The organism is Gemmatimonadota bacterium, assembly GCA_016712265.1.
Lineage (GTDB): Bacteria > Gemmatimonadota > Gemmatimonadetes > Gemmatimonadales > Gemmatimonadaceae > RBC101.
Map to the genome: position 1 here is coordinate 113,936 of JADJRJ010000027.1, position 57,671 is coordinate 171,606.

The 57,671-nt window shown below is 67.5% G+C and carries 49 protein-coding genes and 2 pseudogenes (2 of these 51 running past the window's edge); 20 read left to right on the forward strand and 31 right to left on the reverse strand.

Going from position 1 to position 57,671, the window contains the following annotated elements:
• Both IPK85_04810 and IPK85_04815 read left to right on the forward strand, forming a co-directional pair.
• Window positions 1-78, forward strand: a pseudogene (locus IPK85_04810) (type II toxin-antitoxin system RelE/ParE family toxin); it begins 271 nt to the left of the window's first position.
• A gap of 7 nt (window positions 79-85) precedes the next feature.
• On the forward strand, window positions 86-406 hold the full coding sequence (locus tag IPK85_04815) for a helix-turn-helix domain-containing protein (GenBank protein ID MBK8246702.1): 321 nt from the start codon (window positions 86-88) through the stop codon (window positions 404-406).
• 217 nt (window positions 407-623) lie between these two features.
• On the opposite strand, the gene IPK85_04820 is transcribed toward IPK85_04815, so the two are convergent.
• Both IPK85_04820 and IPK85_04825 read right to left on the reverse strand, forming a co-directional pair.
• On the reverse strand, window positions 624-989 hold the full coding sequence (locus IPK85_04820; GenBank protein ID MBK8246703.1) for a hypothetical protein: 366 nt from the start codon (window positions 987-989) through the stop codon (window positions 624-626).
• A gap of 404 nt (window positions 990-1,393) precedes the next feature.
• Window positions 1,394-2,128, reverse strand: a complete 735-nt coding sequence (locus tag IPK85_04825; GenBank protein MBK8246704.1) for a hypothetical protein — start codon at window positions 2,126-2,128, stop codon at window positions 1,394-1,396.
• A 530-nt stretch (window positions 2,129-2,658) separates the two neighbouring features.
• Between IPK85_04825 and IPK85_04830 the strand changes: the two genes are divergently transcribed.
• Complete coding sequence (locus IPK85_04830) at window positions 2,659-2,979, forward strand: helix-turn-helix transcriptional regulator (protein MBK8246705.1); 321 nt, start codon at window positions 2,659-2,661, stop codon at window positions 2,977-2,979.
• A 414-nt stretch (window positions 2,980-3,393) separates the two neighbouring features.
• Here the strand turns inward: IPK85_04830 and IPK85_04835 are convergent, their stop codons facing one another.
• Window positions 3,394-4,371 (reverse strand): integron integrase, encoded by a 978-nt coding sequence (locus IPK85_04835; GenBank protein ID MBK8246706.1) that lies wholly within the window; start codon window positions 4,369-4,371, stop codon window positions 3,394-3,396.
• A 45-nt stretch (window positions 4,372-4,416) separates the two neighbouring features.
• Between IPK85_04835 and IPK85_04840 the strand changes: the two genes are divergently transcribed.
• Window positions 4,417-4,689 (forward strand): hypothetical protein, encoded by a 273-nt coding sequence (locus IPK85_04840; GenBank protein ID MBK8246707.1) that lies wholly within the window; start codon window positions 4,417-4,419, stop codon window positions 4,687-4,689.
• Between the two features lie 161 nt (window positions 4,690-4,850).
• Here the strand turns inward: IPK85_04840 and IPK85_04845 are convergent, their stop codons facing one another.
• Entirely contained in the window at window positions 4,851-5,555 is a 705-nt protein-coding gene (locus IPK85_04845) for a hypothetical protein (GenBank protein MBK8246708.1), read from the reverse strand.
• Between the two features lie 401 nt (window positions 5,556-5,956).
• Window positions 5,957-6,187, reverse strand: coding sequence for a hypothetical protein (locus IPK85_04850; protein MBK8246709.1), 231 nt, complete (start codon window positions 6,185-6,187; stop codon window positions 5,957-5,959).
• 459 nt (window positions 6,188-6,646) lie between these two features.
• Between IPK85_04850 and IPK85_04855 the strand changes: the two genes are divergently transcribed.
• The 3 genes from IPK85_04855 to IPK85_04865 all read left to right on the forward strand — a co-directional run bounded on the left by IPK85_04855 (window position 6,647) and on the right by IPK85_04865 (window position 9,691).
• Window positions 6,647-7,288: a sigma-70 family RNA polymerase sigma factor gene (locus IPK85_04855; protein ID MBK8246710.1), complete on the forward strand. Its 642-nt coding sequence runs from the start codon at window positions 6,647-6,649 to the stop codon at window positions 7,286-7,288.
• Window positions 7,289-8,070: 782 nt separating this feature from the next.
• Window positions 8,071-8,541 carry a hypothetical protein gene (locus IPK85_04860; protein MBK8246711.1) on the forward strand — a complete coding sequence of 157 codons (471 nt, stop codon included), beginning with the start codon at window positions 8,071-8,073 and terminating at the stop codon, window positions 8,539-8,541.
• Between the two features lie 730 nt (window positions 8,542-9,271).
• Window positions 9,272-9,691 carry a hypothetical protein gene (locus IPK85_04865; GenBank protein MBK8246712.1) on the forward strand — a complete coding sequence of 140 codons (420 nt, stop codon included), beginning with the start codon at window positions 9,272-9,274 and terminating at the stop codon, window positions 9,689-9,691.
• Here the strand turns inward: IPK85_04865 and IPK85_04870 are convergent.
• The 3 genes from IPK85_04870 to IPK85_04880 all read right to left on the reverse strand — a co-directional run bounded on the left by IPK85_04870 (window position 9,640) and on the right by IPK85_04880 (window position 11,075).
• Complete coding sequence (locus IPK85_04870; GenBank protein MBK8246713.1) at window positions 9,640-10,044, reverse strand: beta-lactamase family protein; 405 nt, start codon at window positions 10,042-10,044, stop codon at window positions 9,640-9,642. The genes IPK85_04865 and IPK85_04870 overlap by 52 nt on opposite strands.
• A 222-nt stretch (window positions 10,045-10,266) precedes the next feature.
• Window positions 10,267-10,650, reverse strand: coding sequence for a DUF2089 domain-containing protein (locus tag IPK85_04875; GenBank protein ID MBK8246714.1), 384 nt, complete (start codon window positions 10,648-10,650; stop codon window positions 10,267-10,269).
• Window positions 10,651-10,658: 8 nt separating this feature from the next.
• Complete coding sequence (locus tag IPK85_04880; GenBank protein ID MBK8246715.1) at window positions 10,659-11,075, reverse strand: hypothetical protein; 417 nt, start codon at window positions 11,073-11,075, stop codon at window positions 10,659-10,661.
• Window positions 11,076-11,409: 334 nt separating this feature from the next.
• On the opposite strand from IPK85_04880, the gene IPK85_04885 reads away from it, so the two are divergent.
• Both IPK85_04885 and IPK85_04890 read left to right on the forward strand, forming a co-directional pair.
• The gene (locus tag IPK85_04885) at window positions 11,410-11,925 is read left to right on the forward strand and encodes a hypothetical protein (protein ID MBK8246716.1); all 516 of its coding nucleotides are present in this window, start codon (window positions 11,410-11,412) and stop codon (window positions 11,923-11,925) included.
• Between the two features lie 73 nt (window positions 11,926-11,998).
• Window positions 11,999-12,529, forward strand: a complete 531-nt coding sequence (locus IPK85_04890) for a hypothetical protein (GenBank protein ID MBK8246717.1) — start codon at window positions 11,999-12,001, stop codon at window positions 12,527-12,529.
• A gap of 18 nt (window positions 12,530-12,547) precedes the next feature.
• On the opposite strand, the gene IPK85_04895 is transcribed toward IPK85_04890, so the two are convergent.
• From IPK85_04895 to IPK85_04925, 7 genes are all read right to left on the reverse strand, one after another.
• Complete coding sequence (locus tag IPK85_04895) at window positions 12,548-14,098, reverse strand: alpha/beta hydrolase (protein MBK8246718.1); 1,551 nt, start codon at window positions 14,096-14,098, stop codon at window positions 12,548-12,550.
• A 128-nt stretch (window positions 14,099-14,226) separates the two neighbouring features.
• Window positions 14,227-14,496 (reverse strand): hypothetical protein, encoded by a 270-nt coding sequence (locus IPK85_04900; GenBank protein MBK8246719.1) that lies wholly within the window; start codon window positions 14,494-14,496, stop codon window positions 14,227-14,229.
• Window positions 14,450-15,493: a hypothetical protein gene (locus IPK85_04905; GenBank protein ID MBK8246720.1), complete on the reverse strand. Its 1,044-nt coding sequence runs from the start codon at window positions 15,491-15,493 to the stop codon at window positions 14,450-14,452. The genes IPK85_04900 and IPK85_04905 overlap by 47 nt, the downstream gene beginning before the upstream one ends.
• Entirely contained in the window at window positions 15,381-16,628 is a 1,248-nt protein-coding gene (locus IPK85_04910; GenBank protein MBK8246721.1) for a hypothetical protein, read from the reverse strand. The genes IPK85_04905 and IPK85_04910 overlap by 113 nt, the downstream gene beginning before the upstream one ends.
• A gap of 205 nt (window positions 16,629-16,833) precedes the next feature.
• Window positions 16,834-17,865, reverse strand: a complete 1,032-nt coding sequence (locus tag IPK85_04915) for a dihydrofolate reductase family protein (protein ID MBK8246722.1) — start codon at window positions 17,863-17,865, stop codon at window positions 16,834-16,836.
• Window positions 17,866-17,893: 28 nt separating this feature from the next.
• Window positions 17,894-18,511: a DinB family protein gene (locus IPK85_04920; GenBank protein ID MBK8246723.1), complete on the reverse strand. Its 618-nt coding sequence runs from the start codon at window positions 18,509-18,511 to the stop codon at window positions 17,894-17,896.
• 4 nt (window positions 18,512-18,515) lie between these two features.
• Entirely contained in the window at window positions 18,516-19,736 is a 1,221-nt protein-coding gene (locus IPK85_04925) for an RtcB family protein (protein ID MBK8246724.1), read from the reverse strand.
• 376 nt (window positions 19,737-20,112) lie between these two features.
• On the opposite strand from IPK85_04925, the gene chrA reads away from it, so the two are divergent.
• Window positions 20,113-21,264, forward strand: coding sequence for a chromate efflux transporter (gene chrA, locus IPK85_04930; GenBank protein MBK8246725.1), 1,152 nt, complete (start codon window positions 20,113-20,115; stop codon window positions 21,262-21,264).
• Window positions 21,261-23,456, forward strand: coding sequence for a carbohydrate binding family 9 domain-containing protein (locus IPK85_04935; protein ID MBK8246726.1), 2,196 nt, complete (start codon window positions 21,261-21,263; stop codon window positions 23,454-23,456). Before chrA ends, IPK85_04935 begins: the two co-directional genes overlap by 4 nt.
• A gap of 22 nt (window positions 23,457-23,478) precedes the next feature.
• Here the strand turns inward: IPK85_04935 and IPK85_04940 are convergent, their stop codons facing one another.
• Window positions 23,479-24,138 carry a hypothetical protein gene (locus IPK85_04940; GenBank protein MBK8246727.1) on the reverse strand — a complete coding sequence of 220 codons (660 nt, stop codon included), beginning with the start codon at window positions 24,136-24,138 and terminating at the stop codon, window positions 23,479-23,481.
• A gap of 173 nt (window positions 24,139-24,311) precedes the next feature.
• Between IPK85_04940 and IPK85_04945 the strand changes: the two genes are divergently transcribed.
• Entirely contained in the window at window positions 24,312-27,794 is a 3,483-nt protein-coding gene (locus IPK85_04945) for a PD40 domain-containing protein (GenBank protein ID MBK8246728.1), read from the forward strand.
• A 4-nt stretch (window positions 27,795-27,798) separates the two neighbouring features.
• On the opposite strand, the gene IPK85_04950 is transcribed toward IPK85_04945, so the two are convergent.
• From IPK85_04950 to IPK85_04965, 4 genes are read right to left on the reverse strand one after another with little or no spacing between them, the layout of a single operon-like run.
• Window positions 27,799-28,401 carry a thiamine pyrophosphate-binding protein gene (locus IPK85_04950; protein MBK8246729.1) on the reverse strand — a complete coding sequence of 201 codons (603 nt, stop codon included), beginning with the start codon at window positions 28,399-28,401 and terminating at the stop codon, window positions 27,799-27,801.
• Window positions 28,398-28,892: a hypothetical protein gene (locus IPK85_04955; GenBank protein ID MBK8246730.1), complete on the reverse strand. Its 495-nt coding sequence runs from the start codon at window positions 28,890-28,892 to the stop codon at window positions 28,398-28,400. The genes IPK85_04950 and IPK85_04955 overlap by 4 nt, the downstream gene beginning before the upstream one ends.
• Window positions 28,892-29,422 carry an META domain-containing protein gene (locus IPK85_04960; protein ID MBK8246731.1) on the reverse strand — a complete coding sequence of 177 codons (531 nt, stop codon included), beginning with the start codon at window positions 29,420-29,422 and terminating at the stop codon, window positions 28,892-28,894. Before IPK85_04960 ends, IPK85_04955 begins: the two co-directional genes overlap by 1 nt.
• A 3-nt stretch (window positions 29,423-29,425) precedes the next feature.
• Window positions 29,426-29,872 (reverse strand): DUF4399 domain-containing protein, encoded by a 447-nt coding sequence (locus IPK85_04965; GenBank protein ID MBK8246732.1) that lies wholly within the window; start codon window positions 29,870-29,872, stop codon window positions 29,426-29,428.
• A 136-nt stretch (window positions 29,873-30,008) separates the two neighbouring features.
• Between IPK85_04965 and IPK85_04970 the strand changes: the two genes are divergently transcribed.
• Window positions 30,009-30,968 (forward strand): hypothetical protein, encoded by a 960-nt coding sequence (locus IPK85_04970; GenBank protein ID MBK8246733.1) that lies wholly within the window; start codon window positions 30,009-30,011, stop codon window positions 30,966-30,968.
• Here IPK85_04970 and IPK85_04975 read toward each other — a convergent pair.
• Entirely contained in the window at window positions 30,904-32,430 is a 1,527-nt protein-coding gene (locus IPK85_04975; protein ID MBK8246734.1) for an SDR family oxidoreductase, read from the reverse strand. The two genes, IPK85_04970 and IPK85_04975, sit on opposite strands and share 65 nt — an antisense overlap.
• A gap of 164 nt (window positions 32,431-32,594) precedes the next feature.
• On the opposite strand from IPK85_04975, the gene IPK85_04980 reads away from it, so the two are divergent.
• On the forward strand, window positions 32,595-34,211 hold the full coding sequence (locus IPK85_04980; GenBank protein ID MBK8246735.1) for a DUF885 family protein: 1,617 nt from the start codon (window positions 32,595-32,597) through the stop codon (window positions 34,209-34,211).
• Window positions 34,208-36,418 (forward strand): S9 family peptidase, encoded by a 2,211-nt coding sequence (locus tag IPK85_04985; GenBank protein ID MBK8246736.1) that lies wholly within the window; start codon window positions 34,208-34,210, stop codon window positions 36,416-36,418. The genes IPK85_04980 and IPK85_04985 overlap by 4 nt, the downstream gene beginning before the upstream one ends.
• 83 nt (window positions 36,419-36,501) lie before the next feature.
• Here the strand turns inward: IPK85_04985 and IPK85_04990 are convergent, their stop codons facing one another.
• From IPK85_04990 to IPK85_05015, 6 genes are all read right to left on the reverse strand, one after another.
• Window positions 36,502-37,308, reverse strand: a complete 807-nt coding sequence (locus tag IPK85_04990) for a peptidase E (GenBank protein ID MBK8246737.1) — start codon at window positions 37,306-37,308, stop codon at window positions 36,502-36,504.
• Between the two features lie 120 nt (window positions 37,309-37,428).
• A complete protein-coding gene (locus IPK85_04995; GenBank protein ID MBK8246738.1) occupies window positions 37,429-38,856 on the reverse strand; it encodes an SET domain-containing protein-lysine N-methyltransferase in 1,428 nt (475 codons plus the stop codon).
• Window positions 38,853-40,010: a hypothetical protein gene (locus IPK85_05000; GenBank protein ID MBK8246739.1), complete on the reverse strand. Its 1,158-nt coding sequence runs from the start codon at window positions 40,008-40,010 to the stop codon at window positions 38,853-38,855. Before IPK85_05000 ends, IPK85_04995 begins: the two co-directional genes overlap by 4 nt.
• 109 nt (window positions 40,011-40,119) lie before the next feature.
• Window positions 40,120-40,356, reverse strand: a complete 237-nt coding sequence (locus IPK85_05005; GenBank protein ID MBK8246740.1) for a DUF4143 domain-containing protein — start codon at window positions 40,354-40,356, stop codon at window positions 40,120-40,122.
• Between the two features lie 37 nt (window positions 40,357-40,393).
• Complete coding sequence (locus IPK85_05010) at window positions 40,394-40,891, reverse strand: VOC family protein (GenBank protein ID MBK8246741.1); 498 nt, start codon at window positions 40,889-40,891, stop codon at window positions 40,394-40,396.
• A gap of 77 nt (window positions 40,892-40,968) precedes the next feature.
• Window positions 40,969-42,537 carry a M20/M25/M40 family metallo-hydrolase gene (locus IPK85_05015; protein MBK8246742.1) on the reverse strand — a complete coding sequence of 523 codons (1,569 nt, stop codon included), beginning with the start codon at window positions 42,535-42,537 and terminating at the stop codon, window positions 40,969-40,971.
• Window positions 42,538-42,727: 190 nt separating this feature from the next.
• Here IPK85_05015 and IPK85_05020 point away from each other — a divergent pair, with 190 nt between their 5' ends.
• A complete protein-coding gene (locus tag IPK85_05020) occupies window positions 42,728-43,600 on the forward strand; it encodes a c-type cytochrome (protein MBK8246743.1) in 873 nt (290 codons plus the stop codon).
• A 70-nt stretch (window positions 43,601-43,670) separates the two neighbouring features.
• Here the strand turns inward: IPK85_05020 and IPK85_05025 are convergent, their stop codons facing one another.
• On the reverse strand, window positions 43,671-46,979 hold the full coding sequence (locus IPK85_05025) for a PD40 domain-containing protein (protein ID MBK8246744.1): 3,309 nt from the start codon (window positions 46,977-46,979) through the stop codon (window positions 43,671-43,673).
• Window positions 46,980-47,346: 367 nt separating this feature from the next.
• Between IPK85_05025 and IPK85_05030 the strand changes: the two genes are divergently transcribed.
• The 3 genes from IPK85_05030 to IPK85_05040 all read left to right on the forward strand — a co-directional run bounded on the left by IPK85_05030 (window position 47,347) and on the right by IPK85_05040 (window position 54,049).
• Window positions 47,347-50,421 carry a SusC/RagA family TonB-linked outer membrane protein gene (locus IPK85_05030; protein MBK8246745.1) on the forward strand — a complete coding sequence of 1,025 codons (3,075 nt, stop codon included), beginning with the start codon at window positions 47,347-47,349 and terminating at the stop codon, window positions 50,419-50,421.
• 12 nt (window positions 50,422-50,433) lie between these two features.
• Window positions 50,434-51,816, forward strand: coding sequence for a hypothetical protein (locus IPK85_05035; protein ID MBK8246746.1), 1,383 nt, complete (start codon window positions 50,434-50,436; stop codon window positions 51,814-51,816).
• Between the two features lie 79 nt (window positions 51,817-51,895).
• Window positions 51,896-54,049, forward strand: coding sequence for a penicillin acylase family protein (locus tag IPK85_05040; GenBank protein MBK8246747.1), 2,154 nt, complete (start codon window positions 51,896-51,898; stop codon window positions 54,047-54,049).
• An 86-nt stretch (window positions 54,050-54,135) separates the two neighbouring features.
• Here IPK85_05040 and IPK85_05045 read toward each other — a convergent pair whose 3' ends face one another.
• From IPK85_05045 to IPK85_05055, 3 genes are all read right to left on the reverse strand, one after another.
• Window positions 54,136-54,633, reverse strand: a complete 498-nt coding sequence (locus tag IPK85_05045) for a DinB family protein (GenBank protein ID MBK8246748.1) — start codon at window positions 54,631-54,633, stop codon at window positions 54,136-54,138.
• Window positions 54,634-54,716: 83 nt separating this feature from the next.
• Window positions 54,717-55,601 carry a formamidopyrimidine-DNA glycosylase gene (locus tag IPK85_05050; protein MBK8246749.1) on the reverse strand — a complete coding sequence of 295 codons (885 nt, stop codon included), beginning with the start codon at window positions 55,599-55,601 and terminating at the stop codon, window positions 54,717-54,719.
• A 21-nt stretch (window positions 55,602-55,622) separates the two neighbouring features.
• On the reverse strand, window positions 55,623-57,086 hold the full coding sequence (locus IPK85_05055; GenBank protein ID MBK8246750.1) for a beta-lactamase family protein: 1,464 nt from the start codon (window positions 57,084-57,086) through the stop codon (window positions 55,623-55,625).
• A 98-nt stretch (window positions 57,087-57,184) separates the two neighbouring features.
• On the opposite strand from IPK85_05055, the pseudogene hrpB reads away from it, so the two are divergent.
• Window positions 57,185-57,671: pseudogene (gene hrpB / locus IPK85_05060) on the forward strand (ATP-dependent helicase HrpB); it runs 2,034 nt beyond the window's last position.

A 57,671-nucleotide genomic window follows, 5' to 3' on the forward strand; every position in this document is an offset into this window, starting at 1 on the left:
AGACGCCCGACGCGGTCATTCCGGACATGTCAACGCCGGTTCAAGGCGTACGATGCGGCCGCTGCCGCCGAGGAGTGACACTCATATGGATGCGAAGAAGCGGAAGCGTCTCGAGGCCGCCGGCTGGACGGTCGGTACGGCGGCCACGTTCCTCAACCTCTCCGACGCCGAGGCCACGCTCGTCGATATGCGGCTCGCCCTCAGCGCTTCGCTCCGCGCCCGGCGCACGAAGCACCGCATGACGCAAGCGACTTTGGCGAAGCGGCTCCAGTCCAGTCAGTCGCGCATCGCGAAGATGGAGGCGGGCGATCCGACCGTCTCGCTCGAGCTCTTGATTCGCGCGCTGCTCACGGTCGGGGCGTCGCGACGAGACGTCGCCTCTGCACTCGCCAAGCGCGTGGCTTAACCCAGCCAAGCTTCTCCTTCGCGACGGGCTAACGTTCACATTCACCCGCGGGCGCGCCACCAACCGGAGCGCGCCCAAAGGATATAGAGGGCCGTTGGCGCCCCAGACCTTCCACCGGAAGCTGCACTCCCGCCACCGGAGGCGCCAGCGGCCCTACCGGCTGGGCGCAGAATCGGGCACCGGCACGACGGGCGCGCCCGCCGGGTGCAATGTACTGTTAGGCATCACGCGCCCGGCGTCCTTGGTTGTTCGGATAGAGGGAGGCCGCTTGGGGCATACCAGCGGACGGGGAGGAGCGTCCGGCGCAAGCGTTCCGCATCCACTGGTACAGCGCCCGCACCCGTTCAAGGTCTCCAGCCTTCAGCGGTGTATTGTCCCGGGCGAACGCGGCGCGCATCGCGACAGTGTCGCCCTGAGCGACTGCCCGCTGCCGCTCCGCGATCTCCGCTGGATCCCGCGGCAGCGTCGTCCGCATCCCAGCGACCCGTCCGGCGGAGTCGAGGGTCGCGGACACGATCTCCGGCGTGGCGGCGCTGGGCAGTGACGGGCTCGCCGTGGACATCAGTAGGACCGATCGCTTCACGGTATCCTCGAACAGACGGATCCGCCTCCCACCGGCGAGACCGCGCTCCCACTGCACCTCATGGCCGCGGTGCACAATGAACCTGCGCGTCGGGTCACCGCCCGGGGTTAGCGGAAGCTCAGCTCGCGGTATGGCCGTGCACGGCGGCGCCGTCGCGGGAGGCATCGCTAGCGGGTCGACTGGACCCTGGAGGCTCCCAGCGAGCGCGGCAACTAACAGCGTTTGAAGGCCGCTCCGCACGTATGCTCTTCTCTTTGTTGTATGCCTAACGACCCGCACTCTCGCGCGGGGCTTCAAATAAAGCCGTCGCACCCGGCGGCGGACCTGCCCCTACTCTACAAGCCGCCGGGTGCGGCGGCCAGCCCCCAAGCCCCGTCGCGAGCTGTGCGCTGTTAGGCCGAGCCTCAGTCGCGATTGAGCCCTGGGCGGAGCGCTGAACAGTACGGCGGGCCCGGTTGCTCGCAGCGCAGCAGGACATATGACTCAACCACCGTCGCGCTCCCTTGTCGAACGCGGTAACGATAGAGGCCCGCCGGGAGCAACAGGAAGTGCTCCATCGTCGTGCGCGGGGACCGCTGCATGCCGGCGATCTCGAACGTCGCCGCACCGAGATCAAGGGGTATCAGGAAGCGGACGGTGTCGCTCACTCCGCCAACCTCTGGTGGGCGGTCGAACGGCACGCTGGCGCGGTCCAAGCCGCGCTGGCCCACGGGCGGCGCGCGCCACGTCGCTCCTGCGATTTCGCTGAGCAGTTGCTGCGTAAATGAGTCCGCAAGCTCCAACCCGTCGCCGCAGCGTAGGAGGCGCAGGGTGGGCCCGACCACGTGCGCTCCCACCAAGTACTGACGCCCAGCCTGAAACAGAGCGCAGGGGGCATCGTCGCCCACGACGACGGTCACGCTGTCCGGCATCCCACCACGCCACGACGAGTCGACCGCGAACCGGACCAAGCGGTCGTTCCCCACCGTGTCCACCGCGAGCGCGCGCCCGGCGAACAGAACGGGCGCCTCGCTCGCGCGCAGGATCCGCGGCACCGGCTGATCGGCCGGCGTCACGATGAGGCATGAGCACGCCGCCCAGCTGCGAGCCGCCGTGATCGTGCTGAAGGCCAACATCAGTCCCCAGCGGATTGGGATCATGGTTCCATTCGGCCTAACGCCCATGGCTCACATGCGGGCGCTCTTCAAGCCGTCCCGCCCGCCGCGAACCCTCGCCTTACGGTATCAGGCGGCGGGCGGGACGGCCAGCCCTCTGCGCCCGTCGTGCAGCCATCTGTTAGCCCGCCCCTTGTCAGTATGTCAGCTCTGACATATGTTCCGCCATGGCCACCGCCGACAAACCCGTCGTCTGGCTCCACGGGGAGGTGAAGTCGCCGCCCTTCTCGCCCGCCGCCCGCGTTGAGGCGGGAAGCCTGTTGCGCCGTCTGCAGCGGGGCGAGCGGCTCGGCATGCCGGCCCATGAGTCGGATCGGTGCCCGCGTTCACGAGCTCCGCGTGGTGGATATCGACCGAACCTGGCGGCTGATCTACCGGGCCGATCCGGATGCCATCATCATCGCCGAGGTCCTTCCCAAGACGACCGCGCAGACGCCCGACGCGGTCATTCGGACATGCTCAACGCCGGTTCAAGGCGTACGATGCGGCAGCTGCCGCCGAGGAGTGACACTCATATGGATGCGAAGAAGCGGAAGCGTCTCGAGGCCGCCGGCTGGACGGTCGGTACGGCGGCCACGTTCCTCAACCTCTCCGACGCCGAGGCCACGCTCGTTGATATGCGGCTCGCCCTCAGCGCCTCGCTCCGCGCCCGGCGCACGAAGCACCGCATGACGCAAGCGACTTTGGCGAAGCGGCTCCGGTCCAGTCAGTCGCGCATCGCGAAGATGGAGGCGGGCGATCCGACCGTCTCGCTCGAGCTCTTGATTCGCGCGCTGCTCACGGTCGGGGCGTCGCGGCGAGACGTCGCCTCTGCACTCGCCAAGCGCGTGGCTTAACCCAGCCAAGCTTCTCCTTCGCGACGGGCTAACTTTCTATTGTACATCGTTGAGATCCTGCGGTCTCCTACGTTATCCCGCCGGCCAGCCCCTGAGGAAGACCCGAACCACCCCTCCCCCGCAGCGTAACTCGCCGCCGAGGGGGCGGGTTGACCGCCGATGTGCACAAGAATAACTCGGCCCAGCAGGCGCAGCGGAGGATGACGTAAACCCTTCGCCACCACACCGTTAGATCGACGGAGGCCGCCGCGGACGATCCGGAATTGGGCAGCTGGAAAGGCAGCAATAACTGCCGGGGCGGGTACCGTGCTTTGCTATGGGGTGGACGCCGCCTTCTATCGGAGGTGCACGGCACGAGCTACGCGGCAATAACTGGCGCGAATTGGACGTGTTCTCACGCGTCTCCGCCCCGCATCAGCTGCGCAGCCGGTCCAGCGGGCTCCGCACCCCAAGACGTCCGCGATTCAACACGTGGGTGTATATCATCGTCGTCGCGACGTCGGTATGACCCAGAAGCTCCTGGACGGTCCGGATGTCGTAGCCATCCTCGAGCAAGTGCGTCGCAAAGGAATGGCGCAGCGTGTGGCACGTCGCGCGCTTCGCGATCCCGGCAGTACGCACCGCCTCCTTCACCGCGCGCTGCACCACGCTCTCGTGTAGGTGGTGGCGACGCATCTGACCAGTCTCCCCATCCCTATAGATGCGAGTCGCCGGGAATACCCACTGCCAGGCCAACTCGCTCGCCCAGGAAGGAGCCTTGCGAAGCAGTGCGCCCGGTAACGGAGCATACCCACGACCCGCTCGCACGTCCCGGTCATGGAGTTCCTTCACACGCTCCAGTTGGATCGCCAGCGGCTCGCGCGCACCCTCGGGGATCATCGTGACGCGATCCTTGTCCCCCTTCGCCCGCCGAATCCGCAGCTCACCACACTCCAGGCTCACGTCCTTCACCCGCAGGGTCAGACACTCCATCAGGCGAAGCCCGGACCCGTAGAGGAGCACCGCGACCAGGTACGGGACGCCCTCCATGGCGTCGAACAACCGGCCCACCTCGTCCCGGGACAGGACAGCAGGCAGTCGCGGGGGGCTGGTGGTCCGAAGCACGGCACGCAGGTCGGAGACTTCGCGACCCAGAACGTGCCGGGACAGGAAGACCAGGGCGCTGAGTGCCTGCACCTGCGTCGCGCGTGCCAGCCGGCGTGCCGCCGCCAGGTGCGTGATGTACGCGACGATCGCTTCCTCCCCGAATTCGGCGGGATGCACACGCTGGTGGAACTTCACGTAGCGCGTGACCCACTGGACGTACGCAAGCTCCGAACGCGGGCTCATCCCGCGTGCCCGAATGGCTGCGCGCAGTTGATCGAGAAGGCGAGGCGGCTTGGCTTCGGTCATGGACCCGTCCAAGGTGCGTCACTCCTCAACATCTCGCGGTACCGCATGCCGATCCATGGGGGCCGATTCACTGCAACGCAGCAGCCCGGAGCGGGCCCGCGATGTCGTGCGCTGTCGCACCACCTTCCAACGGGAGATCCTCAACGTCGCGCCACTACATCATCAGGTTCCTGGCGCGAGCTGCTCACCAATGACACGTCGCTGCTGGCCCCGGATGTTCGGCTGGGCTTTCGGGAGTATCACGCCCTGCTCGCCTACACGCTGCAACGTCGCGAGAAACTCGATCGCCCGATTGAGGCGTTGGCCCTCTCCCCCTGAGCCCGCTGGTTGCCGCGCGAGCCTAGATGCGGCCCCGCAGCGAGCGCGCGACGCACCACGCCGCCCTCCCCCTCCAGAAGGAGGTCCACCCCGAAGGCGTACCCGGAGCCGCGGCCAGACGGCGCCACGACCCCAGGATCCTACCTCCCAGCTGCCGCCATCTACGCGGCCGCCGGCACCTCCACCGGTGACCCCGTCGGTGGCGCGTCCACCTTCTGCGCGCCAGAGTCGAGACCGGTCGGGACGAAACGCGCCAACGTCGTCCACTCCGCCAACCGCTGCGGCTGGTCCTCCAGCCGCGGGGCAACCATCGCGTCCAACACTCGCACCAGGTCACGCCCCTGCGCGTACGCCCGCCGCAGCGCTGCCGTCGCTGACGCGCGCTTCGACACCTCCACCGCCTGCGACGAAATCGCCGCCCGCAACTCCGCCGCGACCGTCGTGATTCGCGTCGCGAAATCCTCCTGCAACCCCGACGTCACAAACGCGTCCCGGTACTCCGTCGCCGCACCGGCCATCGCCTCGGCGATCGAAATCAGCGCCTGATAGTCCCGCGCCTGCGGCATGGCAAACGTTGTCAGCAATGCCTTGTTGCCAGGGAAGTTCAGCTTCGCCGCACCCGACAGCGGCAGCAGAAACTCCCGGCGGAGCCGCCGCGCCAGCGCCCGCTTCTCCTGCGTCCGGCCTCGCGCTTGTCGCTGTCGCACCTCCTGACTTCGTGACTGCTCGTCCAACTCCGTCACGATCGCGCCCAGCCGCTCCACCATCTTCCCGATCGACCCCAACCCCACCTCGGGCGCGTTCGTGGCGAGAAATTCCCGGATCTGGCGGAAGACCCGGATCGACTGCTTCTGGTGCCTCTCCATATGCGATCTCCTTGAACCGCTGGACGCAGGGCCCTCCCTGAACCACGGCGCGTCCGTTTAACCGTGGCTCAATTGCTTCAGGAACGGTCCCTCCACCATCCCGGCTTGCCGCTGTCGTCGCGCGCACCACCGCGTCGATCGGCCGCACGACCGCGCCGTGCACGCGCCGCGCCGCACTCAACCGCCGCGCAGCTAGTCCTGAGCGCTCCGCGTGCGTCGCGGGCGTTGCACACCGACCCCCCGTCGTCGCGTAGCCGCACTCATGCGGGGCAGCGTGGCACCGGAGCGACGCACCGTGCTCCCCAGGCAGGCCGCGATACAGTCGCGTCGTCGCACTGCCACTCGCGACAGTCGCCCAACGCGTCCTTCGTGCCGCACGTCCTCTCCTCGTCGGCGCGCCGCTATGCCTTGGCGACGCGCCGCAGACCCAGGCCGTCCCGCAACACCGCCGCACCGCCACGCGATCGCTCCCCAACGACGCGCAGCTCCTCCGAAGCGGCGCGGCCGCTATCCCACCGGCCGCTGCGGCGCGCCGAGGCGTTCCCCAGCCCCTCTCCCACGCCGCCGTACTCGTCGGCGTCGCCGCGCCATCGCGCCTGATCGCCGCACCGTGCGCCGCGATCGACGACCACAGGCGTCCCCGCGACGCGCGATTGATCGAAACCAGGACCGGAGGGATCTCGACGGCCGCCGCGTCGTCCCGTGTCGCCGCGCTGCCGCACGCGGGGCGCGCCCAGTCGATCCGGGACATCACGCAGGCGGCCCTCGCCGCTGCAAACCGGGTCCGCCAGGTCGCCGCGCGACCGCCGCGACGCGCTGCCCCCTACTCCTTAGGCGCGCAAGCCCTCGATTTCGCAAGGGGGTGACGTCTGTTTCGAGCGCACTGCTCGGCTGCGCAACCACTGCTAAATCATTCGAGGACAGGCGCTTGGATCACCGTTCGGGAGCCCGATGCCGTGGCACTATCCCCGGCTTAAGGCCCGCCCAACCCCAGGGTCTCGGACCAAGCCCACGCCTGCCAATTTGACATGGGCAACATTTTCGCAGCTTGGGGCAGAGTATGGTCATCAAGCCGCCTAGGAGGCATTTTGGTGACCCGACTCAGCTGGCCGGACGGCATCATGGACGAGGATCCACCCCCAGCGCGGGCCCCGCTCGCCCTCGTTGTTGATCAACACCCCGAGACCCTCGAGGCATTCATCGGCGAGCGCTTCTCGGGGTTGTACGCGGCGGCACATGCGTACGCCGGGACGCTCTTCCCCGTCACCGAGGTGGAGGACGTGGTACAGGACGCGTTCCTCACGCTCTGGAAGGGACTCCAGCCGCCGAGCGCCACGCCCGATGCGGACAGCCTGCGCGCTCGACTCTTTCGCCATCTCAAGGATCGAAAGGCTCGTCGCGCACGCGACGACGCCCGCCGCAGCCGGAAGTTGTACTTGATCACCCCCGGCCCGGCCATCCGGCGATGGATGAGCATCACGCAGCCGCAAGAAGCGAACGAGCTTCATCAAAATATCGATGGCGTACTCGATCGAATGCGACCGACCTGGCGAGAGGCCTGGGTCCTTCGATATCGCCACGATCTCAAGCTGGACGAGGTCGCCACCATCCTCGGCAAGGCGGCGGTCACCGTCCGCGTGGATGTGACCCGTGCCAACGAACTGATCCGCCGCGCCCTCACGGATGCCGGCTTCGCCCCGAGACATCCGAGCGGAGGAAGCGATGACTCATGACGTGATCGACCACGAGCGCGAACTGGCCAGGACACGGGCCGAGCTGCCGGACACAGCGTTGCTGACCGACTACACCCTGGGAGTCCTCTCCGCCGGGGAGACAGACGCGATAGAGCGTCGCCTCATCGAGGACGAGGAGTTCCGTGCCTTTGCCGCACCGATCCTCGCCGCCACACGCGCCGCGCGGCTCCAGCCGCACGTCACCAGCGAGCAGGTGGGTTTGGCATGGCACCGCTTCCGTGAGACGGTGAGGCGCACCACTCCCCACCGCCGGTCGCGAGCGCAATTCTCGCGCTGCGCCGGTGGCAACTCGCTGCCCTCCTCTTGGTCGCGGCGCTCACCGCGACGGCCTGGTTCGCGCCTTGGCTGGGCCCGCGACTCGGGGACCGGGGGTGTACGAACATGTCGTGACCGAAGCCGCCGGCCGGGAGGTGACCCTCATCAACGGGGGCACGGTCCGCCTGTCTGCCGGCTCGCGGTTCTTCCGGCAGACTCATGTTGGACGCGACGGCACGCTCACCTTCACGCTGCACAGGTGCGGCCAACTTCCAGCTGCCGACGCTCGCACGCGGCGCCTATCACGTGCTCACGCCATCGGGCCGCGTCGTGGTCACCGGCACGCGGTTCGTCGTGGACGTCCGCGACCCGCAGGTCACACATGTCCGCGTACGAAGGCTCCGTCCTGCTGGAGCCCGTTGGCGCAGGCGCGAGCTACGACGCCGTGTCCTCGTGCAGAACCAGGAAGGACTGCTCGTCTACAACCAACCACCTCGGAGGACGCAGTGACCCCGCATTCGCCGATTCTCCTGATTACCGCGGTACGCGCGGCGGCTCGGCTCCACGACGGCCACCTGAACGTTCCGCACGTCGATCCCATGACCTCGCTCCGGTTCGTCCAGGCAATCGGAGGTGAGGCCCATGCGGCCCTCTGGGGGGGACATACCAGCTGGCCGCTGCAACCGGCGATGACCGTGGCCGACCTGGAGGCGCTGGCCGAACGCCGCAAGATGCTGCGCGCCCGCCCGCGGGCGGCCGACGTCATGGTCGCCGACATCGACGGCGCGCGGATCGCGGGCGTCATCGATGAGGTCCATGATCTCGCGTCCGGCCGCCACCTGGTTTCGTGTTCGGTGGTGGTCGCCCGCGGCCACGGGCGCCACACCCGGGTCACGCGTACCCGTCGACTCTGCGGACTGACACGAGGCGATCTGTTTATTCGCTGGTACGACCATTCACGCCAGGAGGCCGCATGAAGTGGAACACCCAGCGCGCTCGCATCCGGTGGGCCGCGATCCAGGACGAAGTGCGCCCCAGGGTGCGGGCAGCCGCATGCCACCTCGCGGATCGCGCAGAGTTGGCAACGACCTGGAGCAGGATGGGCTCCTGGCCGTGTGGATCTATCTCGCGCGCTTTGGCTGGCGGGCCCCGGTGTCGTCGTGCGTATGCGTCGCCGAACAAGCGATGCTCCGCGCCAGGGCGCGGTCGTATCGCTGGCATCGCCGCATCGACACCCGGTCCTCGAACAGGTGCAGCAGGCCAGGGAGCGTGCCGCATGAGCGCCACTGGCTCCCCTGGTCGCCGTGATCTCTTCCGCCGCCCCGGCCCAGGACCAGGGAATCACCTGGTACCTGACTCCCTCGCACGGCGGAGAATACCCCCTCGCCTTACGCATCAACCGATCGCTGCTCGCCGCCGGCCTCGACACCAGCGCCCTTCTGGGCGCGCTTGCCCGGGTCGCCCAGGATCACCGTCCCTTCGCGGAGGTTCGACGTCGGTTGCCCACCGAGGCCAGCTACCCCGAAGCTCGGGTCACGCTGACGTACTCAGACACCCTGGGCGTGGAGGCCACCGCGGAACTGGTGCGCCGCGCCAGGGGTCGCGGTCGCGCGCGCGCGCCATGGCAGACCTCACCTGGTCTACACGCAACTTGTGGATTGGGGCCCGGTCGTGCGCTTGCGGGTGTCAGACATGGTGAAACAAACCTTGAAGACGACCTGCTTACCGGGCGAGACGGCTCCACGCGCCTTCAGCCCGGGAACGCCGCTGCGCGCGGTTGACTCGGGTGCCGTCCCGGGACGAGCGCTCCCGACGCGCGCGCGACCGTGGGCGGGGCCCGTAGCCCGCATCGTGGTCACGCCGGACACGGTGGTCATGCGCGTCGGTGAGATGAAACCGATCTTCCTGCTCATGAAGCGCGCCGGCTACACCGCCACGGGCGATTCGGTGCGATTCACGCCGTGGTACACCTTCGTCGACGAGGCGGTGGCGCGCTTCCGGGACGGACAGGTCGAGGCGCTGTCGGTCGGCGTCGCGCGGGTGGAAATGGGAGAGATGGTGCAGGTCCCACGCCTTCAGCGCAGCCGGACGCTGCGGACCTTCTGGATCCGCGTGATGGCACCATGAGTGCGAGAGTGCGATCGCCCGTCGGCGACCAGGGTCATCACGCCGGTGCTCGACAGCGACTTGCTGGTCGAGGCCAGCTGGAATGATGTTTGGGGCGTCACCGGAGCGCCCGATGCCAGATCCTCAACGCCGACGGTGAAACGCTTGACCACGGCCCCGTCGAGGATCACGGCGGCGGCGAGACCGGGTATCCGCTGATCGCGAACCCGATCGCCCAGCCACTGGTCGATCGCGCGAGACTCGGCGTCGGAGAGCGTCACCGGTCGTTCGCCTCGATCGCAGGCGGTCAGCGCAGCGACCGACGCCACCAGGCAAGATCGCAAGCGTCGGGTTCGTACACGTGTCGTACGCATGGCGTCGTCCTCGCGGGCGGTCACTGGTCCGGCGTCCGACTGTACGGTCCTCCACTGGCGCTGTTTCAGGACGCCAGACAACCGCGCTAACCATTCCGCAGTGACGAGCTCGCGGCTCCCGGAGTCGAGCCGGCGCCTAACGCCGCCCGATGGAATTCCCGTACCTCATGCCTCCGATCACCGGACACACCGGCCGGCCCGACCGCCCGCGTACACGCGCGCTCAGCCGCGCCGGCGCCGCAGTTGGTCGATCGCCTTTGTCGCGTCGATCTGTCCCGAGGCCAATCCGTCCAGTACCTCGTCCACGCTCGCCGCTGGCGACGGGTCGGACGCGACGTCGTCGTCCGCTCCTCCCATGGCTTGCACGATCTCGTCAAGCCGCGCGCGGGCCGTGTTGTAGGCGATGCCGACGTCGGCGGCGAGGCGCTGCACGTTGGTGCGATGCTTCACCAGCAAGCCGACAAAGTCGAGTTGCTCACGCGTCAGGCGACCCACCCAGCCCAGGTCGAACCGACCCTCGAACACGGTCCCGGTGTCTGGGTTCTCGAGGCGTGTGACGATGAGCCGGCCACCGTCGAAAGGATCGCGTGGCGGGACGGGCAGCAGTCGACGCGTCATTCGTCGTCCAGCTCGCCCCGCCGAAACGCTTCGCCGAGCTTCGGGTCGACCGCGTTGTCCGACAGCTCCACGATCTCCTCGACAGTCAGGTCTTCCAGCCCGGCCTCCACCAGGGCGCGGATGTAGTCGGCCTCGACCCCATTCGACGCGAGTTCAACGATGTCCGACACCGACAGGTTGCGCAGTCCGGCTCCGACCAGCGACCGGACGTAGTCGGCTTCCACGCCGTTGGACGCGAGCTCAACAAGCTCCTCGACGGTCAGTCGCAGTCCGGCCCGATCGCCGGCGGGTCTCGACGCGCGGCGGGACGAGGCGGGCGGTTCCGCAATTGCCCCCAGCAACTCCTCTGCCTGATCGGCGTCTATCGTCCCACTGAGCATCATGTCCAGCACTTGTCTCGTCCTGGTGGTCATATTTATCTCCGGAATGGCGATATACACCAGCTTATGGGGTAATTTTGCCATCCGCAAGACCCGCTATGCCCCCGGTCCATCGCCAGTCCGCCTACTTGGGTCGCCGCCCAGCATGATCGAAGGGCCACCATGAGGTCCCCAGGCGCGCCGAATGTGAGCTGAGGGACGCTTTCGCCGGCCGGATCCGCCTCTCAACCGGAGACGGACGACTCCGCCGGCCGTGCCGCGATCATGAGTCATGCGCCTCTCGAATTCGCTCGCCACATCCGGCTGCTAGCTTCCATGATGTTGCGGCTCCTGATCATCGCGCAGTTGGCCGACATCAATGCGGGAAGTGGAACGGAACGCGGTCGCGATCCTCCAGATTTCCCGCTTTCGCGTCGCGCGCCTGGTGGATGCGGTTCATGTCAGCCGCGTGGAGGGTCTCTACACCGGGTGGGGAGTCGAGCACCGGTCGATCCGACAGCTGGGTCGCCTGGCGCTGCGGGGCAACGCCGGCTGGGCGTGGAGCGAGCACGCCGCACGTGGACGCGCGAGCGCCGAGCTCACCAGGGGCAGCTGGACCTTCGTGGCCCGTGGTGCCCGCACGCTCGATGTCACCAACGACTTTCGCACGGCGCGCGACAGCGGCGCAACGCTCAGCGCCCTCTTCACGGTGGACAACTACGACTACGTCGACCGACGACTTGCGTCAGTTGGCCTCGCGCGTCACTTCGGCCAGGGGCAACATGCCTGGCGCCTCGAGGTCGGTCCCGCTCACGATGCGGGAGTCGCACGCAACCTCCGGCAGGGGGTCTTCCCGCGCGACTCGGCGTTCCGCGAGAATCGGGTGGTGCGCGAGGGCGGCTAACTGGCGCACCTGGAGCGCCCTCGAGCTGCACGCCGCGGTCGCCACATCGCCGACACGCACCGGCGTCGGCGCCATGATCTCGGCGGAGCATGCCATCGGCACGCTGGACTACGCCCGGCTCGAAGGACGTGTCATCGGGCGCCGGATTCGTGGTCCACTTACCCTCGCCGGGCGCCTCGATGTCGGCGTCGTGGCGGGAGGCGCTCGTCCGCCACAGCAACTGTACGAGCTTGGTCGCAACCAGGGGCTGCAGGCGTATGGCTACAAGGAGTTTGCCGGCGATCGCGCCGCGGTCGGGCGGACGCTCGCGCTGGTTCGCGTGCCGATGCTCCAGTCGCGACTGCCGATCAAGCGCTGGTTCATCCCCGCTCCGACGCCGGCCGTGGCCGTTGGCCTGCAGGGCGCCTGGTCGGCGCTGAGCGGCCCGGACGCCCGGCGGGCCAACCAAGAGCTGTGGCAGCCGCTTCGGGCTCCGACGGACGGGATCAGGACATCGGTCACGCTGGGGATGCGCTTCTTCGGTGGGGCGGTCGGTCTCGGGACCGCCCGGGCGCTGGACCGCGGACCATGGAGGTTGAGCGTTGAGTTCGGTCAGCCGCTCTGACGCGGTTGGGCCAACGACCTAGCGAAGGCAGGCGCCGGCCGGCGAGAGTGGCGGCGGCCGCCGGCTCGTCAGGCGCCAGACGCCTTGGTCCACCAGCGTCGCCATCCCGAGCGTGACCCGGCAGGTGGGATCGCGCCGTCGCGGGACCACGTGCACGAGGTCGAAGAGTGCCGCCGACGCACGCCGCAGCGCGTGATGGCTCCCAAATATGCGTTGCAGCTGGCTCTCGGCGGCCTGCCCCTCCGTGACGTCGACCATCTCCACCCCCGCCGGCGCTGTTACCGGCCCACGGATCAGCCCGGCCCGCTCGCTGCCGTTGGAGGCCCGGGACAACGCCAGCATCCGGTCATCAGAGGAGGCGTAGACGATGACGCGGCCTGCCATCCGTCGCGCAGCCGGAAGCACGAGGTCCCGGAAACGCCACACTTCCACGTCGGGTGCGAAGAACGCGATGGCCCGGAGTGGATCTCGCACCAGGGCCGCTTGCAGGTCCGGGTCTCCAGCCAGCGACTCGCCCACGAGTTGCGATCCCATGGAGTGAGCCACCAGGAGCATGCGATGGCCGCCGATCGCCGGCAGCAGGTCACGCAGGGTGCGTGAGAACGCCGGGCGACTCTCGACGGCCGCCGCCGAATCGTCGCGATAGGACCTGGAGAAGATCTGGCCCGCGCTTGGCCAGGTGACGCCGGACCCTCTCGCGGGCCAGCAGAACACGACCCACGGCACAGGAGAACGCGAACGGACCTGGGCTTGTGCGGCATGCTCCCACGCTTCATGCAGTGAGGTCCCAAACCCATGCACGTAGAGGATCAGGAGCGAATCCCCGGTAGGCGCGCTCCCCGTGCGCGCGCGCAGTTGCTCCACGAACACCTCCCGGGTGAGGCGCACGGAGTCTGCCACCGTGATCTCGACCGCGCCGCCCAGCACATCGTCCGATTGGACGACACTGACCACGAACCCATACTCGAGCGAGTCCGCCAGGCGACGTGTATCGCGACCCTCCTCCCGTGCACGCACCGAGACATACCAGAGCGTGTCGACAGGGGACCGCGCGATCGCGGGAACGGCAGGCCGCCGTGAGCAGCACGGCGGGACCAGCGGCACGAGCATGGCAAGAACCGCGGCGACGAACCTGCCAACACGTGGCAGCGCCCCGCGCGCGTGCCTCCGGTCCGGTGCTCGGGTCAGAATGAGAGCTTGAACCAGTGGGCCAGTCGCGTCTTGATCGACGAGTGGCGCGGCAGGAACGCATACACCTGCGAGGGTTCGTCGAGCCACCAGCTCTGTCCAATAAGGGCGCTCCGCGGCCTGGAGTTCGTCGTGCCAGCGCTGCAGCACCTCACCACCCACATCGCGCATCGCCTCCGGATAGTCCTGGAAGGTCGCATTGACCGCCGACCGACGTTGCACCTGCGCCAGCCGGAGCTGGGCGAACTCCGCGCTCAGCTCCGCCCAGTCGGCGCGGGCAAACAGGGTCCAGGCCTCGCGCGACGCGAAGAAGTTGGCCTTCATGTGCAACTGCGACGTGGCCACCGACTCGAAATCGCGCGTGCTGTCGGGCGATGCCACGAGGCGGACGGTGCTCGCGGTGCGCGCGAGTCCGCCGTAGACGTCCGGCGGAAAGGCAAAGAGGTCCTGCAGCCACGGTTGCTGCTCGAAGGTTTCCTTGACCGCACGCGTCTTGCCTGCGATGTCGGTTACCCGAAGATTGCTGGCAAAGATCCCGATCTTGAGGAGCCCGCCGCTCCCTGGATCTCATCGGCCAGGGTGCGGCCCGCCGCGAGCAGGCGCCACAGCAATTCCCGCCCGCGGATGATCGAACCGAACGCCCGTGCCGGGGCATTGTCAAGCGCAGGCGCGATCACCATCACGCGCACGCCGCGCAACGACCCCCCGAGAAGGGCCGCGCCCCAGAACGAACTATTCCACAGCGCATCGGGAATCGTGATGACGGACCCGGGAGGCATCAAGGTGTACAGCATGGCCTTGGCGATGTTGACGCCCTTCGCGTCCAACCCGGTGCCGTTCTGCAGCTGCATGGCCCGCCGTGGCCCACCATTCCGTTCCACGGCCCGCTGCACCGTGGCGTCGTAGTCGGCCGCACGGGGGGCGCGGCTGCAGCACCGCCGTCATGCGCGCGTTGGAGATCCCTTGCTTGAGCAGGACGTCGCGTGCCGCGGCCTTGAGCCCCAGCACCGCGGGTCCGCGTACGAGGATTGAACGGTCCTCCCACGACAGGTTCGCGTAGTGCTCCCCGATGCCGGCCCCGGTGAAGATGGCCTCGCCGCGGTAGGGATCCTCTTCCGACAGGTCGTAGAACACGATCTTGCGGTGATCGCGCATCCAGGCATCGGGAACCGGGAACCACGCGGCGACCTTCCAGCTCCAGAAGCTCGGATCAGCCGAGTTGGTGATGTTGACATGCACCTTCACCATGGCGCGCAGCCAGTCTTCCCCGTACTGCTTCCGTTGGACGGTGAGCAGCGTCGACGCGCGAATCGCGGCACGCAGCGAGTCCTGCGCCGCACGCAGCGAGTCCTCCCAGGCCTTGAAGCGTGGGGGAAGGCGAACCTCGTGGCGCGTCGGATCCTCCAGCAGGCTCATCCACAGGCGCGCCTTGTTGACGTTGTAGAACCACTCGTCGAAGAGGATGAGATAGACCGGGAAGGTCCCCGTGCTGTCGTACGCGCGGACACGCGCCGTGAGCGCCGCCAGGTAGGACCCCAACACGTGGCGGAAGCTCATTTCGTCGGGGTCGCCCTGAGCATCGATCCCGCGAAAATCGTGCGTCAGCAGGACGTGATAGTCCTTCGCCTCGCGAATCGTGCGACTCAAGTGATACTGGAACTGGTCATTGATGAGGTAGAGGGCGACGTTCCCCTCGGTGAACGGCTCGCGGGTCGCCTCGGCCACCAGGGCGTCGATCTCCGCCTGCGTGTCGTGCTGCTCGGGGCGGAGGGCCATCTGGAGGGGAATCCAGACGAGCCGGGGAGTCTCTCCACTCGCGACGTGCCACCGCGCGCGCGGATTCCACCATCTCGAGGTACGCGGAAAAGACCGCCAGTGACGTCTCCGCCTGCGAACGCGACACCTTCGCATCCACCAGCAGCCACTGGAGGAAGCGTCCGCGGGCGAGGACCGCATACTCGCGGGTGGTGTCGTGCAGCTTGATCTGGCCAAACAGCCGATTGTAGGGCAGGATGATCTCGCGCAGCAGGATCTCGCGCGCCTGTTGCGCCGTCGCGTGGCCGCGAGCAGTTGCACCGTCGGTCGCGGAATCACTCGGGGCAAGGGCGAGGGAGAACGCACGGTCGATCGCGGCGTGAAGTCGGCGCGTCTCGTCCTCGAGGGTCCGACGGCCGCCCCGGTCAGCGGTGACGATGAACCGCTTGAGCGAATCGAGTCGGGCCAGCACCGCAGCATCGCTGGCGGCGCCTCCCGCGCCGAGGTGGTCGAGCCATGGCACCGTGAGTTGGCCGATGGCGAGCGTGGCATCGCGGGCAGTGGCGAGCAGCGTGCGCAGCTCCGCCGGCACGGCAGGAATCGGCGCCTCCGGCGGAGGCGGCGCCTTGAGCCTGATGTGATCTTCCTGTGGACGATTGGATCCCACGGGGATGCGCCGGAACACCGGCTTCTCGACGCCGATCATCAGCGTCGGCCGCCGCCCCGGGAGGATGTCGGCGCGGAGCACGCTGGCATTGCCCGAGATGCCACCGCGGCGGACGGGGTGCACGTACGTGAGCACCGGGCGTACCACCCCGGCATGCACGTTGTAGTCAGCGCCAAACGCGATCCCGGAGATCGGGGACATGAAGCGGAGGCGGAGGCCGGCATTGATCTTTGTATCGAAGGCGCCGCTGTAGCCCTCGAGCTGCAGGCCGCCAAGCCCGAGGACGGGATTCAGCAGTTCGCGATAGACGCCCGCCCGTCCTTCGGCCAATCCGGAAAAGCGGTCGTCACGGTGTCCGAGGCCGACGGATCCCCCAAGCGTCCATTGCCACGTGTCGGGCTGGCCGAGGGAGGTCGTCTGGCCGCCGTTTGCGGGGAGGCGCTGCTGCGCCTCGGCGGGGCCGCGGGCCAGGCAGAGGCCGGTTAACATGGTGAGGCCCAACGCGCACCGCACAGGTCACCTCCGACCGTGGGACATCGCTACGCCACAATGGCACTCCGGTGGCGGGGCATGATAACGCTCTTTTGGGGTCGCGTCCACCAGCGGGGGGGGCGTGTGGTCGGCCGCCGAGGCGCGAGGGTGCCAGGCCGCGCAAGCCTAAAATACGATGGCGCGCCCTCTGCCTGACCGTCAGCTACGGGAGGTTCACCCCCGGGAGCCCAGCCGCGCGCAGCAGGAGCGACAATTGCCCCGCATGGGGCAGGTCGTGGTCCAGGAGCCCCCACACCACCCGCATTCGAGCCTCGTCCCCCGCAGGGACTTCATCGGTCGGTGCGCCGCGTGTGAGGCATGCGACGATGACCTGCCAGGTCACCTCGAGCCCTCTGACGATCTCCTCGGCGGTCGGCATGGGCACACGGGCCTCGTCCCAGCGAAGGTAGGGCGCGACGGACCCAGCCGCGTCGCCGAGCGTACGGTGAAGATGCAGCGCTCTCCCAAAGACGATGTGCTGGGCGATCTCGCCCGGCGTGCGCCGGCCGGGGAGCGCTCGCTGCTGCAACTGCTCGGCCGTCAGCGGCGCCACGGCACGCTTGAGGGCCTCCTGGTAGTCCAGCCAACTCTCGAAGGCGCGGCCTTCTGCGACGACCGCTCGGATCATTGAGCCGGTGCCGGCTAGCGTCCCGTCCCGGCCAGCTGAATCCGGCACGTACGTCAGGCAGATCACGTCCTCCGGCATCCGTTCGCTGGCCGCGAGGCGTAATGGCGGCCGAGGGCCGGCAAAGAACGGCGTGCCACCACCCGCCACGACCGGATGCAGGTAGATGCGGTATTCATCAATCAGGCCGAGATTCACGATGCTGTGCGCCAGGGTCGGTCCGGACAGATCGATCTCGCCCACCAGCCGCTCCTTGAGCCCGCGGATGACCCCCTCGACGTCGTTCGCGACGAGTGTGGCGTTGGGCCCGACCGACCTCAACGAACGCGACACCACCCACTTTGGCTGCGCGCGCCACGCGGCGGCGAATTCGCGTTCTGCCGCCCCCCAGTCGGCCTGGTCGTCGTCCCAGTATCGCATCACCTCGTACATCCCGCGACCATACACACTGCCAGCCAGCCCACGCACCTGCTCAATGAAATGCCGAAACAGCAGGGGGCCCGGCGCGAACGCCGTATGGTCGACGAAGCCGTCCAGCGATTGGTTCAATCCAAAGACGAGCTTCGCCACAAGGTGTTCCTGGTCAGGGTGGAGTCCATCACGTCGCGTGCAGCGGCGTGGCGTCACTGAAGTACTCGCCCCGCCGCCGCGCCACGACGAGGACATGATGATGATTGTGATACAGCGTGAACATCAACATCTCGCGCACCGTGAGCTTGCCGAGCAACGGGTGCGGCATCGCGATGTCGTCGACCTGGTGACGCGTCCACGCCATCGTCTGCGCCACGAGTCGCTCCACCGCCTCCCGATGCTGCTCCAGGACGTCGCGACGATACGCGTCGGGCTGCCCCGCCACGGCACGCGGCGACGGGGCAAACCGTCCCGCCTGCCCACCATCCCGCAGGGCGCGATGATACGTCTGCACCAGCACCTCATACCTTCGTGAGACGCGCGCACGTATGGGGAACACGACGCGCAGCAACAGCTTGGGCATCGCCATCCCACGCGACACCGCCCGCACCGACTTCGTCAGGTGCCGGACATGATCGGCCGGCGACCAGGACGCCCCGATCGGCGCGACAAACTCCTCGTCGGGCATCGCGTTCCAGTACAACGCGCTATCGCCGCACAACCGGCGCAACCCATGCGCCAGCTCGTTCCGGTGGTAGGCAGGGACCACCACCGGAAGAAGCTGGGCAAGGGACGCGCGTGACACGTGTTCAGTCCTTGTAGGGATCGAATTCATTCGCCCCCGCCATCACGACCACGAGCGGGCGCAGCGTGTGCTCAATCTCGATCGTTCCGGCCTGGGCCGCGAGCACTTCGGGCAACCGCCGGTATGCCTGCGGCGCCTCGTCGAGCCCACCTCCCCGCAACACCACCCCTTTCCCCTTCACCCACCCCGCCATCATCTCCGGGCTCACCAGGCCGGGACGCTGCTCCCCGGTCCGACGGTTCCGCCAGCCCGCAGCGGCCGTCCGGGACATCACGCGCCCCGCACCATGCACGGTCGAGAAGAGCCCGGTCCGCTGAAGCTCCGCCCGCTTGGGATCGTCCGCAATCTCTGCGCCGCGCACAATCACCGCATCGTCCCCCATTGACCCTCCGACAAATCCCCGCTGTCCCGGGAACGCCGGGGTCGCCCCCTTCCGGACCACGATGAGCGTTTCCCCATCGTGCTCCTCCTCCCACGCGAAGTTGTGGTGGTTGTGCACCAGCTCAACTTCCACCGCCCCGAGCAACGCCGCCACCTTGCGCGCGACCCACTCCCGGCCGGCATAGGCGTACTCTCCCGCCAGGCGCATCAACTGCCAGTAATCGTGACCGAGGGGCTCGTCGAGCTTCAGCAGCACCTCGCGCTCCGGGACGCGTGCATTCCAGGCAGCACCCTGGGCCAGCGCCATGAAGCCGGACGCGATGGTATGGCCGAGTCCCCGCGACCCGAAGTGCACCCCAATCCACAACGCCCCGGACTCGTCGACAAACAGGTCGACGTAGTGGTTGCCGGACCCGACCGTGCCGAGCTGGGTCCGCGCCTTCTCGCGCAATCCCTGCCGGTAGCGCACATGCACCGCATCCCAGGCGGGCGACTCGAAGAGCGGGTGATCCACCGGGGCGTCATCGGCCCGGTTCTTTCGTCCGACGCCAAACGAGATCGTCGCCTGGATCGCATCGGCGATCCGCTGCAACGTCTGGTGCTGTTCGTCCAGCGTGAAGCCCAGGCTGTCGAGCGTCAGGTCGGTCTTGAGCGCCGCATTGCCGCACGCAATGTCAAAGCCGACCCCAACGATCGACACCTGGTTACGGTAAGCTGCCACGCCGCCGATCGGCATGACATACCCCGGATGGCCGTCGGCCATCAGGGCGACTTTCTCTGCGTGCTGCGCGACGTTCCCCAACTGCTCGAGGGTCCGCGCGTCATGTGCTCCAAAGACTCGCATGAGTGGTTTCCTCGTGATGAATAGTCGCCGCACCCATGCGGGCACGGCAGGTGATGGCGCCGCCGGCGTCCCGGCGGGAGTGGGAAAAACGAGACGCCCCGTCACGGGCGTCGTGACGGGGCGTGGGAACCGAACCGCGTGGAACGCGGTGGCCAGCTACCTCCGTCTACATGCTCCGCACAGCGCGAGCGCGCGCGCGCGTCCTGATCTCGGCAACACCCCGCAGGGGCGTGCCGGTATAAGGCGCATCACGAGCGCGGGTTGTGGATGGAGCTTATACATACGGTGCGTAGACGGTCCGGCGTCACCATGACGCGGGACGACAGGGGAGACCCCTGGACCTTCCCCCTCGTCACATCCATCCCTCGTGGCCGGCATCCCCTCGACCGAGACATACGGGCCGCTGTTCAGACGCTTCCTGCGTTTTGGGTCATTGGCGTGGGGTGGCCCGGTGGCGCAGATCGCCATGATCCGGGAGGAGCTCGTCCAACGGGAGCAGTGGATCCCGCCCGATCGCTTCAACCGGGTGCTGGCCGTCTACCAGGCGCTGCCGGGCCCCGAGGCGCACGAACTCTGCGTCTACTTCGGGTCGCTGGCGCGCGGGCGACTCGGTGGCCTGGTCGCCGGGTTGGGCTTCATGCTGCCGGGCTTATGCCTGATTATGCTGCTCTCGTGGGCCTACGTGCGGTGGGGACTCTCCGCGCCGGCCTGGGCCGCCGTCTTCGTGGGATGCCAACCGGCCGTGGTCGCCCTGATCGTGCGCGCCGCGTTCCGCATCGGCGAGCATGCGCTCACACGTCCCCACTTGTGGGCCATCGCCGCCGGGGTCGCCGCGTTGTCGCTCGCGGGCGTGAGCTTCATTCTGAGCCTGGTGCTCGCCGGTGCGGCGGCCGCGATCTTCATGCGCATGGCGCGCGGCCAGCCGCTACAGGTCGTGGGAATCTTCTCCGTCACCGCCCTGCTCCAGCCAGCGGTCGCCATGGCGGCGCCAGGTGCACTTGGGATGCTGGGCTACGGACTCCGCACGGGGCTCCTCACCTTCGGTGGTGCCTACACGGCGATCCCGTTCCTGCAACACGATGCCGTGGTGCGTGGCGCCTGGATGACGCAGGCGCAGTTCCTCGACGGCATCGCGCTCTCGGGGCTCCTCCCGGCTCCCCTCATCATCTTCTCGACCTTCGTCGGATACCTCGGCGGGGGCGCCCTGGGAGCGATCGCCATGACGATCGGCGTCTTTGCCCCGGCCTTTGCCTTCACCCTCATCGGACATCGTCATGTCGAGCGACTGGTGGCGAATACGGAGGCCCACGCCTTTCTCGATGGCGTGACTGCCGGGGTGGTCGGGCTCATCGCGGTGACGGCGCTCCAACTGCTGCGCTCCACGGTCGCGACACCGCTCGCGGTCGCCATCTTTCTTGGCGCACTACTCCTGGCCTTTCGCTGGAAGTCGCGCCTCGCCGTGGTCGGCATCATGCTTATGGCCGGACTGGCCGGAGCCCTCGCCATCATGATCCAACGCCTCTCGTGATCCTGCGCTCTCGTGTCATCCTGCGGTCGCTGCTCACGGGCCTCGTTGGGGCCTGTTGCACCGTGCTCGCCGCGGAGGCGCAAGGCACCCCCTGGCCGCGCTTGCAGCGCCTGTCTGGCAGCACACGACTACAACTTGACGGTCGGCTCGATGAACCCGAGTGGGCTCGCGCCGACTCGATCACCAACTTCACCCAGCGTGACCCGGTCGAAGGTGAACCGGCATCGGAACGCACGGTCGTGCGTTTCCTGTCCACGGACGCAGGGCTCTGGGTCGGCCTCTGGGCGTTCGATCGCGATCCGTCGGGTATTCGTCATGCCCAGCTGCGTCGCGACGCCGACCTCGAGACCGACGACTCCTTCACGCTCGCCATCGATTCGCAGAACGACCGGCGATCCGGCTTCCTCTTCAGCGTGAACCCCAACGGCGCGCTGCATGACGCCGAAGTCCTGACCTTCGAGCAGCAGAACGACCGATGGGATGGGATCTGGGATGCGCGCGCGCGCATCACGCCGGAGGGCTGGGTGGCCGAGCTGTTCATCCCCTGGCAGACGTTGCGGTACCCGGCCAATGGGACGGCGTGGGGACTCAACGTGCAGCGCTTCATCCGCCGCAAGAACGAGTACGCCCTGTGGCAGGCGTGGCGCCGCGGCGAGGGGATCCGGTTCCTGGAGCGTGAGGGACGTCTCGAAGGACTCTCCAACCTCCCCGGCCGCGCGCGTGTGGAGGCCCGGCCATACGTACTCGGGACCAATCGCCTCGATGATCGCCAGTTCCGCGCCGATGGGGTGGACTCGGTGACCCTGCCGGGTGCCCTCGGTGCCGAGGCCGGGATCGACGTCAAGACCGCGCTCACCGGGCGCCTGACGCTCGACCTTACGTACAACACCGACTTTGCGCAGGCGGAGGTGGACCAGCAGGTCGTGAACCTCACCCGGTTCCCCGTGTTCTTTCCGGAAACGCGGCAGTTCTTCAACGAAGGGGCGGGGATCTTCGACTTCGGGCGCGTGCGTCAGACACAGCTCTTCTATAGTAGGCGCATCGGCCTGCGACGTGACGGCACCCCACTCCCCATCCTCGGCGGGGCGCGCCTTACCGGTCGCGCCGGCCAACAACAGCTCGGCGCACTCCTCGTACGTACCGGAGGCGAGGAGGACGCGACGGACTTTGTGGGACGCGTCAAGCGCGACGTGCTCGGCCGCGGCTACGTCGGTGCCATGGTCACGGGACAATCGCGGGCAGACGCGCCGACAAGCCTGGCCGGCGGAGCGGACTTCAACTTCCCGTACATCATCAAGGGGAAGAACCTGGTGCTGCTGGGAAGTACGGCGTGGAACCGCGACAGCACCGGTGCGCCGACCGCCAACTACTCCCGGTTCATCATTGACTACCCCAATGACCACGCGGACATCGTCTTCCGCTATGATCGGGTGGAGGAGGGATTTGAGCCCGCCCTCGGTTTCGTCTCGCAGAGCGGCATTCAGCGGTTTGCTGGCCAGGTGACCTTGACCCCACGCCCGCGGCGCTGGGGGATCCGCCGCCTCGACTTCTCGCTCCCGTCTTGGGATTGGGTCTCACGTCTGGATGGTTCACTCGACAATGCGTCGCTCACCGTGCGCCCGCTCGGTGCGCAGTTCGAGAGCGGCGACTCGTTCGAGCTGAACCTCAAACGCCTCTGGGACGTCCCCCCGGAGGATTTCGAGATCTTCCCGGGATCGGTGATCGCCGCGGGGCGCTACGCCTATGACCAGGTGGAAGTCAGTCTCGAAGGCTCCGAGGCACGCACGCTCGTTCCGGAAATGTCGGTCACGCTCGGCGAGCTGTACGACGCGCGGGGCTACGAGTTCAGCGCGGGACTCGGCTTCCGCCGGGAGCCTCATCTCCTCCTCTTCGCCGAGTTTGAGCGCACCAGCGTGTCGCGGGCGAACGACGCGTTCGCCGCGACGATTGCCCGCCTGCGTGCGGACTACGCCATCTCGCCGCGACTCTCCACGACCGTGTTTGCGCAGTACGACAATGAGTCGGAGCGCGCGAGCGTCAATGCGCGCCTGCGGTTCACCCGGTCACCCGGGAGCGACTTGTATGTGGTCTGGAACAGCGGCTGGACCACCGCCTTGGACAGCGGGATCCCCTGGCGGCGGCCCGTACGCGGCGGCCTCGTCGTGAAGTACATCCAGTACCTGAGAGGCTGATCGCCCCGGGTGGAAGGCAGTCCTACGGAACGCGCGGGGCCTTGCCCGTCAGCGCGGCGTAGACGGCTTCCTCGTCAAACGAGCGACCCGTGGCTTGACGCTGCGCTGCGTCGACCTGCGCTTGTGAATCGGTGCCGATGAAGAACCGGAAGTGCCGGACGCCCCCAATGGAGCCTTGCCGGCTGGGGAGAAACGCCTGCGGCGGCACCGTGCCATCGGGGTACCTCAATTGCATGTCCGCATAGTCCATCACGCGTTCCATCTGGTCGATCGGCCCGTAGACCGCTTGACCGGTGGCCGGGAGCTGGAGGACGTAGCGCCCCGCGCTGACCGGGGTGAGCGTTGGCCGCTCGGGATCGAAGAACAGGTACAGCGACCCCTGCACCTCCCTTGGCACCTGGACCTCGATGACCGGTGCCGAACGCTGCGCGAGGTACGACTCCCCAAGGTCACCGAAGATGACAAAGAAGGCGAGGTAGGCGCCCACCGCGAGCCCACCGACCACGCCTAACGGGACCAACCAGCGCGGTGCCTGTCCACGAGCCGCTCGCCGCCACAGCCAGGCGCCGGCAACCACCGCCGGCACACCGATGGCCGCGATGATCACCACGGCAATGGCCAGTGCCAGCCCGCTGGCACCGTCCCCCTGCAGCAATGCACCGAAGACCACGGGTGTCCGCATGTGGAATCAGTCCTTCCGGATTGGGCGAGATGGTGACATCGGCCAGTGTACCAGCTGGGGGGCGAGGGGGCCAGACGGGCCCATGGGCCGGTGGCACGGCGCCCCTGCAGGCCACCTCGTGTGCGACCGGCGCGCAGGCGGTAGGTTCCACGACCCTCGACCTCCCTCCCCTCATGCGCGCCTCCCGCTGGATAGCCCTCGTCGCGGCACTGCCGTCCACCCTCGCGGCCCAATCGGCGACCCAGGCAGACAGCGCCGCACGTGCGGCCACCCGCACAAACGGCCTTCCGCTCATCAACACGCGGACGCTCAAGTTCACGACGGATGAGGGGACCTGGATCTCCCTCGACGTGTCGCCCAATGGGCGGAGCATTGTCTTCGAGTTGCTGGGCGACCTCTATACGATGCCGATCAGCGGCGGGCCGGCGACACGGATCACGAATGGGCCGGGGTACGATACCCAACCGCGCTTCTCGCCCGACGGAACCCGGCTCGTCTTCCTGAGTGACCGCAACGGTTCCGAGAACATCTGGATCGCCAACGCCGACGGCACGCAGCCGCGGGCCCTCACGCGCACCGAACGCATCAACTTCGTCTCGCCCACGTGGACGCCAGACGGCCAGTACATCATGGCAACGCGCGCCGGGCAACTCTGGCTCTTCCACCTCAACGGTGGCAGTGGTGTCCAGGTGACCGGCGTTCGCCCGGCTGGCGCAGCCGCGGCCGCGGGTCCACCAGGTGCGGGAGCCGGCCCCACCCTCCTCGGCGCCGCCTTCTCCAACGACCCGCGCTACGTCTGGGTCAACGCGGTCGGCAACGTGGGCGGCGACTTCCAGGGTGGCGTGAGCCCTGCCCCAAACGATGAAGAGATCGAACACGCGCCTCGCAGCTCGGCGCGGCGCATTGGCACCTACCAGGTCGCGCTCTACGACCGTGAGTTGGGTCGCGCCGCGGTGCGCACCTCGGAAGGTGAAGGCGCCTTCCGCCCCATTCCCTCGCCCGACGGCAAATGGCTCGTGTACGCCACGCGCAGCGACGCCCGCGAGGGACTCAAGCTGCTCGACCTCGAGACGGGCCGCGACCGCTGGCTCCGCATGGACGTGCAGCGCGACGCCTCACAGGGCGGCGCGGACCGCGACGTCTACCCCAACTCCGCCTTCACGCCGGATTCCCGGGCGGTCATCACCGCCTACAACGGAAAGATCTGGCGCGTCGAGGTACCGTCCGGCGCGGCCACGATGATCCCGTTCTCCGCCGAGGTCGAGCAACAGGTCGGACCCCTCGCCAAGTTCGACTATCCCATCAACGATACGACCCTTGTCGTGAGCCAGATCCGCGGCGCGCAGCCGTCGCCGGATGGCCGCCGCGTCGTCTTCACGGCGCTGGACCGGCTCTGGATCGCCGACCTTCCCGCGGCACGCGGCGGCCCGGGTCGGGCGCCCAACGCCCCGGCCAATCATCCGGTGATCACCAATGCGCGGCGCCTGACGAATGCGACCCTCGTGGAACACGCCCCGGTCTGGTCGCCGGATGGGCAGTTCGTGGCCTACGTGACGTGGGACGACTCGATCGGCGGCCACATACAGCGTGTCCGGGCGGATGGCGCGTCCCCGCCGCAGCAGCTCACGACACGCGCGGCATTCTATGACAAGGTGAGCTACGCGCCCAACGGACAGCGCCTCGTTGGTGTGCGCGGGTCGCTGAACCATCGGTTGCGCACGCTGGAGGATTTCGGCTCGCATGGCGCGACCGCCGAACTGGAGATCGTCTGGTTGCCGTCCGCTGGGGGAGACGCGCAGCGCATCGCGTGGCTGGGCAGTGGTGCCACCCAACAGGGGCGCAACGTCCCGCACTTCGGCCCGGACTCGACGCGTATCTACGTCTGGCAGGGAACCGAGGGGCTCGTCTCGATGCGGTATGATGGCACGGACCGCCGCACCGTGGTCCGGGTGAGCAGCCTCCCCGCCCCTGGCGGTCCTGGCGCCGCGGGTTCGCCGGACGAAGTGATGCTCGCCCCCAACGGTGGGCGCGCGCTGGTCCGCTCTGATCGCAACGTCTTCCTCATCACCGTCCCCCCCGTTGGTGGAACCCCGCCCACGGTGTCGATCGGCAGCGGGTCCGTCGTGCCGACGACGCGCCTGACCCGCGTGGGCGGCGACTTCATTGGATGGAGCGGCGATGGGCGCACCGCCTTCTACTCCATCGGCAAGAGCTTCTTCCGCTGGGACATCGCCTTCGCGGACTCGCTGGTGCGCGACTCCGTCGTTCGCGCCGAGGCGGCCGCCGCAAGCGGCGGTGCGGGGGCCGGGGGCGCAGCTCGCCCCGACAGTGCACGCGCCGATTCGACGCGTCGCGGCCCTGCGTACGAGCCGTCGCGCGTCGATGTCGCCATCACGGTGCGCAAGGATCGTCCGAGCGGTGTCGTCGCGTTGCGCGGCGCGCGGATCATCACGATGAAAGGCGACGAGGTCATCGCATCCGGCGACATTGTCGTGCGGGACAACCGCATCGTCGCCATCGGACGGCGCGGATCGGTGCGCATTCCCGCCGGGGCGCGTGTGATCGACGTCTCCGGCAAGACGATCATGCCGGGGCTCGTGGATATCCACGCCCACACCTGGGTGGCGTGGGGGGTGCACCGTCCACAGGTGTCGCAGTTCCTCGCGCAGCTGGCCTATGGCGTGACGACCCAGCGCGACCCGCAGACGTCGTCGGAAGACATCGTCACCTACAGCGACATGATGGAGACCGGCGCCCTCATCGGGCCGCGCCTCTACTCCACTGGCCCCGGGGTCTTCAGCGTCGACAACATCCGCTCGCTGGACGAAGCCCGCGACGTGTTGCGCCGGTACGCCGACCACTTCAACACGCAGACCATCAAGCAGTACATGGCCGGCGACCGCAAGGTGCGCCAATGGGTGATCACCGCCGCACGCGAGATGGGGTTGACGACCACGACCGAGGGCGGATCGGACTTCGTCATGAACCTCACGCTGATGCAGGACGGCTATCCGGGGCTCGAGCATTCGCTCCCGATCAGCCCGCTCTTCAAGGACGTCCAGCAGCTGCACGCATTCAGTGGCCTCACCTACACCCCGACCTTCATTGTCGCGTACGGTGGCCCGGCCGGCTTCTCAAAGTACCTCACCACCTGGGACCTCAACAACGACCGTAAGCTGCAGCGGTTCACCCCGGCCGAGGAGATCGACAAGTGGAAGACCGTCACCTGGCAGCGCGATGACCAGTACGTGCACTACCTGCACGCGCAGCAGCTGACCAAGTTGCTGGCAGCAGGTGGCAAGCTGGGCCTCGGCTCCCACGGCGAACTGCAAGGGCTCGGCACCCATTGGGAACTCTGGATGATGGCGGCCGGCGGGATGAAGGCCCACGACGCGTTGCGGCTCGCGACGATCGGGGGCGCGGACGCGATCGGGCTGTCGAAGGACCTGGGGTCCCTGGAGGTCGGAAAGCTGGCAGACTTGCTGGTCCTGGATCGCAATCCGCTGCTCGACCTCGCCAACACGACGGCGCTGCGCTTCGTGATGAAGAACGGGCGCGTGTACGACGCCAACACCCTGGATGAGATCTGGCCGCGGGCGCAGCCGCTGGCCCCGCAGTGGTGGTGGAACCTGGAACCACCGCCACCTGGCCACTGACCGCCTAGGGCGCGGCGCCCACTTTCACGCGCGCCACCGCCTCACCAAAGGCGGCGGCACGCGGTCCTGCCTTCCCCGGAGATCGGGGCCCGACCCCTCCGGCAGTCACCGGGGATTCGAGCAGCACGAAACGGGGCCCGTTTGTTCCCACGGTCTCGTTAAGTGATTGGTGCCACTGCTCTTGAGTGCTGCATCGGATCACATGTTCCCATCCGCTGCCTGCGGCGACCGCCGCGAGGTCCACTCCTGCCGCGACACCTGGGGTCGGCTGACCGCCGGTGACTTCATACACCCCGTTCGCCACGACCACCATCACCAGGTTGGGTGGGCGTTCGGCCGCGATCGTCACGAGGGACCCCAGGTTCATCAGCAGGGAGCCGTCGCCGTTCACGACGACCACGCGCAGGTCCGGCCGAGCCAGCGCGAGCCCCAGGCCTAACGAGGAAGCCTGCCCCATGCTCGATGGCACCAGGACGAAGTCCAGCGGATGTAGCGGGCCGAGCGCCATCCACTCCCGCGCCGCCCCCATCGTGGTCACCACAATGGTCCGGTCGTCGCGCCATTCGCGCAGGATGCGCATGGCACCCGCCAGCTCAACGCCGCTCACGCCTTTCCCTCCGCCACCAGCAGCGCTGCCGCTCGACCCGCCGCACGATGGTCGCGCAGGAACTCGCCACCCGCAGCCAGCTCCGCATCATCGCGCACCAGGCACCACGGCACGGCCCACGCGGTGAGCACCGGCTCGGTGAATGCCAGGCAGGTGTCCCCCGGGAGCGTCGACTGGTTGAGGTAGCTCCGGTAGCCGATGATCGCCGGGATCGGGAGCTGCCAGTCGTGCACCACGTTGCGTAGCGCGTCGCCACTCTCGAACAACCCGGTGCACTGGATCAGCACCAACGGCCGGCGTCCACCCAGGTGCAGCCCCATCGCCACCCCCCACGCCTCTCCCTCGCGACAGACGCGCACCACCCGCGCACCATGTGCGATCGCCACCGCGTCCCATGCGCCAATGGTGGAGTCGGGGACGGTGACGACGTCGGTGATCGCGCACGTGGCGAGCACCTGTCGGAGTGCGCCCGCCGTGGCATCCGCCACCATCAGTACGCCAGCTCCGTGGCGGTCCGACCTCGCGCTTGTACCGGCGTGAAACGCGCCAGCTTGCCCCCAAAGCCGGAAAGCTCCAGCTCGCCATCGACGATGGCGTACGTCATCACCCGAGGCAGGATTCCCAGGACAACACGCTCGAGGTCCGCCCCCTCCGGGCAATACATCTTTGTCGCGCCAATCGCCCCAAAGCGGAGCGAGTCGCCTGACTTCGTATAACCTCCGGAGTAGCGATTGCACCCCGCGAACCCCGACACCCGCGGACTCCCGGAGTCGATGCGGAGCGTTGCCTGCCGCCCCTGCGCCCCAGGCGGCGGCGCACTGCCATCACCCAACGCGGTCAGCGCCCACATCCGGTCGGTCAGTTGCGGCGGGGGAAGCTCCACCGAGTCGGCTGCGCCCGATGGAGCGATGGATGCGGCGAGCGGCGCTCCCGTCGAGTCGACCTGGACCGGAGGCGGGATCTCGTCGCGGCTGCCGCAGGCAAGCGCCGTGGCCGCGACCGCCGCGAGGAGCGCGCGCATTGCCTACTTCTTGACCACGAAGTTGATCGTATCGCGCCGCACCCCGGTCATCGGGACGTGATCGCCCCAGGCCAAGATCGCGATCACCCGATGCGGCCCCACGGACAGCGAGTCCAGCACCTTCTCGGTCGCGCCGTTGCCCAGGTGATAGGCGATGGGCGGCTGCGGAATCGGCAGGGTGTCTGACGGCGCATCACCATCGATCACGAGGTGATGGTGCCCCTTCCCCTCCTCGCGCACCCCGGTCGCGGGGACAACCAGAACCCCGGTGGCTTCCAGCCGGATGGTCACCGGCAGCGTCACCGAGTCACCGTCCGCCGGTCCGAGGATCTCGACAGCAGGATCGGCGGACGACACCGTCATGGTCGCGGTGTCCGGGGATGGGGTCTCACCCTGCCCGGCGCAGGCAGCGACAACGACCAGGGAGGCGAAAGGCAGGAAACGCGGCACGGGGGGCGGGGTAGGGGGACAGACGACACCTTCAATTAGTGCAACTCTACCCCGGCGTGTCCAGTTCCGACGGGCCGCACCCTTGCTGCCCCATGGTACGGACGCAATACTCGCCTGCCGTTTACCCCCTCTCCGGTTGACCACTGTGCGCCTGAACCTGCTGCTCGTCGCCACCATCCTTCCCCTCGCGTCCTCGGCGCAGGGCGAGCACCTCAATCCGGTCGCCGACCTGCTGGCGAAGAAGCAGCCGGTCTTCGGGCTCTACGCGCCGGCGAATCCGCGGACGCGGCCCGGTCAGCCAGCGCCGACCAACGCCCCCGCCCCAAAGACCCAAGCCCAGCTCGCGGCGGACGCGCTCGCCTACACGCAGGCAGACTACATCTTCGACGGCAGCATGGAAGGAAACTTCGATGCCGGCTACGGGACCTTCCTGGAGTTCGTGAAGGGGTTGGCCGCCAGTGGCAAGCTCCCGTGGACACACCCGCTCGCGGTGAAGACCCCCGAGATCCTCCCGGACATGAACCTCGCCCGCGAGCGCATCGGCAAGCAGCTCAACTTCGGGGCCAGCACGATCGTGTTTGTCGACGTGAAGAACGCCGACGAGGTGAAGCAGGGACTGGCGATGATGCGGCCGAAGTCGAAAGGCGGCACGCGCGGTGACGACGTCGGCATGGCGCCAGCCATGTGGGGGATGAACGAGAAGGCGTATCGCGAGAAGGCCGACCTCTGGCCGCTCAACCCGAAGGGAGAGCTGGTCAACTGGACGATCGTCGAGAGCAAGGAAGGGCTCGCGAACATCCGCGAGATCGCCGCCGTCAAGGGAATCGGCGCCCTCTTCCCCGGGGCCGGTACGCTCCGTGGCGTCTTCACCACCACCGACGCCGCCGGCAAGCGCGTGTTTGACGAGGCCGGCTGGGAAGCGGCGATCCAGAGCGTGCTGGCGGCCTGCAAGGAGTTCCAGGTGGCCTGCGGCTACCCGGCCAACCTCAACGACATCGAGATGCGGATGAAGCAGGGGTTCAGCGTCTTTGTCATCGGCTGGGGCGAGCCGGGGATGAAGACGGTGGAATTGGGACGGAAGGTGGCCGGGCGCTAGGCGCCTCGCCGGACTCGGCGGCCCTAACTATCTGCCGCAGCATCCCGCCAAAGACCAGCTCGTGGAGCGGGAACAACGAGTACCAGTAGATCTGGCCGAGTACGCCCACCGGGTCGAAGATCGCCGTCTGGCGTAACGTGCTCCCCGTGGGCGTGGGCGTCACCTCGAACTCGAGCCACGCCCGCCCGGGCAACTTCATCTCGGCGGTGAGGCGCAACAGGCGCCCCGCATCCAGACGCTCCACCCGCCAGCAGTCGAGCGTATCACCGACCCGCAACTCCACCGGATGGCGGCGGCCGCGACGCATCCCCGCCCCGCCCACCAGCAGGTCGAGGAGCCCACGGATCCACCAGAGGACGTTCCAGGCGTACCAGCCCTGCGCTCCCCCGATCCGTTGCACCCGATTGAAGAGGTCGGCCGTGGAGGCGGTGGCAGCGAGCTGCCGCGAGTCTACGAGCCGGTTGCCGAAACGCACGCCGCCCCACTGCGTCGGCTCCCCAACCGACGACAGCGCATCCGACCATCGACTGGCGGCGATCTCCTGGTCTTCATCCACGAGCGCATGGCGGATGGCATCGGCCATCGGCATCGGCTGGATGGCAAAGGTGCGCCGCGCGCGATCGTCCCGCACAATCGACGGGTGCATGATGCTTGCAATCAGCGCCCGACCCACGCGCGCGTAGATCGGCGTGACCAACCCGAGCCACAAACTGGAGAGGAACGGCGTGAGCACCGGCACCCGGAACATGGGCACCCGCAGCCCGCGCGCCGCCGCGTAGGCCCGCATCATGTCCTCATACGACACCTGGTCTGCCCCACCAATCTCGAAGATCCCCTCCTCGGACGGCGGCAGCTTCCGCGCCTCGAGCAGGTATTGCACGACGTCGGTGATGGCGATCGGCTGCGCGGGGGTGGAGACCCACCGCGGGAGGAGCATGAACGGCAGTCGCTCGGTCAACGCGCGGACGATCTCGAAGCTCAGGCTGCCGGAGCCAATGATGACCGACGCGCGCAGCTCCACCACCGAGAGTCCAGCGGCGCGAAGCAGGGCGCCGACTTCGTGACGGCTCCGCATGTGTAGCGAGAGGGGCTCCTGGTCATCGGCCAAGCCGCCGAGGTAGATCACACGCGCGACCCCCGCCGCGTGGGCCGCTTCGCCAAAGGTCTTCGCGGCGTGCCGGTCGGACTGGTCGAACGAGGCCCCCGAGGCCATCGAGTGCACGAGATAGTAGGCCGTGTGCACTCCAACGAAGGCACGATCGAGGCTCGCCCGGTCGGTCACGTCACCCGCACAGACCTCCGTTCCCGGTGCGACCCGGGAGGTCATGAACTCCGGGCGGCGTGTGAGGCAGCGAATCGTCGCCCCTTCGCGCTCCAGGGCGGCCACGAGCCGGCCGCCGACGTACCCGCTCGCCCCGGTCACGAGGACCACGCCCGGAGGCGTCGTGCCATTGGTCGACATGTCAGATGAACGGCTGGCCGGGGCGGGATGATCCCGGTTTCGCGGGGGCACGTCGGACTCCCATGGCCGCGGCGCAGCACGCCTGGCTCCAATGAAAAAGCGCGCGGCGTAGCGCGTCCGGCTGCGGCACGGTACCCTCAGCCCAACTGCTGACACCCTGACCGATGTCCTGCGCTCCACGCCTGCTCGTCCTCGCCTTCGTCGCCACCTCCGCGGGCGCACAACCCGCCGCCGATCAAAGCCGGCCGGATGTGGTCGCCATCGGCGAGTCGTTGCGCTCCCTTCGCCGCCCTCCCGAGCGCCGTGGCGTCCCCGACTACTCCCCGGCGGCCGTTGCACGCTGGCGAAGTGGGTTGACACAGCTTAACACGCGACATCGGGCGCTCCCGGTCCACACCTGGCCCGTTCCTGACCGCGTCGATCATGCGGTCGTTGGCACGCAGCTCGCGGCGTTCGACTTCGAGCTGCGGATCTCGCAACCCTGGGCGCGCGATCCCGGGAACTGGGTCGACCTCATCGCCTCCACGCCCTACGCCACGGTCCCCGTCCCGGACTCGGTGCGCTCCGCCCTCACCATGCGCCTCGATGCCGTCCCCGGCATCCTGGACGAAGCGCGACGCCGCCTGACGAAGCCCTCCGCCGGCCTCACGGAGATCGCGCTCTTCCACCTCGAGCAGAGCGACGAGGTGAATCAGGGCGAACCGCGACGGCCGCGTCCTCCCGCAGGAGTGATCGGATGGTACGAGGACCTGCTCGCCCGCGCCCGCACCAATGACCCGGATCGAGTGCCGTCCATTGAACGGGCGCTCGCCGCGGTGAAGTCGTTTCGGGACTGGCTGCGTCGCGAGATGCCGCGGATGACCGAGCCCGCGTTCGTGGGACTCGATCACTACGCCTGGTATGTGCGCCATGTGCGCCTCGTGCCGTGGAGCGTTGAGCAGATCCGGTTGATCGGTGAGCGCGAGCTGGCCCGGGCGCGCACGCTGCTGGCCCTTGAACAACACCGCAATCGCGGCCTGCCGGAGCTGGTCCCCGCCGCGACCGCAGAAGAGCACGAGCGACGCACCCGCGAAGCCGAGTCCTGGATTCGGTCGTTTACCACGCGCGAAAAGCTCCTGACGATCCCGGCCGACATCCCGCCGCAGTACGAGACCGATGCCTTCTTCATTGATCGCTCGCCGTGGGGCGGGCACCGGCACTTCTGGGATGAGATCACCTATCGTGATCCGCTCAACAACCACATCCACGCCAGCATCCCCGGGCATCGGTTCGATGGCACGCTGCAGCGTCGCCACCCGCGCAGTGTGCGGCGAGGGAACGGGGACGGCACGCGCGCGGAAGGATGGGCGTTTTACATCGAGGAGATGTACCTCCAGGCCGGGCTACTTAACGATCGCCCGCGCACGCGGGAGCTGTTCTACATCGCGCAACTCAAGCGCGCCGCGAGGGTTCGCGCCGAACTGGCCATGCAGGTCGGGAAGTTTACCCTCTCGGAGGCTATTGCCTTCCTGAATGCCGAGGTCCCGCTGATGGAGGCCAACCTCGCCCGGTATGACCTGGCGATTTACCTGCGGCGCCCCGCCTACGGAATGAACTACACGATCGGCAAGGCGCAGATGGAGCAACTGGTGTCGGACCGCCAGCGTCAACTGGGCACCGGCTTCGAACTCGGCGCCTTCCACGACGCGTTCCTGGCCGGCGGCAGCATCCCGATCTCGCTGATTCGCTGGGAGTTGACAGGGCTCGACGATGAGATGCGCGCGCTGGGGGTGGTACGATGATGCGGCCCGCACTCCTGGTCGCGTTGGCGTGTGCGGCGACGGTGAGGAACGCATCGGCGCAGCGCCCCGCCGACCTTGAGCGCTTTTACAGCGCGCCATCGCTGGTGGGCACCACGCCGCGCGCCGTCACCTGGTCGCCGGATAGCCGTCGCTTCGCATTTCTCTGGAATGAGGACGGCACCAACTTCATGGACCTGTACGTTGCGGATGCCGCGACGGGGACCGCACCGACCCCGGTGCGTCTGACCCAAATGCCGCGGCTCTCCCCGGCGCCCCGCGTGGCGGACGGATCGCCGCTTTCATACACCCAGTGGTCGGAGCAACGCGCGGCACTCGCCGCCGAGCTCGATCCCGGGGTCGGCTCGCTCGCCTGGCACCCCGACGGGGTGCGGTTGCTCTTCACCTTTCGCGGCGACCTCTACCTCGCGGATACTCGCGCGCCACAGCAACCACCACGAGCGCTCACACAAACAACCGGGAGCGAGAGCCGCCCGCAGGTGATCGCCGGGAATCGCGTCGCCTTCCTGCGAGACGGTGACCTGCATGTCGCACCGTTGCTCGGCGACTCACTGGGGTCGTCCCTGCGGATGACGCAACTGGCGCGACCGGGGGTCGGCATAGAGCAGGTTCTCCCGTCACCGGACGGCCGCATCGCGGTGATCGTCGAGGTGGACCGCACGGCGATCGCCACTCGCGTGATCCCCGACTACCTCACCGAGGAGACCTCGACCACCCAGGTTCGCCGCGCGATGCCGGGCGAACCATCCGAGGTGCGCCGCATCGGGCTCCTGCGGTTGGATGGAGGGTTGGTGGTGTGGCAGCGCTGGAGCAATGACCGGTTGGACGTGTTGCATGGTGCTTCCTGGTCGCCAGACGGCACGCGGATCGTATTGGACGTCAGCGATGTCTTCGTGAAGCACCGGCGCATCCTGACGATCGACCCCGCCATCGGGGCCGTGCGCACCCTCGTCGAGGAGCGCGAGCCGATGAACGTGTCGGCGGAGTGGCAGGTGGCGTTCGCGCCGGATGGACGGAGCGTTTTGTTTACTTCGGATCGCCGCGACGACTATCGCGTGTGGCAGGTGCCACTTGAAGGCGGGACGCCACGCGTGGTCACGACGGGGCATGGCGCCGTGTTCGGCTTTGCGGCGGCGCCCGGTACCATGTTCTACACATCCAATGCCGGGCGCGCGGAGGAGCGACACCTCTGGCGGCAGCCACTGACCGGCGGCGCGGCGCGAGCGCTCACCCAGGTACCGGGCTCGCATACCGCGGTTGTCTCACCTGATGGTCGTTGGGCCGCCGACCTCTTCAGCGCGGACACCATCCCGCCGGATCTCCATCTCATCGACGCACAGGCCGGCACGACCGCGCGGGTTACGCGGTCGCCTCGCCCTGAGTTCGCCGAGTACCGGTTCACCCCCGCCCGGTACGTGACGTTTGCCAGTCGCGCGGACGGCGCCACGTTGCATGCACGGTTGCTCCTTCCACCCAACCGCCAACCCGGGGCGCGGGTGCCGCTGGTCATTGGTTCGGCCTACAGCGGCACGGTGCGGAATCAGTGGGGAGGGCGCAACGCGCATCCCCTGTGGGGGCTCGACCAGGTGTTGCTGGAGAAGGGCTTTGCGATCCTGGCGGTGGATGTGGCCGGGAGCAGTGGCCATGGCACGGCGTTCCGGCGGCGGATCCGCATGGACTACGGGGGGATCGACGTCGAGGACCTGCACAGCGGGGTGGAGTGGGCGGTGCGCGAGGGGATCGCCGACAGCGCGCGCGTCGGGATCTGGGGCTCGAGTTACGGTGGGCTCATGACCACCATGTCGCTCTTCACCAAGCCCGGGGTGTACCGCGCCGGCGTGGCTGGCGCACCGGCGACGAACGTCTGGCATGCGCTCACGGGGGAGCAGCGGGTGATGATGCGCCCGCAGGAGGACATGGCAGCGTACGCGGACGCCTCATCGCATACGAAGGCCGCCGGGTTGCAGGGGCACCTGATGCTGATCCACGGGATGCGCGACGTCGTGGTGCTCTACAAGGATTCTGCCTGGCTGACGCAGTACCTGCTACAGCTCGGGAAGGATGTGGAGCTGGTGACCCTTCCCGATGCGGGGCACGGGTGGGACCTGGAGGGACTGGCCCAGACGCGGTTTGCATTTCGCCGTCTGGTGGAGTTCTTCGAGCGGCACCTCGGGCCAGGCGCGTCCTGATGGGCCCCATGCCCTGAGCGCGTACCTTGGGATGAACCTGGCCCAGTGGCGCTCCGGCACTAACTGAGGCCCGCAGACCGTCGCTAGATCCGCTCCGGCTCCAGCACGCGCTCCACCGCCTTCCCCCCCTCTACCGTGACGTGGTAACACTTCGCGGCCGCGCGTGTGTGCACCACGCGCTTCACCGTGTTGTCCTCGAAGTAAAGACCGGCATCATTGTCGCAGGCGTAGCCCGGCTGCATTTGCCCGCTGCCAATCAGCTTCTGGTACAGCGGCCGACGCCCGGGCTCGGCGTCGTAGTGCGGTGAGTGGCTCCCCTTGATGAAGCCAAGGCACTTCACGATGGACAGTTCTTTCGGGCGCGAGTCGGTCGTGCCTTCATCAAACCAGCACAAGGAACCCGCGCTCGCCCCGCCGAGCACGATCCCGCGGTCCCAGGCCTGGCGCAGGATCTTGTCGATCCCATGGGCCTGCCAGATCACCTGCTGGTTCAGCGTATTGCCGCCCGAGCAGATGATGGCATCGACGTTGAGCAGGACTTCTTCCCAGCTTTTGTCTTGCCGTGTGCTCGCGATGAACGAGACCTGGTGCGACGGCTCCACGTTGAGCGGGGCGCAGTTCTGGTACCAGGTGATGATCCCCTGCGGGCTGTCCGCGCTCGCGGTGGGCAGGTAGAGCATCTTCGGCCGCGGCTTGCCGGTGAGCTGCGCCGCGTAGCGGATGAACGCCGTGCCGAAGCCGCCACCCGCGATCAGGATCTTCCGTCGCGTTTGCTGGAACCGTTCAGTGAGCGATGCATCGTCGCCCACTGCGGCGACGCCGGGGAGGCGAGAGGCACTGGCTCCAACCGCACCAACGGCAGAGGAGACAAGGAAGTCGCGGCGTTTCATGGGGGCCTCGCAGTTCGAGATAGTCACGCGAAGTTGGGCACCGGCCCGACGACCAGCAAGGGCGACCAACGCCTTCGCTCTTCCCTCTGCCCTCTGCCTCTGCCGTCCGCCGTCCGGACTCTACCCGATCAGCGTCGAGCGACCCAGCGCATTCCCCACCGTCCCACGCACCAGCCCGCGGCACGACGACGCGCCACATCGACAGCTGAAGGGCTCCGTCTCGTCGTTGAGCAGCTCGGCGTAGTCGATCGTCAGCTCGGTGCCGGGGGCGATTGGCGCCAGGGCCACGACGTTCAGGCCCTGGAAGCCGGTATTCGGCTCACACGAGTGGTTCTGCGGCGCCCAGTCCATCGGGTCTTCGTCCCAGATCGCGTAGACGTCGTTCGACACCGGCCAGGCATATCGTCGAAAGAGCTCCTGCTGTTCCGGGGTCCAGTTCGCCATCACGAAGTCCTTGGTGACCAGGCGATGCGGGCGCGTCTCACCCCGGTAGAGAACGTCCCCGGGCAACAGGTGGCGGCTCGCGAAGATCCCGTACCCGGAGGTCGCGTTCCCCTTCATCGTGTACGGCTTCTGCCTGCGCGCGTAGCGCGCCATCCCTTCGGCGATGATCAGGCGCAGGAAGTCGGCTTGGCCGATCCCGTCATACTTGAGGATGAAGTCGGCGGACCCTTCCATGCCATCGGCATAGAACACCGAGCAGGAGAAGTTGACCTCAAGGAAATGAATCTCGCCGCGGTCGTTCATCCGGAAGTCCATGCGGGCGTACCCCACGCCCTCAAAGCCGGTGAAGATCCGCTCCGCGGCCTCGCGCAGCTCACGGGCGAGGGTCGGGTCGGTGACCGGGACGTTGGCTTCCGGGTGCAGCTCCGAGGTCTTGAAGGCGTACGTCTTGAACGTCGCCCCGCCCTCCGGAAAGCGATACTCGACCGGGACAAACGATCGGCAGGTTCCCGGGGCACCGGGGTTGGCCGCGACGAGGACGGTGAACTCCCGCCCCTCGACGTACTCCTCGACCATCAGTTCCGGCCATTCCTGCAGGGTGGCCGTGACCTTCTTGCGCAGCGCCCGCCGGTTGCGGCACAACGAGTCGGTGTCGACGCCGAGCGAGTCGCCGGCATGCGCCGGCTTGACAAACAATGGGAAGCGCAGTTCACGGAAGACGCGGTCGATGTCCTCCACGGCATCGATCACCACGTGGCGGGGGGTCTTTACCCCCACGGCGTAGGAGACGTACTTCATCACGTCCTTGGGGACGTGGTAGATCTTGGGCGTGGGGCCTGTATACGGCAGGTTGAGCTGCTCGAGGATGTGGATCAGCTCGAACGACGGGATTTCCCATTCCGGGTAGCCGTCGATCAGGTTCACGAAGATGTCGAACCCCTGCTTCGAGAGCGCCTTGAGCTGCTTGAACGCCGTCAGCTTGTTGATCGACTCATGGTGGACCGTGTCACCAGGGAGCAGCCGCGCGAGGTCGCGCGCGGGATCCCAGTTCTTGTAGTCGACGTTCGTGGTGGAGTAATCCGGCTGCAGGACGCAGATCTTCATGACGCGAGGCGGGAGGCGGCGGGGCGCGACGAGGCGCGCAGAGGCGACACAGCGGCGCGATGCAGCGCCACATCGAGGATTTCCTGCACGGCGCGGTGGTAGGGGGCCCCCGCATAACGGAGGATCGCGCCGATCGATGTATAGTTCTCATCCTCGGAGAGCCCGCACTGGGCATTCACCTCCAGGACGTACAGTTGCCGCGTCTCGCGGTCCATCCGCAGGTCCACCCGGCCGTAGCCGGTCCCGCCCACCGCCGCATACGCCGCCCAGCTCACCTCGCAGATCTCGTCGATCAGCGCAGCCGGCGGTTGTTCATACGACCAGAAGTCCTTCCCGTCCTGCATCGGTCCTTCGTGCTCGTGGAACTCCCACAGCCGGTCGAACGACAGGAACTGCTCGGTCTCCGGGAGCTTCTCGTGAAAGACCCGCTCCACCGGCGGATACACCACCCTTCGTTCAGGGGCGTCGTGCGACCCGATGATGAAGGTCGTGAACTCCTGGCCGGCGATGAACCGCTCACCCAGGACCCCGCCGTCCGCGAGGTTCCACCCACGGTACCCTTCCTCGACGATGCGGAGCTGCTCGGCAAGCTCGGCCTCGGTGTGCACCACGGACTTGCAGGTGATCCCCATTGAGCCGGCGGAGACCGCGGGCTTCACGATGATCGGACGCCCAATGTCCTCGAACACCCCTTCGACGGATTCGGCCGCCTTGGGGAGGACGCGCCACGGCGCCGTCGGTACGCCCAGGCGATCAAACGCCTCCTTCATCACGATCTTCGAGGTGGTCAGGTCGAAGAACCGGTCGTCGGACCCGGTGTAGATCGCCCCACGCTCGTCGAGGTAGCGGATGACAGATATCCCCGGCGGTCCGTTGACCTCGTCCCCGTCGCACAGGTTGAAGAAGACCGGGGTGCGCGGCGCCGATTGCTCGATGACGCGATCAATGACGTCGCGATAGTCGCGCATGGAGACCGGCTGCCAGTGCCACTCCTGGCCCAGCGCGGCAAAGGCGCGCTCGAACTCCGGGCGGCCCTGCTCGAAGTCGCCATAGTAGGCGATGTTCGGATCGTCGCTGTCGACCACCGGCACCAAAACCCACACCAAAAACGGTGCGGCTGCCCCTGCCCCGGTATGCAGTTGCGGTCGAATCATCCAGTTGCGCGAATTGTGCGTCAGCGAGAATACGTCGAATCAGATGTTTTCGCTACTACTGTGCAACGCGCCGGCATTCAAAGGCCAACGAACGGTGGGATGCTGCGGGTTAAATGACCTTCCACCACGGGACGGCGAGCACGCGCTCGCTCATCCATGTCACTTCGTCGCCCCCGTGGAGGAGAACGCCGGCAGCATGATCGCCCTGTTCCTTGACGAACTGCGACAGCACCTCGGCGTCCGACCAGGACGGCCAACGGGTCGCTTTCACTTCGATCCCGATGATCCGCCGTCCGACTTCCACCACGAAATCCACCTCACGCCCCGAGGCGGTACGCCAGTACATGATCTCCGCCCGCGCCTGCGCCGCATCGCGGAGCCGCCTACGTCAGCTCCGCCATCAGCGCATGGAGGTCGAGCGCCTCGGTCACCATCTGCAGTGACCCATCCGGGCCAATCGGCCATTGGTCTTTCGGCTTGTCCCAGTACAGCTCGATCCCGTTTTCATCCGGATCACGCAGGTACAACGCCTCGCTCACCCCATGGTCGCTCGCCCCGTCCAGCGGGATGTTGGCGTCGATCAACCGCTGGAGGGCATCAGCCAGCGACGCGCGCGCGGGATAGCGAATCGCCACGTGAAACAGCCCCGTCGTCCCGGAAGCCGGCGGCTTACCGCCGCGGCTCTGCCAGGTGTTGAGCCCGATGTGATGGTGATAACCACCCGCCGAGATGAAGGCGGCCTGGGTGCCGTACATCTGCTGGACCTCGAAGCCGAGGACCCCGCAGTAGAAGTCGAGGGCCCGGGGGATGTCGCTCACCTTGAGGTGAACATGACCGATGTCGACGCCGGGGTCGATCGGCTGACGCGCTGAGTCGGTCATTGATTTGGTCAGGTCAGGTGAGCTTTCGGTAGTACCCAACGCCGCAACCAGTGATTGTCGCCCCGGCCACCAGCCCCCTACTGCGCCACCCGCGTGGGCAGCGCCTTCCGCGGCAGCTTCTCGTCCCGCATCGCGGTGTTGTAGGCGAACCAGGCCACCACCGTCGCCATCTGCTTCATGTCCGCGGCCTGCACATGGTCCACCGTGTCCATGTTCGAGTGATGGGTGCGCGAGTTGTACTCGAGCCGCTCCTGGATGAACTGGAAGCCGGGGAGCCCGACGCCATCAAAGGCCAGGTGATCGGTGCTGGTAACTGACCGCGGACCAAGGGTGTTCACGTCGAGGTCCTTCAACGGCGCGATCCAATCGCGGAAGATGGGCTCGACGCCAAAATTCTGCTGCATCCAGATCCCGCGGATCTTTCCGGTGCCGTTGTCGATGTTGTAGTAGCCGGCCACCTTCTCGTGCCCGGGCTTGAGGGCCATCGTCGCCGGATCGGCAAAGTGGCGCTTCACGTATTCGCGCGCCCCCATCAGCCCCATCTCCTCGCCGCCCCACAGCGCCACGCGAATCGTGCGGCGCGGCCTGGCCCCAACCGTCTTGAGGATGCGGAGCGCCTCCATCATCGCCGCACTCCCTGACGCATTGTCCGTGGCGCCGGTCCCGGCATGCCACGAGTCGAAGTGCGCCCCGACGATCACCACTTCGTCCTTGAGCGCGGGATCCGTCCCCGGAATCTCCCCCACGATGTTAAAGCCCTGCGGGGTCGTCTCCTCGTGGAACTTCACGCGCACGTCCAGCTCCACCTTGACCGGCACGCCCTTCGCCAGGATGCGCACCATCCGGTTGTAGTGCTCCACGGCGAGGGTCACCTGCGGCGGCACTGGTGGCGCATTCGGTTCGCGGCTCCCGCCGGAGCCCACGAAGATCGTGCCCCCATCCACGCGCTGCGTTTGCCATGACATGTCGCTGCCGCCGGCCGACATATCGCTGTCACTGCCGCGGTCGAGCACCGCGACCACGCCTTCATCCACCCAGAACTTGTTCAAGATCGCAGGGGACACTGCCGGCGCCGCCGGACGCCCTCCCAGTGCACGACCCTGCACAGGCGTGGACTCCGCCTCTGCCTTCCCCTTCTCCCCCATCCGCAGAACGATCGGCCCGTCCAATAGGTTGACCGGTCGCTCTCGCTGCGGTAGTACGATCTTCCCGCGCAGCTTGCCGCGATACTTCTCCAGGTCGGCCGGAACGTCGATGAGCACCTGCACCACCTCCCCCTGCACGACGCCGTTTGTTCCCGGGGTCCACGCCTTGGGATAGCCGATCAACGGCTGGATCTGCGGCGCGACCATGTGGCCACTGAACCGCTCCAGCGACCAGCTGCGTCCCATGCTCCACGGCTCCATGGCGACGTTCTGGAACCCCCACTTCTTCATCTGCTCCATCGCCCAGGCCCCAGCAGACTTGAAGCCGGGGCTGCCGGTGAGACGTGGCCCATGGACATCGGCAAGCCAGGAGAGTGTCTCCATGACCTGCGAGCGCTGCAGCCCCTCCTCGCGGATCCTGCCGAGCATTTGGTAGTCGAGCTTTTCCTGGGCGATCGCTGGGACCGCGGCGAAGGCAAGGACGGCGAGGGCGTTGCGCATGGGCGTCGTGGGTGGGGATGCCCGGCGAAGGTACCCCCGGGACCCGTCGAAGGGGAGCCGGCGCGCCGGGGGTGAATCCCAGCCGTCGCGACGACCGCGCCGCGGGCACGAACGCCAACGAGGTCTGGCCGGTTGGCCCGTCAGCCGTAGTTTCGTTGCGCGCCTCCCTCCCCCCTAGCTGGAGAACGCCATGGCATCCGTGAGCCGCTGGATCGGTCGAGTACTGCTGGGACTCGTCGGCATCCTCTGTGTCGCCGCCGTCGCCATCTACTTCATGGGTGAGCGGTACCTCGCCCGAACGTATCCGTTCCGCGAGGTCGCCGTGACGTTGCCCACGGACAGCGCCTCCCTGGCTCGGGGTGCCCACCTGACCCGCGTGACGTGTGCCGGTTGTCATGGCGAGCAACTGAACGGACATGTCATGTACGAGGATGGCGTCTTCGCGCGGTTCGTTGCCCCCGGCATCAGCGAGGTGCTACCCGCCTACACGGACGCCCAGCTGGCGGGGTACATCCGGTACGGCGTGCGCCCGGATGGAGTGAGCCCGTTCATCATGTCACCCGGTGGCTTGTATCACCTGAGCGACGCGGACCTGGCCGCCGTGATCGCCCATTTGCGCCGGACCGCCATCCCACCGGGTGAGCCACTCGGCCGCACCGTGCTCAAGCCCATCGCAAAGGCCCTGGTTGCGTTCGGGCTATTCCCGGTCAGCGTGCACGAACGGGACACCACCATCGCCCGTGTCGGTGCTGATTCCGCGATCCATGGACCTCGGATGGGGGAGTATCTCGCGCGCGTCTCCTGCGCAGACTGTCACGGCGCCGCGTTGACCGGAAGCACGAATGGCCCGGCACCTGCGCCGGCACTCGCCAACGCGGTGGGATACTCATTGGCTGAGTTCACCGCGTTGATCCGAGAGGGTACTCCGCGAGAGGATGGCAAGGCGATCCCGGAGATGACCAGCGTCAGCCGATCCACCTTCACACACCTCACCGACGCGGAGATCGCGGCGTTGCACGCCTACCTGTCGCAGCTCCCGGCGAGCGGTATCACATTGCGATGACTCGGTGCGGCTCCCTCCCGGGACCTGGCTGGGAAGGGAGCAGGCGCTCGCGGGACGCATCGCCCGACGTCTACCGAATCGGTTTGCGATCCATCTTGAGCGCATCCGGCACGATCCAGTACGGCGTGCCATACGGCCGCTGCCGCGGCCACACCTCGTCGAGCGTCTCGTCGTCGTAGACCACGCCCCCCTTCACCACGTACTGGATGTTGGCGGTATTCCTGATGTTGTCCAGTGGGTTGGCGTTGAGCACCATGAAGTCGGCGTACTTGCCCACTTCGAGCGAGCCCAGGTCCTTCTCGCGACCGATGAACCTGGCCCCATGCAGCGACGCCACTTCCAGCGCCCCCATCGGGCCCGTTGCCGCCGCGGCCATCCACACTTCCCAGTGTGACGCGAGTCCGTTGTGCTGCCCATGGGCACCGATGGCCCCAAAGCCGCCGGCCGCGATCATGTCAGCCATCCCTTGCGCAATCCATCCATAGGAGTAGTCCGTGGCGGGACGCATCATCCGCCGCCGCGCCTGCGGGATCGAGGTCACCCACGGCAGAAAACGTCGGGTCTTGGCGTCCTTCCATACCTCGCTCTCCTGGTACCAGTACTCCTCGTTCCACGGCCCAGGTCCCCCCACCATGAAGGTCGGTGAGTAGGTCGCCTGGGCCATCCCGAAGAAGCGGGTGACATCGCCGTAGAGTGGCGTGTAGCTCAACGGATGCTCGAAGCCGGTATGGCCGTCCATCACCATCCCCAAGGTGTACTCCAGATCGCCGTTCTCGCTGGTCACCTGCATCCCATGCTTGCGCGCGGCCTCCATCACCCATTGCCGCTGGTCCCGCCGCGGCTGCTGGTACTGCTTGAGGCTCACCGAGCCCCAGTGCTTGAGCTTCAGGATCCCCGCTTCGGCCATCGCCGGCGTGGTGAAGTCCTCCTGCCGGTTACCATCTCCGGCGTAAAGCGGATCCCCGGTCGTATAGACACGCGGCCCAACGACGAGCCCGGCCTCGACCATCTCGCGCGTGGGGAACAGGTTCTGCGACCACATCGACGGGTCCATCGTCGTCGTGATCCCGTAGCTGAGGAAAATGGCCCCCTCGGGATTCTGCTGCGGGATGATCCCGCGATGTTCCCGATAGTTGTGCGAGTGGACGTCGATGAACCCGGGGATGATCGTCTTGCCGCGGGCATTGAAGACGCGGGCGCCACTCGGCACTGCACAGCGCCCAACACAGCTGATGCGATTGCCGGTCACCACCAGCGTGCCGGTGAGCACCTCGCGGTTCTTGAGGGTGACGACCCGCGCGTTGGTGAACGCCACCGTGCCGGATGGAATGTCACGCGGGACGCGCAGGGCAATGCGCGTCGTGTCCGCGCGCTTCGTCGCCACGCTGTACGAGTAGAACCGGTCGGCGCTTCCGTAGTCGAGCGTCGTCGCGGTGCGCCACGTGGGGAAGAGCCCACCCTCCATGGTGAGGCGCGTGGCGGGCAGGCGCGATCGATTGCGGTCGATGCGCAGCGTCTGTCCGGCCAATCCCACCGTGGGGAATGGCATCACCCACGCATTGTCCCCCTCGGCGAAGGCGACATGCTGCCCATCCGGGGAGATCATCACCTCGTCGGCGAAGGGGAAGCTCAGGTGCGCCTGGCGATCGCTGCCGTCCGGCCGGATCGAATACAACACCGTCTGGGTGCCCTGCGCCCCGCTGCTCATGTGCGGGTACCAGATGCGCCCCTCGGGGCCATAGCTGGGCCGCACGATCTGGTTGCGGATATTGTTGAAGGCCGATCCGGACGTGCCGTCGGGGCTCGCCGCCACGCGAGTGACAAACTGCGCATCGCCGCCATTGGCGCTCACGCGCACGATATCCCAGAAGGCGTTCCACACCACGCCGCGGCCATGGCGTGATTCGCCGGCCCCGCGCGCGAGCACGATCTCGCTCCCGTCCTGCTTGAACGACGGGTGGATATACTCCCCGGCCACCCGCGTGAGCTGCTGCGGCGTGCCGCCCGCTGCGCTCACCTTCCATAGATGGGCGCTGACGGTGTCTTCCCAGCTGGTGAACGCCAGCCACTGGCCATCCGGCGACCAGGCCGGTGCATACTCAAACGGCACAAAGCCGGCCGGGGTCACGCGGCGTGGTGTCCCGTTCGGCAGGTCCATCACCCAGACGCGCCCCACCGCCTGGAAAGCGAGTCGGCGACCATCGGGCGACGCGCTCGACCAGCGCGTGAACTGCACCGGCATCGGGCCGTCGTCTTCCTTCCCCTGGAAGTTGGCCAGCTCGGAGATCGTGCGCTGGATCTTCGCCGTGAACGGGATGGTCGTAACCACACCCGACGCCACATCAACGCGACGAATCCTGCCACCCTGCATGAGCACGATGCTCCGCCCGTCACGTGCCCAGCTATAGCCCGGGAATTGGCGCAGCACCTTGAAGCTCTCGAAGATGTCCTGCTCCACGGGATCCATGAGCAGGCGCTCGTGGCCGGTCTCGAGGTTGCGCAGCCACAGGGCGCTGCGCGGGCCGAATTCGTGTCCCTTCCAGGTGATGGTGCCGTCCGGGATGCGACGCACGAAGGCGAGCCACTTCCCGTCGGGGGATACCTCTGGTGCACCCATGCCGCCGCTCGACGTCTGCACCTGCTGCTGTTGCTCACCAAACGAGACGGCCGAGACCTCGCCGGTCTGCATGTCCATCCGCCGGACTTGCGTCGACCCTCCCAGGAAGTCCGCGCGGCCGGAGTACCCCGCGGGGGTCGGTGCCTGGTTCCCCACCTGGAAATAGAGGTACTTGCCGTCGCGTGCGAACGCCGGCCAGCTCGCCGGCTGCTTGGAGCGCGGGAGGATCTCGACCCCCGAGCCGCCATCCTTGTGGTACATCCAGATCCCACCGCTCCCCGGCGCTCCGCCGTTGGGGAGTCCCTGGCGCTCGACGACGATGTACTGGCCATCCGGGGTCCACACCGGCGTCACCGCGCGCACGTAGTTGTCGGTAAAGATGGGCCGCGGGTTGGAGCCATCCGCGTTCATCACCCAGAGGTTGTTCTGTCCGCGCCGGTCGGAGATGAACGCGATCAGCGAGCCGTCGGGCGAGATGCGCGGGTGTGTGTTGATGGCGATCCCGCTTGTCTGTGTCAACGCTACGGCTTCGCCTCCGCTCGTCGGGAGTCTATAGACATGGCCGAGGAGGTCGAAGGTGAGCCACGAGCCATCGGCGGCGAGGTCCACCGACATCCAGGTGCCTTCGTCGGTTGTGAAGGCAATCTCACGCGTACGACCACGCGGCTGCGTGACGTCCCAGGCCGGCTGAGGGAGTTGCGCGGCGAGCGGCGCAGCCAACAGGAGGGTCGCGAGTACGTGGTGCTTGCGGAGCCGGGGCATAACCGTGGGGAATAGGTGAGGCGGATATACCGCCCGGCACCGGAGCATGCAAACGGCGGCCGCGGATCTCCGTGCAACGCAGCGCCGGCCACCCCCGGACCTGACGTGGTCGAGCTGCAGTCTCCGCCCAAACGTCCGAATGAACGGAGGTCGGTGCGTCTGCGTCGGAGTCTCCCGGGATCACTGGCTCCCCGGTCGTCGACGCGCATCACGGCGCGACTTCCCCGGGCATGTCCCGTCCGGTATCGTTGCCATACGAGGCGTTCCCTGTGGGCAACGGGACGCGCCATCGGTGGTCTTCTCCTTTTCTCCCGCTCGCGCGGTCGAGGTGTACATGCTTAGACGTTTTGTCAGGTGGGCCCTGACGATGGGAACGACTGCCTGGGCCGTCGCCCCCATCACAGTCCCGGCACAGGCCCCCCAACAGGGCACCATCACCGGTCGCGTGACCGATGCCGCCAGCGGGCAGCCGATCGGGGCCGCGCAGCTGGCCGTCATCGGGACCACGCTCGGCGCGCAGACGAACACCGATGGCCAGTACACCATCCGCGGCGTGAACGTTGGCGCGGTCCAGGTGCGTGTCCTCCGCCTGGGGTATGGCGAGGCGCGGCAGTCGACGACCGTCGCAGCGGGACAGTCCGCCACCCTGAACTTCCAGCTCGCGGCACTGCCAGTGACGCTGAACCCCGTCGTGACCACGGCCACCGGACAGCAGCGGCGAATTGAGGTGGGCAACGCGATCGCGCAGTTGGAAGTGGCGCAGCTCGTGGAGTCCCGGCCGGTGTCGGGGATGGCGGACCTCCTCACGTCCCGCGCGGCCGGAGTGCTCATCACCCCAGGCACACAGGCGGGTGCCGGCACCCGCATCCGCATCCGCGGGACGAGTTCCTTGTCGCTGACCAACAACCCGATCGTCATCATCGACGGCGTTCGCGTGGAATCCTCGACCGGCTCCTCGTCGGTGAGTGTCGGCGGGACGACGACGTCCCGGTTTGACGACCTCAACCCCGAGGAGTTCGAGTCGATCGAGGTCGTGCGTGGTCCCTCGGCCGCCACGCTCTACGGTACCGACGCGGCCAACGGCGTCATCGTGATCACCACCAAGAAGGGCACGGCGGGTCGCCCACAGTGGTCGTTCTATTCAGAGCAGACGGGGGTCTCGGACCGCAACACCTATCCCACCGCCTGGCATGGCTGGCGCACCGGCACGACGGCGACCACAAACTCGACCCCGTCCAACACGGTCCAGTGTTTCCTCTCGCAGGTCGTCGCCCGCGCCTGCGTGCAGGACAGCGTGACGAGCTACAACCTGCATGAGGACAAGGACGCCACCCCATTCGGCGTCGGCTATCGTCGACAGTACGGCGCGCAGCTGCGCGGCGGATCGGAGACCGCGCGCTATTTCCTCCACAGCGAGATGGAGGACGAGGACGGCGTCACGAAGGTGCCCGAATTCGAGAAGCGCTTCCTCGCGGCAAACAACCGGTCGCTCACCGAGCGCCAACAGGATCCGGGGCGCCGCGGGCGGATCACGGGCCGCAGCAACGTCAACATCACGTTGCCCCGCAACGCCGAGATGCAGGTGAACGCCGGCTTCACCTCGCAGGACATCTTTCTCCCGCGCAGTGACGACTCCGGCACACCAGGCATCGCGGCCAACACGTTCGGCGGCCCGGGATTCCGGTACAACCTCAACCCGCAGGGTGATACGCTCTTCGGGTGGCGGCAGTTCACCCCGCGGGACATCTACCAGACGGAAACCACCCAATCCGTCGAGCGATTCATCGGATCCGTCAACGCCAACTGGCGTGCCTCGGACTGGCTGTCGGCGCGTGCGAACCTCGGGCTCGACTACACCAACCGCCTGGACTCGCAGCTCTGCCGCTTTGACAACTGCACCAATACCGGCCAGGATCGTCTGGGCTTCAAGATCGACAACCGCACGAACTTCTTTGTCTACACGGTGGATGCCGGGCTGACCGCCACGCGCCGCCTGAGCGACGCCTTCGAGTCCAAGACCACCGGTGGCGTGCAGTTCTATCGCAACATCTTCAACCGCAACGGGGCCAGCAGCACCCAACTGCCTCCGGGCGCGGTGACGGTGACGTCCGGGTCCGTGAAGTCCTCCGACGAGACGACCGCCGAGAGCCGAACCCTTGGCGCGTTCGTCGAACAGGCCGTCTCGTACCGCGACAAGCTGTTCGTGACCGGCGCCGTGCGCTCGGATCGCAACAGCGCCTTCGGCGCCGAGTTCAAGACGGTGTTCTACCCCAAACTCTCGGCATCATGGGTCGTCAGCGAGGAAGGGTTCTTCCCGAAGGCCTCGTGGATCAACCAGCTGCGTGTGCGCTCCGCGTATGGGGCCTCCGGCGTGCAGCCGGGCACGATCGACGCCGTGCAATTCTTCGCCTCGTCCATCTTCCGCGGTGAAAGCGGCGACCAGCCGGCCCTGGTCTACTCGGCATTGGGCAACCGGCAGCTCAAGCCGGAACGGTCCACCGAGTTCGAGGTCGGGGTGGATGGCAGCTTCTTCTCTTCGCGCCTGACCACCGAACTCACCTACTACCGCAAGGCGTCTCGCGATGCCCTGATCTCGCGGATCCTGCCGCCGTCGGTCGGTACCGGCGCCACGGCGCGTCTCGAGAATTTGGGCGAAGTGCAAAACACCGGCATTGAGGCCCTGATCAACGCGCAGATCGTCAGCAAGGACGCCCTCGGCTGGGACCTGACCATCAATGCCTCGACCAACGACAACGAGCTGGTGAGCCTCGGTGGCGTGCCGCCCATTGTCGGCGCCACCCAGCACCAGAAAGAAGGATATCCCCTCTACGGCTGGTGGTCGCGCCGACTCCTCGGCTACGGCGACAAGGACGGCGACGGAATCATTCGCTACAACTCGGACGCGAATCTCTCCGAAATCACGGTCAGCGACACCGCCGAGTTCCATGGCTACCCGCTGCCGCGCTACGAGTTTGCCGTGACCAACAGCATCGAACTGTTCAAGCGGGCGCTCCGCCTCTCGGCCATGGTCGACTACAAGGGCGGACACCTGGTCTACAACAACTCGGAGCGCATTCGCTGCGCCTCGCGCTTCAACTGCGAGGGACTCATCAACCCGAAGGCACCGCTCTTCGAGCAGGCCCGCACGGTGATGGTGCGCGAACACCCGAGCCGTTCGGTCGCCGGCTTCTTTGAGGAAGGGGACTTCCTGCGGCTCCGGGAACTCTCCGCCACGTGGACCATGTCGCGCGACCTGACGACGAAGCTCCTGCGCGGACGCGCCTTCTCGGTCACGGGGTCCGTACGGAACTTGGGGATCCTCTGGACGAACTACCTCGGGGTCGACCCCGAGTCGTTCGGCACCACCGGCGACGCCCCGTCGTCGTTCCAGGCGTTTGCCCCGCCAACGTACGTCGCCTTCCGCTTCAACCTTGCCTACTAGGTGATCGCCATCATGCCAGCATACACCACCCCCACGACGTCGCGCGGCTCTCTGCGCCACCTCGTGCGACGCGCGTCGCTCCTCGTCCTCGGGTTCGCCGCCGCCTGTTCGACCGCCACGGAGATTCTCGAAGTCCGGGACCCCGACATCGTGAACCCAGAAGACGCGCAGTCCGTCGCCGGGGCAAATGCCGTGCGCCTCGGCGCACTGGCACGCCTGAATGCCGCCACGAGTGGCGAGGAGTCGCTCTTCCTCCTGGGCGGCCTCCTCACCGATGAGTGGATCAACGGCGACTCGTTTATCGCCCGCCAGGAAATCGACCAGCGCACGATCACCCGTGAGAACACCTTCCTCACGTCGGCCAACCGCGCGTTGCATCGCGCACGCCTCGCGGCGGAACAGGCCATCGGCCTGCTCGCGCAGTTCAACCCGAATGCCCCGGGATGGCAGGTGGCTGAGATGTACTTCGTGCAGGGCTACACCATCAACCTCATGGCCGAGCATTACTGCAGCGGGTTGATCTTCAGCACCGTTGTGGATGGCATCGAGGAGTATGGCTCGCCGCTGACCACCACCGCCGCGTTCGAACGGGCGCTCGCCCTGGTGGACCAGGGGATCACCAAGGTGACCGGCACCACAACCGACGACACCCGCGTGCGCAACGCCCTGCGCGTGCTCCGCGGGCGCATCCTCGTCAACCTCAATCGACAGGCGGAGGCCGCCACGGCCGTTGCCGGGGTGCCGAATTCGTTCACGTACAACATGCTCCACGCGGCCACTGCAACGAGCAACCAGATCTGGAACTTCAACAGCCTGTCGCGGCGCTACAGCGTGAGCGTGAACGAAGGCACCAACGGCCTGAACTTCGGTGGCTCGAACGACCCGCGTGTCCCGGTGTGCCAGGGCGGCGACGCCACCTGCCGCACGCTCGGCGTCACGCTCGCCACCCGCGACGACCTGTTGCGACCGATCATCATCGCCGCTGCATGGCCTGCACGTGAAACCCCGGTGGCGATCACCAACGGCATCGAGGCGCGGATGATCGAGGCCGAGGCACAGTTGAAGGCGGGGAACGCCACGGCAGCACTGGCGACGCTCAACGCCGCCCGGGCGACCGTGACCGGGCTCGCGCCACTCACGCTGGCCGCCGCGCCAGCGGCGCAACTCACCCAGCTGTTCAGTGAGCGCGCCTTCTGGTTCTATGGCCGCGGGTATCGCACGGGTGACCTGCGCCGACTGATCCGGCAGTACCAGCGCGCCGCCAACACGGTCTTCCCGACGGGGACCTGGCACAAGGGCGGGAACTATGGCGTCGATGTGAACTTCCCGGTCCCGCAAGCCGAGCAGAACAACCCGAACGCGGCCGGCGCCGCGTGCCTGGATCGCAACGCCTGATCCTTCGTTCCGTTCCACCGCAGCACACCAGGCGCCTGCCGATCTTCGATCAGCAGGCGCCGTTCTTTTCTTCCTCTCCATGCGACCAACTTCGCGGCCATTGCTTCGCGCCACACTCGGTGGCTTCCTCACGATCTGCACCTCACTGACCCTTACGGCCCAACCGGCGAAGGCGTACGCCGATCGGGTGGAGATTCGCCGCACGGCACACGGCGTTCCCCACATCGCCGCCGACGACATGGGCGCGTTTGGCTATGCCATGGCGTGGGTGCAGCTGGAGGACTATGGCGCGCGCGTGGCGATGGGGGTGATTCGATCCCGCGGGCACATGGCGCGCTACTACGGCCGTGATTCCATCGAACGTGACTTCGACGCGCGCATCACGCATGCGCGGGCGGTGGCCACCTATCGCCAGCTGCAGATCGAGACCCGGGAGACCTACGAGGGGTTTGCGGCGGGCATCAACGACTATGTGCGCACGCACGCCGGTGACTTCCCTTCCTGGATGCCCACCGACGTGCAGGGTGTCGACATCGCTGCCCTCTGGATGGAGTCACCACTCCCGGATGGAGCGCGCACCTGGGGCGACCGGGCTCGGCGACTCCGAGAACGCGCGCGGCAGGACTCGGTGCAGCGCGAGGGGGAAGGGTCCAACGCGTGGGCGTTTGCCCCGTCTCGCACGAAGTCCGGTCGCGCGATCCTGCTGCGCAACCCGCACCTGGACTGGAGCGCCGGCTACTACGAAGCCCACGTGACCGTGCCCCACGTGATGGACTTCTACGGCGACTTTCGCATCGGCAACCCGGCATTGCTCGTCGGTGGCTTCAACCGCCACCTCGGCTGGGCGACGACGAACAACAACACCGACAACGAGGCGCTCTACGCCCTCGAGGTCGATTCGCTGCGTCCGGACCACTACCTGCTCGACGGCCGCTCCCATCCGATCGAACGTGTCGACGTGGTCGCCGAGTATCGAAACGGCCCGGGACTCTCGTCTGAGGTGCGCACCCGCTGGCAGACGACGCTGGGTCCGGTGGTGGATCGTGCGGACGGCAAGGTCGTGATTGCCCGCTGGCCCGCCGACGGGGAGTTTCGCAAGACGGAGCAGTTTCTCCGCCTCATGCGCGCACGCACGCTGGAGGAATGGAAGGAGGCGATGCGACTGCGCGCCCACACGACCTCCAACCTCACCTACGCCGACGACAAGGGGAACATCTTCTACGTCTGGAACGCCACGGTCCCGCGCCTGCCGCACCCCAGCGGCGGTGACTCCGTGGCCATCCCCGTGCGAACGAGTGCGGAGATCTGGCAGGACATGGTCCCCTTCGATTCGCTGCCGCAACTCCTGAACCCGCCGGGGGGCTACATCCAGCAATCCAACGACCCGTTTCACTACACCAACCTCAACGCCATCATCGACTCGTTGCGCTTCCCATCCAACTTCTCGCGGCCCGCGCTGGGATTCCGGACGCAGCTGGGGATTCGCCTGGCGACACAGGAACGCAAGATGTCGTTGGAGGACGTGGTACGGCTGAAGCACTCGTACCGCATGCTCGCTGGAGAGCGCCTTACGGATGACCTGCTCGCGGCGGTCCGGGCGAACGCGCCGACTCCCGCCGTCGCGGCCGCCGCCGAGGTGTTGTCGCGTTGGGATCGGACCACCGCTCCCGACTCACGCGGCGGGGTGTTGTTCGAGGTGTGGTACAACCGTCACCTGCAGGGCGAGGCGATGCGGGGCTTGCCGTTTGCCGAGCGCGCGCGGCGAACTTTTTCGTCGCCATGGAGTCCCGAACGCCCGAACGACACGCCGGACGGCCTTGCGGACCCGGTTCGTGCGGCGGCCGACTTCGCCTGGGCGGTGGAGCAGGTGACGGCTCGCCACGGTCGCGCGGACGTGGCCTGGGGCGAGGTGCATCGCGTCCGGCGCGGCGACGTCGACGTCCCGGTCGGGGGATGCACGGGGGCGTTGGGGTGTTTTCGCGTGCTGCAGTTCAGCGATGCCCCCGATGGCAAGCGCGTGGCCCGCGGCGGCGACGGCTGGGTGCTGGCCGTGGAGTTCACGCCGGTCCCTCGCGCCTACTCGGTCCTGGCGTACGGCCAGAGCAACACGCCAACCTCGCCGTACTTCGCCGACCAGGCCGCGATGTTTGCGCGTGGCGAGATGAAGCGTGTCGCGTTCACCACGGAAGATGTGGAGCGCGCCACAGTGCGCCGCTATCGTCCGGGGAGATAGGGGCCGCACCTGCTTAGTGCTCGCGGTTCAGGATTGTGCACGACGCGCTCCGGGCAGCGACTCCCGGAGCGCGAGCCATCCGTGCCTCAGGCGAACGGATTCTCGTCGCGGCTCGGTCCGTAGACCGACGGCACCGGAACGTGGAGCATCCGCAGGCACATCACCAGCTGACCGCGGTGATGGTACACGTGGTTCATCCCGACCGATCGGATGAAGGCTACGCGCGGCATTGTCGCGACAATCGCACCGCGGCGCGACAACGACCACTTCGCCATGAGCCGCTCATCGGGCATCGTGCGCAGCATGGCCGCGAACGCGGCGATCGACTGGTCGTGGGCCTCCAGCACCTCTGCTCGGCTCGTGGCTTCGGCCTGCTTAAAGTTGGGGACCTCCATGGCGTCGGCCTGCGCCATCTGCGCGATGGTGCCCGGTGTTTGTGCGATGTGTAACGCGAGCTGGCCCAGGGACATCGAGGTGGGATGGGCGCGCCAGCTGAGGTGTTCTTCGGGGACGCGCTCGAGGACGCGGCGCGTGGTCAGGGCCTCCTCTTCGAGTTCGATCTTCAAGCTCTTGGCAATGGGCATACGCACAGGTACTCAGGACATTGGGATGAGTCTGGCCAGGGCACGGCACCTGCGGCGAAGGACCACGTCAGCTGGGCTGAGCGTCAGGCGTCCAGCTCGTCGATGGACTTCGGCCAGTCGCCCTTCAGCAGGCGCGACAGCGACCGATCCGCCAGCATCCGTCCCTCGGTCTGGCACCGCGCACAATAGTTCGTCTCGTTGTCGGCGTAACGAATCCGTTGGATCGGCGTCCCGCAATCCGGGCACGGCTCGCCGTACCGCCCATGGGCCTTCATCTCCGGCCGAAAGGCCGTCACGGTCTCCGGAAAGCCCGTCCCCACCTCGGCGCGGTGCCGCTCGATCCACTCCGTCAGCACCGCCACCGTTGAGCTGTGCAGCCGCGCCGCCTGCTCGTCCGTCAGGCGCGCCGTGGTCTGCAAGGGTGACAGTCGCGCGTGGTGCAGGATCTCGTCCGAATACGCGTTGCCAATCCCGCTGAACAACCGGGGGTCGGTCAGCGACCGCTTGAGCGTATGGTTCTCCCGTCGCAGCTGGTGCACAAACTCGGCAGCTGAACACGACAGCGGCTCGATCCCCCCACGATGGATGGCGGCGACCGCGTCCGCCCCACGCACCACCGTGAACGACGCGCGACGCTTGGTCCCCGCTTCCGTGAACAGCAGGGACCCGTGGTCAAAGCCAAGGGTCGCGAGCGCCTTGCCGAGCCCCTTCTTGCCGGGCGCGCGCCAGCGGAGGCGTCCGGCAATCATGAGATGGATGACGAGGTGCAAGTCATCCTCAAAGGAGAGCACCAGCCGCTTGCCCATCCGCGAAACCCCAATCACGCTGCGACCGACCAGGTCGGCGATCGGTGGTTCCACCGAGCGTACCAGGAAGGGGCTCGACATGGTGAGCGCACGCAGCTCGTGCCCCACCACATGTCGCTCGAGCCCCTCGACGTAGGCGATGATGTCGGGAAGTTCCGGCACGGCGTCTCGACCTCCGGGTCCCTACTTGCGCTTTAGCACCACGGGGCCGAAATCGATCCCGGTCACCTTCCCGGCCTTGTCGCGCACCAGTTTCACTTCAAGGGAAGCCTCCGGCGCCATCAGGCGGTCGCCCGACAACAGCAGGAACTCCGACTTCGGGACGAGCCCCGGTACCTCGGTCATCAGCTTGCCGCCTTCCAGCGTGATCGTCTGGCTCACCGCCGTCGGCGTTCCGGTGACTTCCTTCGGGATCGGGTACTCTCCCACGAGCTGGCTGACGAGCGCGCTGTCCATGGGCAAGGTCTCGATCTCGCGCGGGCCATACTCGGGCCACTGGTATTCCGCGGCGATGGCAAGGAGCAGCTCACCCACGACCGATGAGCCCGCATCGCTGTTGGTCATGATCGCAGCCCCCTGCCCGGTCTCGGGGAAGTAGATCAGCTGGGCGCGATACCCCTCGTTCGCCCCGCCATGCTGGAAGCGAAAGGCGCGTCCCGTCTTCTCCAGCATCGGGCCGATGCCGGACGGTTCCTTCTGCATGGTCAACATCTCCGTGGCCATCTTCTGCGACAGGACCTCCGTCGACGTGCCGGCGCGTGCCGCGGTGATCGCCATCGCCCACTGCAGCAGCTCCGTCGGTCTGGTCCAAAGACCTGCAGCCGCCATCTCCGGGTACGTGTGCCACCGGCCGGTCACCATCGTCCCATCCGGGCGGTGGCCGGATGCGGCCTCCGCACGACGATCGTCAGGGAGGGGCTGCGCATAGGTGCTGCGCGCCATGCCGACGGGCTCTAGCACGAGTCGTCTGGCCAATTCCGGAAACGCCTCGCCGGTGACGTCGGTCATCGCGAGCTGCTCGATGGTGATCCCGCCCCCTGAATAGCGCCAGCGTGATCCCGGGGTCGTGTCCACGCGCACCGCAGCGGTATTTGCTGGTTTAGCGCCATCCAGGATCTGTGGCACCGTCGGCACGGCGGCCCCCTTGGCGTACCCGGGAAAGCCGTGCACCGTCGTCCCCGCCGCGTGCGACGCGAGGCGCCGCAACGTCACCTTCTCGGTCGCCGTGAACGCGTTCTCCGGCAACTTCCAGCTCGTCAGGTACTCGTTCACCGGCCGATCGAGATCGAGCTTTCCCTCATCCACCAGGCGCAGCAGCACGGTCGCCGCCACCGGCTTGCTGATCGATGCGGCCTGGAAGAGGGTCATATCGGTCACCGAGTCGCTGCCGCCAGCGGTCTTGAGCCCGAAGCCGCGCGACCAGGCCAGCTTTCCCCCGTTCACCACTGCAACCGACACCCCCGGCACCTTGTACTTCGCCATCCGCTCGGCGAGGGAGAAGGTCACCGGGGCCGCGCCCTTCACGACCAGCGCCGGCCGGAGACCGGCGAGCACACGGGTGACGACGGCTTCATCCCTGATTTCCGGGGGAGCAGGAGTCGCACAGGCGGCAGCCAGCGCGAGGAGCAGGAATCGCGTGATTTTCATGTCAACGATTGTGTGGACCCGGGCGCCGGGCTGAAAGGGGGTGTCCCAGCTGGAGCCACCCCCTACGGCGGCCGCGCGGCTATCGTTCCGCCCTGGCCATGGCGAACCCCTCCCTCACCATCTCGGGCGTCCTTCCCGCGCTCCGTGACGCGCTTGCCAGGGGTTCAAGTGCGGTGCTCGTCGCCCCCCCGGGCGCCGGCAAGACCACGATGGTGCCGCTCGCGCTGCGCGACGCCCCCTGGCTCGGCGACCAGCGGATCGTGATGCTCGAGCCCCGGCGGCTGGCCACCCGCAATGCCGCGCACCGCATGGCCGCCCTCCTTGGGGAACGCGTGGGCGAAACGGTCGGCTACCGGATGCGCCGCGACACCCAAGTCTCCGCGCGCACCCGCATCGAGGTGGTCACCGAGGGGGTGCTGACGCGGATGATCGCCAGCGACCCGACCCTGGATGGCGTGGGCTGCCTCATCTTCGACGAGTTTCACGAGCGCTCGCTGCACGCCGACGTTGGCCTGGCGCTCGCGCTCCACACGCAACGGTTGGTGCGTGACGAGCTGCGCCTGCTTGTGATGTCGGCAACCCTCG

What these genes read in the sequence shown, in the direction of transcription:
- IPK85_05045 (MBK8246748.1), bottom strand. Translation starts at nt 54,633, where the DNA reads ATGCCCATTGCCAAGAGCTTGAAGATCGAACTCGAAGAGGAGGCCCTG.
- IPK85_05035 (MBK8246746.1), top strand. Translation starts at nt 50,434, where the DNA reads ATGCCAGCATACACCACCCCCACGACGTCGCGCGGCTCTCTGCGCCAC.
- IPK85_05015 (MBK8246742.1), bottom strand. Translation starts at nt 42,537, where the DNA reads ATGCGCAACGCCCTCGCCGTCCTTGCCTTCGCCGCGGTCCCAGCGATC.
- IPK85_05055 (MBK8246750.1), bottom strand. Translation starts at nt 57,086, where the DNA reads ATGAAAATCACGCGATTCCTGCTCCTCGCGCTGGCTGCCGCCTGTGCG.
- IPK85_04835 (MBK8246706.1), bottom strand. Translation starts at nt 4,371, where the DNA reads ATGACCGAAGCCAAGCCGCCTCGCCTTCTCGATCAACTGCGCGCAGCC.
- IPK85_04840 (MBK8246707.1), top strand. Translation starts at nt 4,417, where the DNA reads ATGCCGATCCATGGGGGCCGATTCACTGCAACGCAGCAGCCCGGAGCG.
- IPK85_05040 (MBK8246747.1), top strand. Translation starts at nt 51,896, where the DNA reads ATGCGACCAACTTCGCGGCCATTGCTTCGCGCCACACTCGGTGGCTTC.
- IPK85_05000 (MBK8246739.1), bottom strand. Translation starts at nt 40,010, where the DNA reads ATGATTCGACCGCAACTGCATACCGGGGCAGGGGCAGCCGCACCGTTT.
- IPK85_04975 (MBK8246734.1), bottom strand. Translation starts at nt 32,430, where the DNA reads ATGTCGACCAATGGCACGACGCCTCCGGGCGTGGTCCTCGTGACCGGG.
- IPK85_04845 (MBK8246708.1), bottom strand. Translation starts at nt 5,555, where the DNA reads ATGGAGAGGCACCAGAAGCAGTCGATCCGGGTCTTCCGCCAGATCCGG.
- IPK85_04995 (MBK8246738.1), bottom strand. Translation starts at nt 38,856, where the DNA reads ATGAAGATCTGCGTCCTGCAGCCGGATTACTCCACCACGAACGTCGAC.
- IPK85_05025 (MBK8246744.1), bottom strand. Translation starts at nt 46,979, where the DNA reads ATGCCCCGGCTCCGCAAGCACCACGTACTCGCGACCCTCCTGTTGGCT.
- IPK85_04985 (MBK8246736.1), top strand. Translation starts at nt 34,208, where the DNA reads ATGATGCGGCCCGCACTCCTGGTCGCGTTGGCGTGTGCGGCGACGGTG.
- IPK85_04945 (MBK8246728.1), top strand. Translation starts at nt 24,312, where the DNA reads ATGCGCGCCTCCCGCTGGATAGCCCTCGTCGCGGCACTGCCGTCCACC.
- IPK85_04870 (MBK8246713.1), bottom strand. Translation starts at nt 10,044, where the DNA reads ATGCGTACGACACGTGTACGAACCCGACGCTTGCGATCTTGCCTGGTG.
- IPK85_04830 (MBK8246705.1), top strand. Translation starts at nt 2,659, where the DNA reads ATGGATGCGAAGAAGCGGAAGCGTCTCGAGGCCGCCGGCTGGACGGTC.
- IPK85_04990 (MBK8246737.1), bottom strand. Translation starts at nt 37,308, where the DNA reads ATGAAACGCCGCGACTTCCTTGTCTCCTCTGCCGTTGGTGCGGTTGGA.
- IPK85_04940 (MBK8246727.1), bottom strand. Translation starts at nt 24,138, where the DNA reads ATGCGGACACCCGTGGTCTTCGGTGCATTGCTGCAGGGGGACGGTGCC.
- IPK85_04980 (MBK8246735.1), top strand. Translation starts at nt 32,595, where the DNA reads ATGTCCTGCGCTCCACGCCTGCTCGTCCTCGCCTTCGTCGCCACCTCC.
- IPK85_05010 (MBK8246741.1), bottom strand. Translation starts at nt 40,891, where the DNA reads ATGACCGACTCAGCGCGTCAGCCGATCGACCCCGGCGTCGACATCGGT.
- IPK85_04825 (MBK8246704.1), bottom strand. Translation starts at nt 2,128, where the DNA reads ATGATCCCAATCCGCTGGGGACTGATGTTGGCCTTCAGCACGATCACG.
- IPK85_04910 (MBK8246721.1), bottom strand. Translation starts at nt 16,628, where the DNA reads ATGTTAACCGGCCTCTGCCTGGCCCGCGGCCCCGCCGAGGCGCAGCAG.
- IPK85_04960 (MBK8246731.1), bottom strand. Translation starts at nt 29,422, where the DNA reads ATGCGCGCGCTCCTCGCGGCGGTCGCGGCCACGGCGCTTGCCTGCGGC.
- IPK85_04900 (MBK8246719.1), bottom strand. Translation starts at nt 14,496, where the DNA reads ATGCCTCCCGGGTCCGTCATCACGATTCCCGATGCGCTGTGGAATAGT.
- IPK85_04905 (MBK8246720.1), bottom strand. Translation starts at nt 15,493, where the DNA reads ATGGCCCTCCGCCCCGAGCAGCACGACACGCAGGCGGAGATCGACGCC.
- IPK85_04890 (MBK8246717.1), top strand. Translation starts at nt 11,999, where the DNA reads ATGATCTCGGCGGAGCATGCCATCGGCACGCTGGACTACGCCCGGCTC.
- IPK85_05020 (MBK8246743.1), top strand. Translation starts at nt 42,728, where the DNA reads ATGGCATCCGTGAGCCGCTGGATCGGTCGAGTACTGCTGGGACTCGTC.
- IPK85_05005 (MBK8246740.1), bottom strand. Translation starts at nt 40,356, where the DNA reads ATGTACTGGCGTACCGCCTCGGGGCGTGAGGTGGATTTCGTGGTGGAA.
- IPK85_04925 (MBK8246724.1), bottom strand. Translation starts at nt 19,736, where the DNA reads ATGCGAGTCTTTGGAGCACATGACGCGCGGACCCTCGAGCAGTTGGGG.
- IPK85_05030 (MBK8246745.1), top strand. Translation starts at nt 47,347, where the DNA reads ATGGGAACGACTGCCTGGGCCGTCGCCCCCATCACAGTCCCGGCACAG.
- IPK85_04955 (MBK8246730.1), bottom strand. Translation starts at nt 28,892, where the DNA reads ATGGTGGCGGATGCCACGGCGGGCGCACTCCGACAGGTGCTCGCCACG.
- IPK85_04880 (MBK8246715.1), bottom strand. Translation starts at nt 11,075, where the DNA reads ATGACCACCAGGACGAGACAAGTGCTGGACATGATGCTCAGTGGGACG.
- IPK85_04815 (MBK8246702.1), top strand. Translation starts at nt 86, where the DNA reads ATGGATGCGAAGAAGCGGAAGCGTCTCGAGGCCGCCGGCTGGACGGTC.